This is a genomic window from Microvirga sp. GCM10011540, assembly GCF_042650665.1.
Classification (GTDB): Bacteria; Pseudomonadota; Alphaproteobacteria; order Rhizobiales; family Beijerinckiaceae; genus Microvirga; species Microvirga lenta.
In genome coordinates this window covers 1-57,671 of record NZ_JBHSBQ010000036.1, presented here as the reverse complement: position 1 = coordinate 57,671, position 57,671 = coordinate 1, and the positions used below count along the sequence as shown (strand labels likewise).

Below are 57,671 nucleotides of genomic sequence, written 5' to 3'. Positions count from 1 at the left end.
GGCACGTGGCGGCGGCCCTCGCGAAGGTCGCCGCACGACACGGAATGGATCTTCAATTTGAGACCCGGACAAACGTGGAGCAGGGACTGCCCTATCCTGAGGATCGGCTGCCGCGATCCGTCTTCCGCAAGCCGGATACGGTCGCCGCTCAGGCCCTGCTCGCCAATCTCGAAATGCAGCGGTCCGGTCGGCGCGCATTGGAGCGTGCCGAGGCCGAGTGCCAACATCTTGATGCGCGAAAGAGCGAACTGCACACGCGTCGGGGCGAACTCTACCGAAGCCTTCCACGTCTGGAGCCGGACCCTGCCGCGCTGGCCGATCCCGCTCCTCTCACGCAAGGGGAGATAGGCCGGATTATCGCCACGCTCACCTGGATACGCGTACGCAACGTGCGAATGCTGGATGGGGAAACCGCAATCCTGGTCGGAGACGGTTCGCTTTTCATCGACCGAGGAGACCACGTCCTCGTCGACGGCCCTGCCGACGACGAAGCCCTCTTGGTTCTCCACGAAATCGCGCGGGCAAAGGGGTGGCACACCACGGCAATCCGTACACCAAATGACGGGGCGGCCAATCCGGAGGGTGTGTCCGTCACGTCCGATGGGCTGGTGGTACAGTCCAGGCAAGACAAGGCGCGGGAACAGAGGTCCGGGGTCGGGACCGTTCCGGAGGGTTCGCCGCAAGGGGCCAAGGAGCGACCGCGTAACGCGGCAGGCTGGGATTTTCGTCCGACCTCGCTCGCACGGATCGGCTATCGCAATCTCGTCGAGGTCCTCACATCCAACGCGGACCGGCGTTTCGCCGGGAAGCGGAACGTGGTCGATGCTCATGTCCGGCGCGGCGGATCAATCTCCAACCTGATCCGGCATCTCCGGCTTACCGAGCCTTCCTCTGCTCCACAACCGGGCGATGACGACCTGATCGATGTGATACGCGATAGCGTGGCAGGCGAACCAGCCGCAGCCCGCGGGTGGGCTGCGTGGAAGGTCAACTTGGAGCTGTCGTTCTTGGCGCAGGCGCTTCCCGGAGGATTGGGCAGCAGACCGGGTCGGACACAGGGTGAGTACACGGTTCTTGCCGAGGATCCCGTGTACGATGAGGCCTCTCCTGCGGATGAGGCGGCGACGGTATTTGGCCCCGGACCATAGCGCCCGAAGAGGGGCCAAAAATTTTATCGGGATTCTTTCTTGATCCTGGTGACAATGAGTGGGGACCAAAACCGGAGGTCCCAACATGTCGCGAATTCTCAAGATCGAAGCCGAACTCTTGGAGCTGTCCGAGCAGAAGGCAGCGCTCCAGCGGAAGATGAAGGAACTGCACCAGGCGCGCAGGAAGGAGAGCTTCCGCCTCCAGGCCCAGGTCGAGCGCCTTCTCGGTGCGGCGTATCTCGCAGCCCGTGAAGCCGGAGCAGCCGCCTTCGGCCCGGAGGAGGTCCTTTCCCACGCGGAAAGGATCGCGGGCGCGAGAGAGGCCACCGCGCTCGGCCAGCTCCGGGATTGCCTGGCGGCGCCGGGCGAAGCCGTCGACGGTCAGGCGATGACGAGCCCGGCGCCCTTGGGGGAGCGGGCCTGAACCGGGTTCAGGCAGAAGGGTCCGGGACGAGCGGTCACAGCCGATGCGAATGTCCCGATCCGGAAGAGGCCCTTGGTCCGCGCCTCGAGGGGCACCCGAAGGGCTGGTGCTGATTGCAGCCGCCCATCGGTCCCGGTCGCTGACCGGGACAACCGCTTCCAGCCGACAGGCATAGGGTGGGGAAGAGGGGTGCTCGCCAGTCCACCGGACGCGAGGGACGGCAAGCCTCACGGCCCAGATTCGCAATCCTCCTTCGTGTTCTGGTAACGATACGCTTGTATAGGAAAAAAGATTCGCTCGATGCCTGCCCTTTGAACCTCGGTTAAATCTCCGGTTTTCAGGCCGGTGCAGCGAACAACAGGTCAATCGGGGGCGCATTGTGTGCATCATCTGTCAGAAGCAGGCCTTGTCGTGGGCGGCAGCCAGCGATCCGGGCAAAAGCCTTTCAACTCTCCTTCCCATCCAGCAATCCGACGATGGGACATATTACTTCAGCGGCGTCCGCGATATCGACGCGGTTCTGATCGGGTCGAAATGGGCGGAAAAGGCCCTGACGTTCAGTTTTCCCACCGATGGCGCATTTTACGGAACAGATTATTTGGATGGTCGGAACAACGACCTTGATCCGTTCAATGCCATGCAGGTCGAGGCGGTCCGCGCCGCGCTCGATCTCGTTGCGTCCTTTACGGAGCTCACCTTCACCGAGATAGAAGAAAGCGCGACGGACCACGCGACCCTGCGCTTTGCCCAGACCGCGAATGCGGCCGTGGACACGGCTCAGGGTGGGTTCCCCGCGATGCAGGGCATGGCGGGCGACGTCTGGTTCGGTGAAACAGGTCAGCCCTATTACACCACCCCGGCCATGGGCAACTGGGGTTGGGCGACCATCATGCATGAGATCGGCCATGCACTTGGGCTGAAGCATGGGATGGACGACTACACGGAGGCCGATCTCAGCGGATTGTTCGGCCTTTCGTCCCCGCGCTACGGAACACAGTCCCTGCCGCCCGATCATGACGGGCAGGCGTGGTCCCTGATGACCTATCGGGGCTATCCCGGCTCACCGAATTACTATCACGGTGACCTGCTGAACGAGCCGCAGACCTACATGCAGGATGACATTGCCGCCCTGCAGCATCTCTATGGCGCCAACTTCAACGCGCAGGCCGGCGACACCGTCTATACCTGGAGCCCTGAGACCGGTGAAATGTTCATCGACGGCGTCGGGCAGGGCCAGCCGACCGAGAACAAGATCTTCCGCACGATCTGGGACGGCGACGGTGTCGACACCTACGACCTGAGCAACTACACGGGCGGAGTCTCCATCGACCTGAGGCAGGGCGCGTTCTCCACCTTCAGCGTCGCACAGTTGGCCGACGTCGCTCAGGAGGAGGAAATCCTCTATTATGCCCCCGGAAATATCGCCAATGCTCTGCGCTATCAGGACGATCCGCGCTCGCTGATCGAGAACGCCGTCGGCAGCTCGGGCCGGGATCTCATCCGTGGCAACGGTGCCGACAACGTGCTGCATGGAGGCGAAGGCAGCGACATCCTCAATGGCGGCGCGGGCACCGACGCCTTGTACGGCGACGCCGGGGTGGACATTGCCTGGCTGAGCATCGATTGGCAGGATGTGTCGCTCGCCCGGGGTCAGGACGGATCTGTCGCGCTCAGCACCGCGATGGGCGTATCGACCCTCAACAGCGTCGAACTCATCCGCGTGAATGATCGGGTGGAGCTGGTGGATGCGCCCGAGGACATTCTCGGCGTGGAGAGCGGCTTCGCCTTCGATGAGAAGTTCTACCTTGCGCAGAACCGGGATGTCGCCGCAGCCGTCGAAGGCGGCTCATTGGAGTCGGGATATCAGCACTTCCTGCGCTTCGGACTCCAGGAGGGCCGCGATCCGAACGCTCTGTTCGACGAGCACTGGTATCTTCAGGCCAATCCTGACGTCGCGGCAGCCGTCGCGGAGGATGCACTCGACAGTGCCTACGAACACTATGTGCGGTTTGGCTGGTCTGAGGGGCGGGATCCGTCGGTCTGGATGAATGCGGCGGCCTATCTGGAAACCAACCCTGATGTGGCGGCAGCCGGTGTGGATCCAATGATGCACTACTTGAAATTCGGCGCTGAAGAGGGCCGAATCATTATCGGACCGGATTGGGACCTCTGGGTTTAGCGCCCAAAGCATGTTGCGAACCGGCTGCGGCTTTCCAGGCTGTTCTGATACAGGTTCGAAAGGCCCCGCCAGCCGAAGCTGGCGGGGCCTTTTTATGCCGAAATGGTCGGTTGCGGCACCGGTGGAGTTCCGACCCGCTCAGATCGTCAGGCTGTGAGAATGGAATTTGGTGCGCAGCGTTACGGATCCGTCATTGGAAGGGCGGCAAGCACGTTCAGTGGGCGGAGCAGGAAGTCGAGCGGAGGCTCGGATGCTCCCACCTGGCCGCGCTATGCCCGACCTTTCATCCCGCCACTTCTACTGAAGGCGTGAGGACCGGATCGGCAACAGCACTTCGCCCTGATCACTGACATAGGGAACGGGTTCAGGTGGAAAGCCGGCAGCGGTTTCCTGAATGATTGGCCAGGGGCGATCGTCTGTAACAAAGCCCCCCTTGAACGGATTGACAGACAATCCGACCCAGACGGAGGAGCCTTCCCGTTGGCCGAGGATCCGCAGAAAAGCTCTTGGCATGAAAATGAAAGTACACACCATAGGCGATGACTTGATGGCGCCTAGGACGGTGATGCCGAGGTCATCGTCTAAAACCCGCAGGGGCACGGAGATTTTCCAGCGGTGCGAACCCTCGCCTGTTTGGGAGCCAACGACAAAGGCCTTGAACGGCCTGTTGCCCGCGATGCCGCAAAGGTTGGAAGGGCAGGATGGATCCTCGGCAAGGGAGGCCGTACCTCCTTCGGCTTCGACAAAGCCGGCGAGGATCTGTGCCGCTGCGCGTGAAATCATGAGCCCGCCCTTCTCAGGAAGATCCTAGCGCTTGAGATTTACCAGCACGTCGATCAGTTCAGACCCGGCTTGGAAGATCTTCGAGTTGGCCGTGTAGGCGCTTTGGGCCTCGATCATGGAGGCAAGCTCGGCGCCGAGATCAACGTTTGACCCCTCGAGGGCACCGGACTGAAGCGATCCGTACCCGATGCTCTCGGGCATGCCAAACTGAATACGGCCGGACTCCTGGGTCTCGGAGAAGACGTTGCCGGACTCCACGCTCAGCCGATCCGGACTGGCGACGCTTGCAAGCGGGATCCGGTAGGTCGGAACACGGGTTCCATCGGCATAGATACAATAGAGAGTGCCATCGCTGGCGAACTCGACGCTGTCCATCGCGGTCGCGCCACTTCCGTCGGCCGTGGTCTCGTACGGGGTGAAGTCGGCGCTGAGCTGGGTCATGCCCTCGAGGTTGAGGCTGAACGGGGAGGCAGGGCCGTCTGTCGCGTGTGGAACGTTAAAGGTGAGGGGATCAGCCGGACCTGTCAGCTCTCCGATGCTCGGGTCGAAGGTTAGGGTCGAGGTCGTCAAGTCGCTAGGCGCCCGCGGAGGCGTCAGCGTGGCATCGCCTCGGTCGCGAACGGTGAGCTCCCAGGTCGATGCCCCTGTCTTCTCAAGCGACATCTCGAGGGTAATCGGAGTGCCCAGAGGATCGTAGACGACCATTGAGGACGTGAGGACATCGCCATCGGCGGCCAATTTCGGCAGGTTAGCCTTGAACGTACCCTGCGTCGATACGGAGGCCTGCATGCCCGCCATGCTGTACTCGACCGGAACCATCTCTGCCATGGAGCCGGGCAGGCCGGTCGCGGGAAGCTTCTGGCCCAGGAGTTGATACCCTGCCGTGTTCATCAGCCGTGTGACAACGGAGCCGTCGTCTGCTTGAGTGGTCACCGGTACAAAGGCACCGGCCCGTGTCATCGCATTTGAACCGGCTGCATCGCGAACAGCGAAGAAGCCGTTACCCTGGATAGCAAGATCGTAAACCGAAGAAGTGTATTGAACGGGTCCCTGTTGGCCGATGGCGTACCTGATGGATGTCGTGACGCCTCCTGCGTTATAGGAGTTCTTGTTGCTGCCGATCACCATGGAGGCGAACTCGGTGGATGCCCGCTTATAGCCAGCCGTATTCTGGTTCTGGATATTGTCTGCGACGGTGCTAAGCTTGGTCGATTGGGCGTTCATGCCTGAAACGCCAGCTTTCATAATTCCGTAAAGGCTCATCGTGGCTCCACTCGTCGCAGTTTGGGCAACGGTCGCAATATGAACTGAAAGGCTTGTGCGTAGCTTGCTCGTCAGATGAGTTGAGCTTGCCAGTTTCATGGATGCCATCTTGATCAAGGCTCCTGCCGTATTGCGGGCGCCGCGAAGCGAGCATCTCAGGCGCCACGCCCAGCGCCCAGCGCCCGGAGCCGGGGCGTGATGGGAAACGAGCCAGTCTCGCAGGCAATGGGCGGATCGATCATCTCTGTGAAGGAGCCGAAATTCGCATGAGTGGGCCACCGGACCCGCCGGAGTTCGGAGGCGAGCGGAAGGGCCGGGAAAGCCGCTGTTGGGCCTGTCTCCCACGGGAACCTGGGCGGAGGTACAGAGCCTGCCCATGATCGCTGTTCAAAAGATTTGGTGAGGACGGATCGAGGTCAGAAACTGCCGACCTGAGCCGCGATAGGCTCTGGCCGATCAAGGGATCTGAATGTCAAAGCAGATCTTTCGCGACCGACGCTCGAGGTCATCATCTCTTCAGGGGCAGCGTGCCAGAACTGCGCTGCGATACTCGATCGTCTTTGGAAAGCCACAGGACAAATGTCAGTTCGGGAAACCCTTAGGCCGTACCGCGTTTAGAGGCACATGGTGACGTCTGATCCCGCGGTTGGCTGAATCTGTGACGTACTCAAACGGTGAGCGACCGCTCGAAGGACTAGCATGCTTGGTTGCACAGGAAAGCTATGGAAAATCATCTCTGTGTCGGCAGTTTGTGCTTGCTCAAACTGTGTGGGCTTTGGCTCTGCTTAACGTTTTGGTAATGCTGGTTCCCCCAGGTGCAGGTGGTTCTGCCTTTCCAGAGGCCGAGTGAGGTTGACTGCCATCGGCGTGGTGGCCAACGTAAGATCTGCTTGCGCGTAGATGAATTTTTAGAACTCGGCGAGGCTTTTCGACGGGAGTTTGCTATTGTCTGAAGCACAGGAAAGCAGTTCGGCCGAACGGCGTCGGTCGAACAAGCGCACACGAACTCTCCTTGAGGGTCGAATTATATTCAACAACCGCTTCTCACTCATTGAATGCACCGTACGGAACATCTCCGACTCCGGAGCCCAGATCTCCTTTGCCCATCCGGTCGAAGTCCCGAACGAATTCGACCTGGAAATTCCGAGGCGGGAGCTATCGCTTAAGGCGCGCGTAGTCTGGTCCAACGGCAAGAACTATGGCGTCATGTTTACAAGTCCGCCGCAGCCGACGCTGCCAACTGACAATCCAGAGAAGCCGAGGGAGACCGCAATGGATTGCAGCCCTGAACAAATAGCTGTTGAAGCCCCAGCGACGCATAGCGTCCGGGAAATTTTGGACTATGCCCGGCATGCGCTTGCACGAGCCATCGGTGTCCCCGCGAGCCAAGTTCGGCTGAGGCTGGAGGTTGACTACTCAGGACCCAGCGATTGATCTTTCCACGGTCTAGCCTGGGCCGGAAGGGATGCCGCGCTGCCATCGCGCCCTCGGACATAGCTGCGCTCGGGCCACCTTAGGCGCCGCTCAGAAACCTCAAGGCTAAGATTTCGACGCTAAACCCTATAGGTGGCACTCCATGGCAATGCCTATCCAATAATTGTGCAGGAACGCTTAATTTCCTTATATGCAATAACGTTAATATCTGCGGCACCTTGATACGTCGTCGCTGACCAGACCTGAACCTTATGCTCGCGTGTGTTCTATTAGATCCTAGCAAATCGCACTGTCTCCTCGCCATCATGGTGACAGCGAAGCCAGCAATGTTCGGCGAGTAGCGGCAACATGGAGGGTTCCGTATCAGCAGGCGTGTACAATTACGTATGTTGTATCGTTAAAAAGCGGCCGCAAATCGAACTGGTGCTAGCGCAATGGGTTAACTCTTTTGAATTACTATAATGAGATCGTAACCGGCAGAGGAGGTTTCCAATGGAAGCGAGAAAGCGCATTGGCCTTGTTGCTGATGACGACGCGTACTTCCGCATTGCCGTAAGCGCGATACTCACTCGTCAGTTCGGATTCTCGGAAATCAAGGAAGCATCATCCTTCGATGAGGCTGTTGAGTTCTTGGCCGAGAACGATAATGCGTCGGCTGCTCTGTTTGATCTCTCAATGCCAGGGATGAGAACGCCGGCAAACTTGAGGGCCGTACGGGAATGCTTTCCAAGTGCCCGGGTCGGCGTGATTTCCGCCTCGAACTCTCGGCGGGACATTCTCCTGGCGCTCGAGGCGGGGGTTCACGGCTACATGCTGAAGAGCTTGAGCATTTCCGAGCTGACGGCCGCGCTGACAATGGTGTTTGGAGGTGGAATTTACGTGCCGCCTTCGTTAGCGGACATCTCCAGTATTGGGGCCGAGCCCTGCCTTCCCGAGCCAGTTGAAGCATTGGCTCCCGAGCCGGCCGGAAATGGTCATGTTCTGACGTCGCGCCAGAAGGACGTTCTTGATCTTTTGATCCAAGGCAAGACTAACAAGGAAATTGCCTTGGCTCTGCGGCTGAGCGAAGGCACGGTGAAAATTCACATGGCCGCCATCTTCCGGTATTTCGGGGTGAACAACCGCGCTGCCGCAGCCGTTGCCGGCGCTCGCCCATACCCCAACCGCCAGCGGGTGCTTCTCAGCGGCCAGTAGTCGAGTGGAAAACGGTGGAGATGCCGAGCAGTGGCCGCAAGCTTGATCTCAAGAACCTACTGACGCATTCACCGGCGATCCCGGAGTGGCTGCATCACAGCAGCCTCCTCTGGCGTTTCGTTCTGATTGGGATAGCAACGCTCGCTCCTCTGATCAGCGCCCTAGTCCAGTTTGCAGGTAACGAGCGCACTACCGCCCTCAAGAATATCCGGCAGCGGGCAGAATATCTCGCCTTCGACATTGCCGAGGATCAGCAGCACAGGATCAATGAGGCTCGATCCATTCTGGGCTATCTGGCACTGGCGCCGGAGATTCGGCTGCGCGGTTCCACCTGTGATCGCTTCCTGTTGCGCTCCATGATGCTGCACAGCTGGATGACGGAGCTGCGCCTGCTGGGTCCGGATGGCCAGGTGATATGTACAGCTATGCCCGCAATGACAGCGCCGGATGCGAGTGAGCATGACGAACTCGAGCGGATCCTGCGCACCAAAAATTTCACTATAGTCGGTCCGAGCCTCGATCCCAAGACGAAGGCTGTGAGGATGACCGCGGCTCTGCCGGTTCATGTGAACGGGAGCGTCCTAGGAATTCTGCTTGCTGGTGTCGATCCGCAAATTCTTCGCAATCTTCCGTCCAGCACCGGCAGGTTACCGTCCGACCTGAACATCCTGCTCGTTGATCCGTCAGGGGTTCTGGTCGCACATTACCCGTCAATTCCGGGTCTCATCGGAAAGAGATTGTGGGACCACACCGCAGCCGAGAATGCGCTCCTTCCTCCCACGGGCGTCTCAGACGCATTCGACCTTCTCGGCGTCGAGCGCGTCTTCGCGACCCGAGGAATCCCAGAAACCGGTGCTGTGATCGCCGTCGGGATTGACAAGGCTTCTGCAATCGGTGCGATCGACGAGGCTCTCCGCTACCGCCTAATCTTGATCAGCCTGATTATTGCTGGATCGGTACTGCTCGGGGCACTCGGTGCGGAAATTCTGATCTTTCGCCCCCTTCGCAACTTGGCTCGCATTGCTGGAGCCCTGGAGCAGGGGAACTTCAGCATTAGACCGGTTCATGAGGGCGCTGGCGAAGTCCGGGTCCTCGCACGCACGCTCGACCGAATGGCGGAAGCAGTGGCCGACCGCGAGCGGGAGCTCAAGCGGGCACGTGATCTTGCGGAGGAAGCGCTCAGTGGTGCGAGACAGGCCAACAGCGCCAAGACAGACTTCATGGCAACGATGAGCCATGAAATCCGCACTCCTTTGAACGGGATCATTGGATACACGGAGCAGTTGCTCAACCAGGACCTCAGGCCACAGGAGCGTCGCTATGCCGAACTCATCCAGGTGGCGGGCTCAGCATTGCTGACCGTGGCCAATGACATTCTGGATTTCTCAAGCATCGAGGCAGAGCAGGTCAGATTGCAGGCGGAGACCTTTTCACTCAGGCAACTCGTCAATGACACGGTCTCAATCGTCCGCAGCGGTGCTGGCAAGAAAAATGTCCCAATTCAAATTTCTCTGAACCCGAACGTTCCTGACTTCCTTGTGGGCGATGAGACACGTCTCCGTCAAATCCTGCTCAATCTTCTCAACAATGCAGTCAAGTTTACAAGAGAAGGGCATATCGAGACGCGGGTGGAGTATAAGGGGAAGGCGCCTGCTGGCGAACTCATCTGGATCGCTGTCACCGACACAGGTATCGGGATCGCTCCAGAGAAACTCGACCGCCTGTTTAAGCGCTTCTCGCAGGTTGATCCCTCCATCCGGCGCGAGTTCGGCGGAACTGGCCTTGGTCTTGCCATCTCAAAGCGCCTCATCGAACTGATGGGAGGCGAGATCGGCGTCATCAGTGAGCACGGGCAGGGCTCAACATTCTGGGTCCAGGTTGCATTGCCTCTAGCAGAAGCACCTCCGAAGAGATGGACTGAGCCGGAACAGTTCGGACCGGTCAAGCCGGCACGCATCCTGCTCGCGGAAGATATCGACATCAATCAAGAGCTTGCCAGAACGGTTCTAGAGGCCGCTGGTCATGCGGTGGAGGTCGTGTGCAACGGCGAGGAGGCCCTCGCGGCGGTTCAGGCGAAGCCGTACGACCTCGTCTTGATGGATATACAGATGCCTGGAATGGATGGCATCACTGCAACCCGGGCTATCCGCGCGTTGGGCCCTCCAGCCGGCGAAATCCCGATCATTGCCATGACAGCGAATGCTCTCCCCGATCAGGTCAGGACGTTCAAGGAGGCAGGATTTAGCGATTATCTGTGCAAGCCGGCCAGACGGAGAGATCTTCTCAAAGTGCTCGGCGAGAGGCTTGGGACCGAACCTGAAGACAAGCCAGCGATTGAGCCGTCCGTTCGGAGCATGGCTTCATTGAACACAAAAGACTTTGAAGACTTCCTAGCAGCGGTTGGACCTGATCTGGTTGAGCAATGGCTCACCCGGCTTGATGAACAGCTGGAACACGCATTGCCGGGCAGTCCTGTCAGTCCAATCGACCACACGACACTCGCTTCGACAGCTCACGCGATCATCCCTCAGGCCGCGCTTTTAGGCTTCTCGGAACTTGCCGATGCCTGTATCGCTCTGGAGCAGTCCTGCGCCACCGGGACTGGCCTCTCCGGATCACTGGACCAGGCGCAGAAGGCAGCGTCCGTTGCGCGTGTCGTCATCGCTGATCTTCGAAGGCATGCCGGCCAATCCGGTGGCGGGGTTCCAGTCTGAAGCAGAAGCTGCCAAGATCTGGATCGTGATGTCAAGCCTGACAGCAGCGTCGATTCGAGCGGCAATCAGGGAAAACACGAGGACGCCGACAGAGTAATCGACTTGTGGTAGATGACGGCGTTCAACCGAAACGGCACTGTCGCAGTGATGGCATAGCCGCAAGCGGCACCGGGATCCTGCGTGAATGTAGGACCCGGCCCAGGCGCATAGTAGTAGCTCTTCAATTCACTTTCAGGGCATGCTCCATTCAGGGCACCGCACCGGGCGCCCTTCTCAGCTGCATAATGCAAGCTGGCGGTTGTCAGAATGAACAGCGAAAGATTGATAGTGCCAAGAACGAACGCGAGAAGTATCGGGAGCACGAACGCAAACTCGACGGCCGTGGCACCGCGCACATCACCTGGGAATCCCTTGATGCGGCCTCTCATCATTCCTAGAGCAGTCGCATGTAGGCGGTTCCCGTAATGCCGTCGCCAAAAAGTTGCGCCACGGTCAGATCAAGGAACCATGGTTTGTAGGAGTAAGTCACGTCGATTTTGATATAGTTTCCGGGTTGGGCTCCCGCCTCTCCGACAGCGGAGCAATCGGCTGGCCTGTTCGTGACATCGGCCACACGTTGCAGGACATCCGCGTTCGTGACGCAGTAATACCCCTCCGACGGAGGATTCTGCAGCTTAATGCTGTCTCCCAGGGAGGTGCTCCCGATAGACGCCAACACTGCGGCATTTAGGTTGGGGCAGTTGATGGTGGCCGGAAGTCTTGTCTGGTCGCATGCTCTCCATGCCGCCTGTGCTCCGACTTGAGCGGCATTCTCGACTTGCATCCTGATATAGGCGTAGCGGCCGATTTCAACGACATTCAACATCAGGACGCTCAATGTCCCGGCAACGAGGGCGAACTCGATGCCGGCGACGCCACGACAATCACGCCATAAGCCGTACCTTTCGCGGCGGGTGCTGCAAGGGTGGCGGCATCCAGCGGCGGCCCGCTCCCCCGACCCTTTGCATCTCGGCTCACATCTGAACATCGACAAGCCCATCAGCCAATGAGTTGGCCCCGGCCAGGGCCAGCCGGTAAATCGAGGCCGGCTGCCGGACATTCTGATCCCCTCGACAGAATGGCACCGGTGCCATTCACCCTGATATTCGCCACCACAAGAGCAAAGCACGAGTTTCCGGTACTTGACTTGTTAACGGCACCGCTGAAGGTCACATTTGCATGGGGCAGATAGACAAGTCCGGTGATGTTCCAGGTCGGGCTGTTGCCCGCATCAGAAATATCGACACCTGTCGTCAAGTTGGGCGCCTGATAGAGTGCCACGCCTTTCCACGGCCCGCTCGTGGGTGCCGTGATGTCAAGAGTGCCTCCCCCAACAGGACCATGAATGTAGGGCCCCGTGCTGCTGCCGGCGAAGATAATAGTCAGTGCTGAGCCAGTGAGCTTGAAGCCATTGGTGTTCAGTCGACCATTCCAGATGACGAGAGCCGTACCTTCCGCTGGAGAGGTGATTGCAAGGTCCCCCGTGAGTTGCAAATCACCACATACGACCTGGGTCGCACCGAAGCTCTTCTCGCCCTGCCAAAGATTGGTCGCTGGCAGGGCGGGATCACCCTTGTTGTCAGGCATCTGGGGGTAGGTTCCGCCGCAAGGATCCAAGCCTATCTGCGAGGACAGGCTTGCATAAGGATCGGTGACGGGGGGTACGGATGATCTCTGCTCCTCTCCGCACCCATCATTGCTTCCCGCAGCGTCACCGTAGTCTGCATCGAGACCCTGGCCCGTACAGCGCGCGGCCGTATTCGACATCACACCACAGCCGGACAGGCTCGATTTGGGTGCACCATTCGTGCGGATGCCATGCTCCACGCCACTACTGCCCAAGGCCAGCACGCAGTATTTGCGTGGTGATGTCGTTCGAATTGCTATGGCACTTGCACTCAAGGCCGTCTGACGGCTCGTAATCGTCTCTCCACCTATCGTCGTTTTGACCGATACAGTCCCGCTATAGCCAACAAGCTGGGACAGAAATAGGGGAACGGACTGAGTGATCGTGACGTTGTAGCACTCGCTCTTGCCGGAGGGGCAAAGAGCATTATCTACTGCGGTCACGACGACATTGTTGCTGCCGTTGATAAAGCCGTAAGTGGAAGCCACCGCATTGGCTTCACTGATATAAGTCGACCCGGCATTTGTCGCAGCCGCAACGGCTGCGGAATCAGCAGCATTCTGCATCAAACGCTGGGTGGCGTACCAATAAGAGATCTCAAGTCCCAGTCCTGACCCGCCGAGAAGGATCGGCAGGGCCAAAGCAGCAGTCACCGCGACATTCCCGCTCCTGTCTTGCACGAAACCCAGGATCGAGGCTCGAAGGGCGCGTAATGCTGATGCAACTGCTGGAAAATGCGTGAAGTACCGACGGCCGAGCATGTGTCTCGAACTCCTACTGCACACTCATGAACTGGATCACTGCTGGCGTGATGATGATGGCAAAGAGGACCGGAAGGAAAAAGAGGATCATTGGGACTGTCAGCTTCGGCGGAAGAGCTGCGGCTTTCTTTTCCGCTGCGCTCATGCGTATATCCCGATTCTCCTGGGCCAGCACGCGCAGGGACTGGCCAAGGGGCGTGCCGTACTTCTCCGATTGAATCAGGCTAGTGACGACACCTTTGACACCATCGAGGCCCGTTCTCTCGCCCAAATTCTCGTACGCTCTTCGACGGTCCTGCAGATAGGACAACTCCGCTGTGGTCAGAGAGAGCTCCTCAGCGAGCTCGGAGGATTGAGAACCGATTTCCTCTGCAACTTTGCGGAATGCACTTTCAATGCCCATGCCGCACTCAACACATATGAGCAGGAGATCCAACGCGTCAGGCCATGCACGGCGAATGGCATTCTGCCGTTTGATGATTCGGTTTTTTACGTAGAGCTGCGGCGCGTAATAGCCCAACCAAGCCGCTGCCACAGCAATCCCTAGCTTTACAAGGAAAGTATGCTCAAGGCGCAGAACCACAAAAACATAGAACAGTGCCAGTAGAAACATTACCACAGGTGCAATCAGCCGGACTGCGAGGAAGGTCACGACCGGACCCTGCCCACGATAGCCTGCCATCCGGAGGGTGTGAGTAAGTTCTCCACCTTCAGCCTCCTTGGCGAGATTGAAGCGATCAACAATTTCCTTGAACAGCCTCTTTGGCTCCTGTCGAAGCGAAACTGCCTGACTCTGGCTGTTCAGTCGGCTGCGCTCCCTCAGGCGAATGCGCTCCCGTTCGCTGGCGATCTGCGCCATACGGGCGCTGAGCTGGTCACGAGCGAGATAAGGCCAGGCCACGAGGAGCGCCGCCGAGAAGACAGAGATGGCCGCGGATGCGGCTATGAGCAGTTCGGGATCATTGGCTAAGGCGCTCAAAACCATCGCGATGCTCAGAAATCAAAGTTGATCATTTTGCGCATGACGAGAGCGCCTATCGTCATCCAGAAGGCACACAGCGCAAGCACGAACTTCCCGATAAAGGTAGTGAACAGGAGTGAAATATAATCCGGCGACGTGATATAGACGAGACCGCCGACGATGATCGGCAGTGAGCCAATGATCCCCGCAGAATATTTGGCTTCCGAGCTGACGGCCTTGATCTTCGCCTGCATCTTCTTGCGTTCGCGGAGGACCTTCGAGAGATTGCCAAGCGCCTCGGATAGGCTACCGCCCGTGCGGCTTTGAAGCGCAATGACGATTGCAAAGAAGTTGGCTTCGGGTAGTGGAATCCGTTCAGGAAGGCGATAAGCTGCCTGATCCATCGGCATTCCCATCGTTTGATCCTCAAGCACGGTCCTGAACTCGCTTCGAACGGGCTCCTGAGCCTCGGTCGAAATGATCCTGAGACAATCGACAAGTGGCAATCCCGCTTTGACGCCCCGGACGATCACATCGACGGCGTTCGGGAACTCAGAAGCAAATGCCCTCAGGCGAGCATTGCGCTTGGCACTGACATAAAGGTGGGGCAGGAGAAGTCCGCCCGCGATGCCAAATCCGATCCCCGGCAATAAGCCCACTCCAAAAGCAGTGTGTGGGATCAGGAGCGAGGCCACTCCGGCGGCCGCGGAAATCATGTAGTAAGTTGACTTGGTCCAGCTCAGGCCAGCTTGGCGGATCCGGCTCATGAGTGACGGCTTTGAGCCCTGTCTGATCTTCTTCCGATCTTCGATTTCCCGCAGCGCGTTCTCGATCATACGCTTGCGTTGGCTCTCTTCGGCTCTCGTTTGACCATCGATTGTTGGATCGCGTGCCGCGATCGCAGCATACCGCCTTGCACTTTCGGAGTCCCGTGTCATGTGCGGGTAGAAGACCGCCACAACAAGCCCGCTGATGCACGACGCTGTAAGCAAAGCGATTGCAATTGGAACAAGATCAGGTGCCAGCATGAGCGCTCTCGTCAACCTCACATCACAAGATTGATTGGTCTGCCGCATCAAGCGCGGCTGCTAGGCGCTTTTCCTCTCCATAGTATCGGGCCCGATCCCAAAACCGGGGTCGGCCAACGCCTGTGGAGCGATGAGTGCCGAGGATGTTGCCTTTGGCATCCTCACCGGCGATGTCATAGACGAACAGGTCTTGTGTGATGATGACGTCACCCTCAAGGCCAAGGACCTCCGTGATGTGGGTGATCCTGCGTGAACCATCTCTGAGGCGCGCAGCCTGGATAATTACGTCGACGGATGCGGTGATCATCTCCCGGATCGTTTTCGACGGTAGAGAATAGCCGCCCATCGTGATCATCGATTCCATTCGGGACAGAGCTTCTCGCGGTGAATTGGCATGCAAGGTGCCCATGGACCCGTCATGGCCCGTGTTCATTGCCTGCAGGAGGTCGAAAGCCTCCGCGCCGCGGACTTCGCCGACGATAATGCGCTCAGGCCGCATTCGCAGACAGTTCTTAATCAGATCCCGCATTGTCACTTGGCCTTCGCCTTCGATGTTCGGCGGCCGGGTCTCCAGCCGTACAACATGAGGCTGCTGCAACTGAAGCTCAGCCGCGTCCTCACACGTGATGATGCGTTCGCCGGGCTCAATATATCGGGTGAGGCAATTCAGGAGTGTCGTCTTACCGGAGCCTGTTCCGCCGGACACGATGACGTTGCAGCGCACGCGCCCGATGATCTGAAGAACCTGTGCACCCTCCGGAGTGATCGAACCAAACTTGACGAGCTGGTCGAGGGTTAGCTTATCCTTCTTGAACTTCCGGATCGTGAGAGTCGGCCCGTCAATCGCAAGCGGCGATGCGATCACGTTGACACGTGAGCCGTCCGGCAAACGAGCATCGCAGATTGGACTGGATTCATCGACCCGACGGCCAACCTGGCTCACGATCCGTTGGCAAATGTGAAGCAATTGGGCGTTGTCCCGGAACCGAATATCGGTGCGCTGGACCTTGCCGCCCACTTCGATGTAAACGGTATCGGCGCCGTTGACCATGATATCTGCGATGTCGTCCCGGGCCAGCAACGGTTCAAGAGGACCATAACCAAGAACATCATTGCAGATATCCTGAAGCAATTCATCTTGCTCGGCCACGGACATGACGATTTTCTTCATCGTGACGATGTCATTGACAATGTCGCCGATCGCATCGCGAGCCTGGGGCGCTTCCATCCGAGACAGTTGAGAGACGTCGATCGCATCAATCAGAGCGGCAAAGACCTGCGTCTTAAGATCATAGTACTCCTTGCTCTTGCGGGACGTCGCCTGACAAGCCGGCAAAGCCTCGACTGAAGCGGACGCTGCGGTCCTCGTCGCCATAATGGAGCTATCCCGATGGAACTGGATGGCCACGGGAGAAGTGTCGGCCGGGGAGTGAGGCGGACTTATTTGGTGAGACCACGATGCAGGCTGATCTACCTGTCGCTCACCCAATCCCTCGTCCTGCGTCCGTCTCTTCCCAAACATCGCTATTCTTCGCTCTCGGTTTGTGCTTATGCGATCCTGGTAACCGAGGGGCAGGATGCGACTTGGTGAACCGCTCATCTCGCGCATGGCGGCGTATCTTACGAAGACCTGAATTGGGGTGCGCGCCAAATCCGCTGCATCCTCATAGACCGTATTATGCTGATCGAACTCAGCTTCACGATGGGCTTTCGACTAGATGCATCCTGCTTCGGAAAAGCTCAACATTAGCCTTTCTTTTATACGAGTCCGGTAGTACTCGGGTCCACTCAGCCTTGTGGTCTAGGACACTGACGCTCCTGCCTCGGCCATATGGCCTAATTGCACAGAATGCAGAACAGGGCGGAATGTGAGTCTTTCCGCCTATCAGAGTGACCACCCATGAATCGTTATGCAATGCTCGCGGCGCTCGCAGTTCCTGCATTTGCCGTCGTGTCTACACCGTGCTGGGCTGATGGAAAGCCGCGGGAAACGCTCACAAGATCGGAGGGTGTCGATGTTGCAGCAGTGGACAATGGTGCATCAGTGGTGGTCAGATTGGACTTTGCAAAGGTTCTGATGTTGTCTGCGCCCGCGCGGACGATCATCATAGGCAATCCAGACATTGTCGATGGCACACTGAGCGACGAGCGCAGCATTGTTCTGACCGGCAAAGCCACGGGTGCGACCAATCTAATCGTTCTAGGGGAGGGGGGGCGCGAGATCGCAAACCTCTTGGTCCGTGTTTCATCCGGGGGCCGTCAGCTGACGACGGTTTATCACGGGGCAGAGCCGAAGACATTTTCTTGTATTGGGTCGTGCGCACCAGTGCGTGCGGTCGGAGCTGGGACGCAGGGCCAGGTCGAAGGACCATAGCCCCAGCGGCGCCGGTGAACCTGCACGATAGTGACGGCGGCTACGGCACACCTTTTGTGGAGGGGAAAGGCAGGCGCGAAATCCTTCCGAGCAGAGAGTTCATATCCGGCATCCCAAGCCGGCGGCGCTTTTGGCCGCTGCGTCCCGTTAGAGCGTCAGCAAGGCCCGCAATGATCTTTGGAGCGGCCGCACGCGCTGAGACGTCGGCAATGACCTGCCCGTTGTTGGCTGCTGTGCCAAACAAATTCGCATCGAAAGGAACGCACGCAGAAATGTCCAATTGCACAGCCTTGGCGAAATCCAGAGGCTTGATCTCTGGGCGCTTCGGCACTCCAACTTGGTTTAGGACGAGCCTCGGCAACGGATCGTTCGGTCGAGCCTGGCGCAGGAATCCGACAAGGCTTTTCGTATTGCGAAGATTTGCAAGGTCAGGTGTGGCCGTGATCACGATCTCGTCGGCCGACAAAAGTGTTTTCCTCGCCCACGCCGTCCACAAATGTGGCATGTCTAGTATGAGGTAGGGAACAGTTGCCTGAGCAAGGTCAAGCAGTGGTTCCATTGCCGCTTCGGCCAGATCGTAGGATCCCTCGAGGTTGGCTGGAGCAGAGAGCAGGTTGAGGTGATCACTGCATTTCGTCAGGAGTCGATCAAGCAAAACTTCGTCAAGGCGTCCGACGTCCTGGATAGCCTCCGCAATTCCTGAACTCGGATCGACGTTGAAGTCGAGGCTTGCTGTTCCGAACGGAAGGTCCATATCTGCAACGATCACATCGAGACTGAGCCGACTCGCAATCGACCAAGCAACATTGTGAGCGATGACGGACGAGCCAACACCTCCCTTAGCTCCGACAAAGGCATAGATTTGTCCGAGCTTCGTTGAGGTAGTCTCGCCATACAGGTCTGAAATCGAACGGATCAAAGAGAACGGATCAGTCGGAGCAACAAGGTATTCGCTGACACCTCGTCTCATAAGCTCACGATAGAAGGATATGTCATTGGTGTGCCCAATCGCCATCACCTTGGTTCCCGCGTCGCAAACCTCGGCCAAGCTATCGAGTTCGCTCAGAAATGTGCTGTCTGCCGAGCGGCTTTCAACCAGGATTAGGTTAGGTGTTGGGGACTGACGGTAGAACTCAACTGCAGCGGCAAGTCCACCACCGCGCACCGTCGTCTTAACCCGCGACATCAGTCGGTCGGCAGCGGCACTATGGATAGAGACCCCAATCTCAGGAGTATCGAAGAAGGCATGAATAGTGATCCGCGGCATCCGCACCGTGTCGCGCAGTCGCCGGTCGCTAAATGTTATCTCGGCTTTTGCGCTTGATGTCGACACAACGGGTGCCGCAAGTTGTTCCAGCCCCGGCGAATCCGGATGGCGTTCGAAATCATCTTGTCCGCTCGACCGTGCGGGGGTCAGATCTCTCATTGTCGGCGTAATACCTTTTGGGTGGAGCGGAGGCCTACTGAATGCGGACGATCTCACTGCGTCCCGCACGCAGGATTCTCACGGTCTTGGTGGTTTCCAGATTTGTAATTGGTTCCTCGTCCGCGTCAGCCACCGAACGAAGTGCGAGCGAAAGAGAGCCGGTGGCCTGGCCAGCCGCAATGACTTCGGTCTGGGACGGACTGAGTTCGAGCGTAACCGTTTTGCCAATCACGACCGCGTCGTTCTTGGTCTCATCCGCCTTCTGATCGACCGCCAGAACCCGGATGTTGCGTAGCAACGTTCGGCTCAGGTTGTCATTTTGGCCATTGGCTTGCCTGTTGATGGTCTGGATGATGTCCACGCGGTCGTTCGGAAGAACAAAGCCACCTGCTGTGCTCTCCGCCGAGACTCGAATGGCAACGGCTCGCTTCCCGGGCGGGAGCAGCGTAGCCAGCAACCCGGAGGATCCTCGTGCAAGCTTTTCTTCCCGGATCGGTTCACCGGACACGAAGTGATTGCGTACAACCGCGCCTTTGAAAAAGGCTAGCGCATCGGGCCTAGCACGACGGCTAACATAGCCAGGGTTGAGTGCTCCCTGTGGCCAAGGTTGCCAGCGAAGCTTGGTCTCATCGAGTGCTTGGCCCTGAGCAAGATCACCTGAGGCAACAAGGATTTCATCCTGCTGGACCTCCGGGGCCTGAGTTGCTGCCGTGGGAGCTGCTCCACCTGGTTGGATTGACAGCGCAAGCCATGCTGCGAGACTGCCGGCACTGATAGCAATGAAAAGAATGATGATGCGGAGCATATTTCAAAGCCTCATCGTCACATTAGGTCGCGGCACAAGTGTTCGGTCAGATATCAATGATCATCCAAGATGTGTCAGGAAAGACAAAGACTGCGGCTGAAGCGATAGCGAGCCCGTAAGGTATCCCGCTTTCTTTTGCATGCAGGCGCCTGATCCAGAATACATCGAGGCAGAAGCCTGGCAGCGCAAACAGGCGGAACTGAAGTATAATGAGAGTCAGTGCGCCGCCGAACAAGGCTGTGTAGAGGAGATAGGTTGGTACGTGCTCCGGACCAAGCCAGAGAGCCACGACCGACGCGAGCTTCGCATCACCGCCACCGATCCAGCCCAAGCCAAAGAAGATGAACATGCAGAGCAGAACAGCTGATGCCGCTGCAGCGCTCCATCCGATCGCGATAGGATCTAAGCCGGCCAATGGCGCCAGTGCTGCATAGGTTCCAAGAAGGAACAAGACGATTTCGTTGCGGATCTTCATCGTCACGAGATCCATCGCACCAGCCCAGATTGTCGCCGAGAAGAAGCCCAGGCTCGCAAGATACGCAGCTGTCGCAGAAATCGTCATAGTGGGTTCTTTGAGCCTGCTGGAGCTGCGGATTGCGTGACAAAAAAGCGGAGGGATATGTTCATCCCTCCGTCCTGAGCCTTCGGTAGGCCACAGAAAGAGGGGCTATGGCGTGGCGTCCATGCTCGTGGCGATATCGGTAAACGTCTGCTTGAAAGCGGTCCCAAGATTGGTTTGGAGCCCAGCAATAACAAGAACGGCCATGAGACCGGCGATAAGGCCATACTCGATGGCTGTCGCGCCGGATTCATCCTTGATGAAACGGGTGATGAGCGACTTCATGTATCTTATTCCTCAATCTGGTGAACTGGTCTGCTGCCAGCTGAGGCAGCCCCACAAGCGCTGGCCTCGGACCGGATTGGAACCGAAGCTCGTCGTATGTGTTGTCTAATTAAGGACTGGTCTGCCTAGCGCCGTCCATTCAGCTTGATGGTCTAGAGCGCCACCGTGCCCGGCTCAGCCAAACGGTCTAGTTGGCTCGTCCAGCTTGTCCCTGTTTGCATCTAGACGTGATCTCTTAGCAGGATGGGCGATCTGCCCCCCGTGTCGTCTCAAAAACGGTTCGCGAATAGGTTCTAGAACTGAGCTGCCACCGGAGTTGTCGAGAGTTGAAACATCAGCTTGGTGCTGAACTTCTCGTATTATCTCGCAGCAATTCCAAGTTGTTGTTCACCGTTATGTTAGAAGGATCAAGTTCATAGGCTCTCAAAAAATTGCTGCGGGCCTTGATGACGTCTCCCCGCAGGAGATACGAATAACCAATGTTGTTATAGTATTCGGGTCGATCACTCACGAAGCGTGAAGCCTCACGGTAGGCGCGGTCCGCCAGATCGAAGCGTCGGACACGGTCATAAGAGGCCGCAAGGCCAAGCCAGGCTTCCGGATGGTTGGGCGTTACCTCCACTGCCCGTTCATAGTACCGGGCTGCGTGGCCAAAATTTCCCTCGGCAAATTGCCTCTTTGCAACAGACAAGACCTCAGCGTCCGGATAGTCCTTGACGGTCGCGGGCAACGCGGCACCTGAATCGCTGTTACCGAAACTCGAAAGCCCACCATTCGCGATGCTGTTGCAGCCGGCGAGCGATAGAGTGACACAAGTTATAAAGCCCGCGGTCCACGCGCATTTAGATCCCCACATAATCTTGTCCCTGCGTATGGTGTCTGTCTACCTGTTGCTTGCAATCTGTAGCCCAATGATACGGGTAGTCGCGCATCACGTGCCGCGGCCTGCGTCGATAAAAACGCGTGGAGGTACGGGGCAGCATAAGACTCTCGAGTAGCCGCAGACCTGTGAGGACCGAGGTAGGCGTCTCTGTCTGCATGTTAAGTCCGTTGTCAAAAATGCGGCTTGCGTCAGATTTTCTACGTGGCTTTTGTTTAAACTTCGTTAACCACGACCAGCGACATCTAATAGAGCTAGGCAATCCGGCTGAATAGACCCGGCCCCGGGATCAACGTAAAGCAACATGTCGTCAGTATAGAACGGATCCTCACGATGAGACTAAAGCACGGTCTGTCACGCTCCCGAGCAGCCGTGACCGACTCCTGGTCGATATTTGCATTCATAGTACTGGTCGCTCTGGGCGCGGTCTGTTCGGGTTCATCAACTCAGGCGCAGGAGCGCCTCATTCGATTCAGCAATGGCCGTGCCGCCGGCGGAATTAATGTGGCCAAAGGTCAGTTTCTCACAGCCAGAACAGCTATCGATGTCAGCAGGGTCATCGTTGGAGATCCCGAGATTGCGACCGCTGTTCCTCTAACGGGCCGTACCTTCTATGTCCTTGGAAAGGCTGAAGGGCGAACGAATGTTGCTGTTTATGGGGATGACGACACACTGCTTGGTACAGTGAACGTGGAAGTCGGGGCTGACACGCCGGACCTCGAACTGTCAATCCAGCAAGCCGTTCCGAACGGGAACGTTAGGGTCGAGACGATCAATGGTCGCGTTCGTTTAAGCGGCACTGTTCCGGATGCCGTGGCACTTCGGAAGGTCCTCGAGGTCGCCGAACAATATGGAGCAGACAGTGTCATCAATGCGCTGCGCGTCAGCGGCGGTCAGCAGGTCATGCTTGAAGTCCGTTTCATTGAAGCGAACAGGAATGCCGGCCGCGAGTTGGGAGTAAGCTGGTTCGCCCGACGGGAGAACGAGTCGAGGGGACGCGGGTTCACGACCGGGGCCGTTGATTCCGACACATCATCTGGCGTCATCCGATTTAATTCCACATTGCCAAGTGGCAGCTCACCGTTTGGCACTCTCATCGCTCAGGTCCTCGGAGGCGGGATCAGCGCTGATATCCTGGTGCAGGCGCTCGAGGAGAAGGGCCTTGCCCGCCGTCTGGCCGAGCCGAACCTCATTGCTCTCTCGGGCGAAAAGGCCAGCTTTCTGGCAGGTGGCGAAGTGCCAATTCCCATCGCCTCCGAAGACAACAAAATCACCGTGCAGTACAAGGAGTATGGTGTTCGCCTGAATTTCACACCGGTTGTGCTCGACAATGGATTGATCAATCTGAAGCTGGAGCCGGAGGTCAGTCAGATTGATGAATCCGTCAGGGTCAGCACAGGGCTGATCTCGATTCCTTCTTTTATTACGCGGCGCGCCAGCACAATCATTGAGGTCCGCGATGGCCAGAGCTTCGCAATGGCAGGTTTGCTTCAGAGCACGCACACGAAGAACCAGGACCAAGTCCCCTGGCTGGGGCAGGTACCGGTTCTTGGGGCTCTGTTCCGATCCTCGTCCTTTCAGGAGCAGGAAACGGACCTGGTGATCATCGTTACCCCCCGCCTGGTAAGGCCCGCGAGACCCGGGCAGCCATTGCGGACCCCGCTCGATTCTGCGAAACCCAGCAATGACCTGGAGTTCTTTCTCCTTGGCAAGCTCGAGGTTGACGAGGATATGCAGGAGCGCTTCGCCAATGGAGCGGGTATCATTGGACCATATGGGCACATCGTCGAGCTGCCGCCGGAAAAGCGCCATGTTAGTAAGAAAACTATCAAGCGGTAGGCGCAGCCTCAAAGCCGTCGCGCTGCTCTCATGCTTCAGTGGCCTCTGCGCCTGCTCAGATTATATGAAACATCGTGACACTGTCACTTCTGCGGCAGGTGACTCCAAGGCTTGGAACAGTGTGATCCATACTGCAGATCCCTGGCCTCCCTACGCGACGAACCCGCATGTTCTTGGTGATGGTCAACGCGTTGCGAAAGTCATAGAGCGCTATTCTACCGGCGAGGACCGGTCTGTGTCTGGGACGACGCCGGCTCCTGCAACAGCGTCGGGGAACAATACTGAAGGCGCAACAGATTAGCGCTGGCCGCGGATGGCCTGCCATTTGAACTGCTGTGTCACTTATTTTTTCGGGAGAATCGGCAATCGACCCGAGGAGTGTTTTTTTTGTACCTTGGCCTTCCGTATCAGATCCGCTCATCCCATGTCTAATACCGGAGACTGGAGGGCCGGGAATGCCTCGGCGGATCTCTGGCGCGCAATGCGCCGACACACCTTTATGGAGGCGCAGGAAGGCGGCAGCATGAAAACCACTTATCGTTTGAGCGCTATGACGCCTCGTACCCAACACGCACGCGGATACCGCTTATGCGGGAATTTTGAGTGGTGAGGATCACTGCGAAGGACGGGATAGTGAGCCTAAGCAGCCGCCATGACGGATTGCAATTCCCGTCGGATGACTTTCATGTCGCGCCATTGGGAACCGATATCGGGATTTGACAGCCAGGCCATTGACTTCTAGGAGTGCGCTCTCACGGGCGTCGCTCGCCGTCCATATCCGAGCGCTGCTGGGTGAGCGTGCGGGTGTAGCTCAGGGGTAGAGCACAACCTTGCCAAGGTTGGGGTCGAGGGTTCGAATCCCTTCGCCCGCTCCAAACAAACTGATACGCGGGCGTAGCTCAGTCGGTTAGAGTGCCGGCCTGTCACGCCGGAGGTCGCGGGTTCGAGCCCCGTCGCCCGCGCCAGTTTTCTCCTGCAAGGGGGAGCGTTGGGGCTAGCGGTCAGAGCTGCGACGCCGGCGGCGCAGGGCCGCGGCGATGCCGAGAACAATGGCTGTGAGCACGTGTCTTGCCCTATACTCGCGAGCCAGATCATGCCGTTCTGCATGGGGGTTACTCCCTTCCAAACCTGCTCGGCACCGCAAGGCATGGAATCCTGTTCCTCCGCCCAGGGGACAGAACAATCAGCCGAATTCGTGCCGGGACGGGCTGCCAGCATTCCGTCCTCCGCTCAGGTGGCCGCAAGGTATTCGTCAAGCGAGGAGGAAGCCGCCGGACGATGGGCATTGGGGCGCCCTTCGTCTGTTGCGCGGGCGGACCTCAGGCTGGTAGGGGCGGTCGGTCACCCAGGACAGGACACGTTCGGGATCTGGCGCCTGCGGCAGGTCGAAAAGCTGTGGGAGCAGCCAATGTCCAAAGGTCTGGTGCTTCAACTCCGCGCGACTGTGGTGGGGCCGTAGACTGCCTGTCACACCACAGATGCTGTAGCGATATCCGTACGATGCGATGGCCTCGGCTTTAGAACTGAACCTTCTTCTTTGGGCAGTCGGCTTGTCACAGGCGGGGCTGAGGAGCGGGGAGGGCGCTCGCCGGGCCGTGGGCCAGGCTCCACGGGAAAGGAAGCGGCGCGATGTGCCGGAGACCTGATCAGGCCGTAGCCGTTGCCAAGGAAGGAAGCGGGTCGGGTCAAGGACATGGAAAATCCTGGTTTAACCCTTAGTTCATGGGGCGTATCAAATAGCCGTTTCGGTGAAGGAGAGTGACAATGGCAGGATATTTGCGACGGTTCGGTGTGATTGCTGGTGCGGTCCTTTGCCTCTCAAGCGTCGCCGGCCATGCACAGACCAACAGTGTCTACCGCGCCGCCGATGCCGTTCCGGGAAAGACCTTGCGCCTGGGGCTGTATGGAAGCGTCAAGAGAGATTGCTCTGTAGGACCTGCGCCGGAAGTGAGGGTACTCACTCCGCCCAAGCACGGGTCCCTGGCCGTGCGCAGCGGGAAGGTAAAGGCAAGCCGGGTCAGGAACTGCCCCAATCTCGAAGCGCCGGTGCAGGGTGTCTTTTATCAGCCTGCCCGCGGCTATACCGGGCCGGACGAAGTCCGCTATGAGGTCAAATCCGCGGAAGGCACCATTCAGGCCCACACAGTGAGAATCAATGTGACGGAACGAGGTGGCGCCAAGCCGCAGACCGAAGAAGCAGACGAGTTGTAAGGCATCAAGCTCGCGCTACGGCTTGGGGCGGATCTCCTTCACGCTGCCGGGCCAAATTTCTGGTTTTGACCCCCGGCGCGGTCCTAGCCGAGGAAGCCATCCCAGTCGGTGTTTCGGCCCTCGACCGCCCCAAAGCGCAGGTAATGCATCATCGGGTTGATCTGGGCTGCTGCCACGTCTGCGTAGGATGCCAGATATTGTGTCGTATCGAAGCTCGAAGACGGGTCACGACCTTCCTTCCAACCGAAATCCATATAGTGCTGCAGGGGGTTGATCCCGGCTTCTTGAACATCCGCGTAGGCCGCCAGGTACGTCTTGGTGTCGAACACAGCATTCGGATTGCGGTGCTCGTGCCAGCCAAATCGCTCGAAATGGTCGGCCGCGAAGGCAAATGTATCGTCTCCTGAGGTCAGCGCAGCTTTGGCGACGTCCGGATTCGCGAGCAGGTAATATTGAGCGTCGAATCCTCCTGCAGTCGCGATATCGGAGGCCTTGCCGATGGCGGAGTAGGCTTGCCGCCCCTCCGCCCTTCCGAACTGGAGGTAGTGCGAAAGCGGGTTGACGCCGGTAGCCTCCACATCCGGGTTCGCAGCGAGATACCGTTCGTTGTCGAAGTTGGCGCCTGGATCGACGCCCTCTTTCCAACCCTTTTGCTTGTAGTGGTCAATCGGACCGAATCCTGCCGCTGCTTCATCCTGGGTGACGGCGAGATAGCCGACGGTGGATAAGAAGGCGTTGGGATCTCGCCCTTCCTCGGCGCCGAACTTTGCATAGTGCTGCTCCGGGTCCAGTCGCGCATGGAAGACATCCGGATTTGAGACATAGTAGTGAACGTCGTCGACGAGAGCCTCTCCGTCTCCGAGAACGCCTGAAATGATTCGCGCGAGATCCTCCCCGGTGTAACTCGACATCCATTCCGGTATGTAGGCGTCGCTCGTGGACGGTAGATCGGAATGATACTTGTTCAGGAGATGGTACTCCTCGGCCGCCTCGTAAAATGTCGCCAGTGCTGCTGCCCTCACCTCATCGCTGGTTGATGCAAACGCGAGGCCCGCACTGATGATGAGCGCCGCATCCTCATAATTTCCGAGATAGGTTGGGGTGCCGAAGTGCTCAATCTTGTCGCTATAGAGGAAATAGGTTTCGACCGGAGCAGGAAAGCCGTTCGTGTAGTTTCCAACCGGGTCTCCGCGTTCGACATAGTTCGTCAGGCCACTGACCGCGTCATCCGGCACGTAATCTGACGAGATGCCAGGCCCGCCATACGTGACACCTCCCAGGCCGGTATGCGCGGCGACGTATTGTGCAGCGGCGGCGCCAAGGGAATGCCCCGTGATGAAGATGTTTTCGAGGAGTATTCCCTGCGTGCGGGCGGTATCAATGACGGACTGAGTAAACGTTAGCGCATCATCGAGAAGTTGGGGAAGTCGGCCATAGTATAGGTCAGCATCTGCCAAAATCTGCGCAACTGCGAACTCCGGGTGGTCAGGGAGCATAGAGACATTGGTTCCTTCGAAACCTATCAAGATTACTCTGCCACTGCCTGTCCCGGCCATGTACGCGGCGCCGTAAAACCCGGACTCCTCACGAAACGCATCATAATTGTTCTGTGACTGGTAATGGTTCGCAGTTACAGGGAAGGGGGAGAGGGTTGTGCTTGCAAGAGGACCCTGCATTCCGCTCGTATAGGTCCAGGAGGCGAGATCAAAGTAGTCTTTGGGCGACAGCGTGGCCATCATTGAGCTCCGGATTGCGCTTCGTTCGAGCAAAAATGCGCGCGGACATGTGAGCCTGTAGCTTAGTAGCAAATCAACTGGCAGGTAAGGAGATTTTCTTAGGAGATCCCTGGCAGGTCCATTGCGCCCAAATGCACCTGCGGCGGCCCCATCCGAACAGTGACCTGCCGGAGGAGATAGATGGGATTGCGCTCCGGTCTGGCGGGCCCGTGGCCGCATGGCGACAAGAGGGGCAACATCAATGCTTCTGCTTAGCGCCTCGCCTGAATTCAGGGGGCTATCAGGTACTCCCGCCTTATCGTACCTGGCGAGCCACCCTCGAGATGTCGGCCCGGGACATGCCGATGTCGGAAAGCTCCCTATCAGTCAGTGCATAGAGCTGATGGGCGGTCTCACGGGCGCGGAGCCAGCGACGAATGCTTGAGAAAATGACCGACAGAAACATGGCGCAACCTCAAAATGCGAGCCAGCGCGAGCGCACCGCACCGCACATCGGCAGTGAGAAAAAAGGCCACCTGGTGGTGGCCGAGTTTAGGGAGGAAACTCGTCGCGGGAGGCCACGACGGATGAGCGGCATGTAAGGCGTAAGGGGGTCGAGATGAACCCCAAAGAAGACTGAGCCACCTATGACCAGAGCACATGGAACAGGGCAGGGGCGTTTACCTGCCATTAAGGTGCTGCCGATGCCCAACCAAGCTCCATCCGCTCAACCCATATGGCAGCCGTTGATGCGAGAGCATAAAATCGTGTGACTTACTCGGGGACCTTATCAGCGATCCAAGCGGCAGCCTTCAGGCTGAGGCCAATTTCCGTTAGCCCCTCCTCAAGGTCATCCCGAGTACCGGATTCAAACGTGATTGGTCGGCCCGTCAGTTTGGGCCTTACCAGCGCCTGCCCGCTTCCACCCTGGTCAAACCTGCCCTCGAAATCATCAACGGGCACCGCTAAAAGCCTGCATTGCAGCCTGTCATCTCCAACCTCGTCATGCTCCGTTTCATAGACTTTGACAGCCGAGAGGCTATCGCTGCGGTGCTCGCGCGGAGCACCGCCCAAGGCCTAAAGGGCGATCTGCAGCCCCTCGGCGAGGGCGACATAGCTCTCGCCACCGAGCACCACTAGGCGAGCCGAAAGTGATAGAGCCGGTGATCAAGCGGCTGGCCGGCGATGGTGACGGCCAGGTCGGCCATGTCGGTGAAGTCGGACAGGCCCATGCGTCCGGGCTCGTGCACGTGGCGGAAGATGACGTCCTGCTCGGGGCCATACAGGGCGCGCCAGGCGCGGACGCGGCGCTCCAGCGTGCGGCGGATGCCGGCGCCGAGGTCGGGATGGCGACGGATGATCTCCTCGAAGAGAGCAACGGGCGCCTTGGAGAAGGGGAACGATCTCGCTGTCCCAGACGCTGGCGAGCGGGTCGGGACGCCGGCGCCCGGGTGGGGCCTTCCTCTCGGAGGGCAGACGCGGGTCCTTGTCAATCCGCTATCCGGTGGCTGGGCTGAAGCCGGCTTTGGCGGTGATCGGGGCGGTGTCGGTGTGACTGAACTTCAACAGTCTCATCTGGCGACTGGGCAAATGGCGAATTCCCCATTGGCGTGAAGACATCCGTTCCTTACCCGCTCGGCTGCGACGGCCAGACGATGCGATCCTGACGGATCGCATCGTCACCTCTCATCCTGATTGCCGCTCAACTTCCACCCTGCTCGCGGCGCGGCACCACGCCCACATATCCCGCTGCGGTCCGGCGCGTGGCAGCAAAAACCACCAGTCACCGATGACATGTTATCGGCTATGCCTTGCAATGTTGCTCCATCACATGGAGGATGCTGCCGAACAAGAAGGGGCTCATGAGGCGCTTTGTCTGCCTGAATGAACCTCACGTGCTCTGCATCGAGCAAACGGTACTCGATGCCCGACCCGGGCCGTTCTGGTGGAGAGCACGCCCTTCTTCGCAGGAGGTGGGCAACTTGCGGATCGCGGCACCCTCTCCTGGGTCGGAGGTTCGTCATCCATCTGTGGTGTCACACCTGCGGAAGGCGGGATATGGCATCACTTCGAAGGAGCGGAGGAGTTGGACGGCATCGTTCGTCTCGAAGTGGATCAGGTGTCCCGCGATCTAATGTGTGAGTTGCACACGCTTGCGCATGTCCTGAACGCCTTAGTGTATACCCGCTTTGGCGGAGCGCTCCTGACAGGCGCCCAACTCAGCGCGGATAGTACATTTCGGGTCGACTTCGATCTGCCCGGTGTCGAAAACAACCAGCTTCGGGCACTTGACGATGATCTTAATGAAGTGATCCGCCAAGACCTGCCCGTACGAACCTCGTACATGCAATACGACGAGGCCCGAAACATTGCAGGTCTGTTCAGGAGCAAGTCTGTCGCGCCCACTCCGTCTTGGGACGACACCGTGCGAATCGTGGAAATCGTCGGACTGGACCGGCAGGCCTGCGGCGGAACCCATCTTGTTTCGACTGAGCGCGCACGGACATCGCGCATACTGAAGGTCGACAACAAGGGCCGACAGAACCGAAGAGTTAAGGTTCAGGTCGGCGAAGCGTAGACGCGCTCCGCGGCTGCTCCATGCGTTGGGCAATAAATTGCCCAACGTGGTGGATTAGATCTGATGGCCTTTGCTACCGAATGCCGCTACGGCCTATGTGGCTCCTGATGGACATTACCAGTGTAAGTGTCACACAGGCTGTCGCTCTCTCGTTCGGTCTTGTCGGGATTCAAACAGGTGAATCATGTCTCCATCCAAGATCCCTCTGAGAAAGCTTCGGAGATTTTCGTCCAGTAAGGCTTAGGCATGCGCGGCTTGCCCGAGACGTCAATCGTGACCTGACTGCCGGAGACTGGATCGAGAATGGCCATGGGCAGTCTTGTCCCGTTTCAGAACACGGAGAACGCTGCAGGCTGCGATAGGATCACGTTGGTTTGGAGGTCTGGTTACGGGACTCTTACCGCGCTACCGGCCTGCATCCTCAAAGCAGAGCAAGGCGGTACATCCGCGCCTCGTCTGCCTTGTGGGAGAGTGCTGAAGCCTCGAGTTGCACCAGCAGGAGCATCGTCGTGCCAACATGGGTAACGGTCAGTTTATAAGCGTCGCAAGCACAAGGCTGCGATGGACCGAATATCTTCGTAGCGCAGTCAGAGCTACATCGCTCGAGCCACGCTAACGCCGCTCAGAGCCTGCACTTCGTTCAGGTGCATCTCCAGGACTGGTAGGGTGGCTCTTGCAAACTCCACGAGTGGAGCATTGTCACCAGTTCGGGAATATGCCGAGAACAAGCCCACGGACTCCTGATGTGCCATGAGTTGTGCGTCTACATAGGCAGCATCGAAGCTGGGGGCGGCGGTGAGGCTCGCCAGCATCTGCTGATGCCTGGCAGTCAATGTGGGGCGCGGCAGTGGCAGGCCGGCGCGCCGTGCCACTGCCATCATCCGGCGCGTGGCGCGATTGTGGTCGCGGATCATCTGCTGGGCGAAGCGGCGGATCTCGGGACTACGCGCACGTCGCAGGGCCAAACGGCTCGATTCAATCTCGAACAGGTTCGATGAGGTCGCCATCGGAACGAACTCCGCCGTGCTGACAACCGTGAGGGCGGGCGGAGCCGAAGCCATCGGGGTCATGCATCCGGCACTAGCCAGAGCAATGACACCTGAAACGAGGACTATCTTGAAGTTCATCGCAGGAATTCCCTTCGTGCGCCCGATCCGTCGCGGCCGAGCTAGCGGCTCGGAAACGATGAAACATGCTCCTAAGTTCCTGGCAATTCAGTCTAAGTTACGCTTCCAATCTCATCTGATTGCTCTGAGAGCTTGTTAGGATCAATAGCAAGAGGACGGGATGCAGGCAGATCTGTGAGAGGGCACGGCTCGCGCACGGCAACTCGAATCACGCTAGCGAGATCCGTGGGCCGGATCTCGTTCCGGTCCTTGTCGTAAGGATCGGCGAAGATTGCGAAGCGGGTCGACTTGGCTCATGGCATCCCTTGGCGAAGAACCGGCCTCATCCCCTCTTCCTCGGCCATCCTGCCGAAATGGGCTCGGCGGACGAAGTGCCTGGATGCGCTCCTCCCGATCCTGTACCTGCGCGGGCTTTCGACCAGCGACTACCAGGAGGCGCTCTCTGCCATGCTCGGCAAGGACACCCCGAACCTGTCGCCTTCTGTGATCTCCCGGCTCACTCACGGGCGAATGGCAGAGCGAATACGAGCGCTGGCAGGCCCGGGATCGGTCAGCTCGCCGGCACGTCTACGTCTGGGCCGACAGCGTCCACCTCCAAGCCCGGATGGAGGATCAGGCTGAGTGCATGCTCGTGCTGATCGGCGCCACGCCGGAAGGCAAGAAGGAACTGGTCGGCTTCCAGGCCGGCGTCCGCGAGAGTGCCCAGAGCTGGCGCGAGCTGCTCATCGAGATCAAGAGGCGCGGCTTGTCTGTCCCACTGCGGATCGCCGTCGGGGACGGAGCACTCGGCTTCTGGAGGGTGCTCGACGAGCTCTTTCCCGGCACGCATCATCAGAGATGCTGGCTGCACAAGACCGTCAACGTAGGGCAGCGAGGTTCTCCCGACGCCAGCACACAAGGTCACCTGATCGGCGCCATCACCTAAAGCCGCTAAAACTTGGATCCAACCCCAGACTGTGCGAACCGCTTACGGTCGCCTTGTACGCCGTCTTGTTGAGGTTTGCCGTCGCTGCTATTGACGCGGATGATCCCTCACCAAGTAAGACCTCCCACGAACAATGCACGAAAGGAGGGCCTCCAGGGATTGCTACAGGAGAAGCGCAGGCCCTCTAATGGTTCACCAGCCCAGGGAGGTCGCGACCGGGAATGAAGCTATGCTTCCTCTCAGCCGCTGTCGATTGACCAGTTTGGGAGATCCGACGCGCCTCGGTGGGAAACCCACAGCGCCAACCGCATCACCGCCATAATTGCCAATCAGCTTGAGCGTGCGGCCCTCTTCCATGACGATCCCCCCGCTACCCTTTGGGACCGCGGCGCCGACGGGCCCCTGGTTTCGTTCACATCGCCAATGCGGACGTGGGCGAGAAGGCCGGTCGGCGTCTCCTTTTCCGCACCGCCAGGCCGTCGCCTCTAAAGAAGACTCCATTCAGCCGGGGGAGGTGAACGGGGTCTTTTGGAGGGCATAGGCGAGACGCGGCCCGCGCGCCCTTCTCCAACGGCCAAGGTTCACAAGCCGTGTCGGATCCAGGATTTTCTAGCGATGCCAAGCCGGGTTTGACGGCTGGCGTTCCGGCGCTTTCAAAGCGCGACAATATAAATATTCCTAGGAATAACTTGGTGTATCCATAGAAGAATTGGCAGGGGCGACAGGCTTCGAACACTGCACCTTCGGACTTGGAACCCGACGCTCTTCCGATTGAGCTACACCCCTCCGCGTAATTGCTCAAGGTATAGCCTGATTTCACGAGTTCGTGATCGTCGCAAAGGTGTGAATAGCCTGCCCGAAAAGCTTATTCCTTCTGAGCAATCTAAGCTTGACTATAAAGCGCTTTTCAATCGCACGCGGCGCCCTACAGGTTTGCTCGGGTAGCGCACAAAAAAGCCCCCTCGCTGGCCGTGGCCGGGGAGGGGGCAATCGAGGGGGAGTCAGCAATTACTTCCGACTCTCCAACCATCCGGCCTCGGGGTTGTTCCGCGCCGGGATAGCGATTTCTACGCTGATCCGGCTGCAAGTTGTTTTTAGTATTGGCGTGGGCGTCCGAGGGCAGCATAAGGCGGGTTGTTCTGGGCCGATCGTGTCCCGCGGCGTGGTGTAAGAGCGCCAGTCCTCGGCCGAGCCGGGATCCTCAGGCGGTCACGGCCGACAGCCTGCGAACGGGATCATCGCTCAACGCGCTCAGACTTTCCAGCGACATGTAACGCCGGCTCACCGCCCACTCGTCATTCTGCTCCAGCATCAGGGCTCCCACCAGCCGGATCACTGCCCGGTCATTGGGGAAGATGCCCACCACGTCCGCCCGTCGTTTGATCTCGCCGTTGAGCCGCTCGAGCGGGTTGGTCGAGGCAATCTGGCTCCAGTGCTCGCGCGGAAAGCTCATGTAGACCAGCACCTCGTCGCGCGAGCGGTCCATCAGTTCGACCAGCCTGGGACAGCGCTCACGCAGGGCATCGGCTACCGAAGTCCATTGCTCTCTGGCCGCCTCGGCGTTCTCCTGGGCAAAGATGGTCTTGAGCATCGCCACCACGGCCGGGCGCTGCTTGGGGGCCAGATGCACCATGGCGTTGCGCATCCAATGAACCCGGCAGCGCTGGAGCGAGGCGTGGAAGACCCGGGCAGCCGCTGCCCGCAGGCCCTTGTGATCATCAGCAATCACCAGCTTCACGCCGCGCAAGCCCCGGTCGGCGAGAGCAGCAGACAGCAAATGCATTCTCGTCGGCGGTTATTGCGGCATGACAACCGTCAGATAGGGAGCTGAAGGCTTCTCGTTCGCGCCCACAGGACCAGGCACCTGGTTCTTGATCGGCTTTATGCTCTTCAGATATCCGGCAAGAGCCCGGGCATCGGCGTCCGTCAGCTTGCCGTACGAGTGGTAAGGCATCACGGGGATGAGCTGCCGGCCATCAGGGCGAACACCAGTCCGGACCGCCTCGATGATTTCAGCCTCGCTCCACCTGCCCAGCCCTGTCTCAGGATCGGGCGTGAGATTTGGAGGGTAGAAGATGCCAAGTCCCGGGATTTGGAACCCGACCTCCGACCCGGCGAGGTAACGCTGCATGTCAGGCTTGCCGAGGAACGTGCCTGGGGTATGGCATCCTGTGCAATCCATAATGGTCACGAGGTACTCGCCTCTCTTGATCTGCTCCTGGGCAGAAGTTGGTGAGCCGGACATCAGCACGCACGCAGCCGCACAGGTCGCCCACATCATCCACCTCATAAGTCCCTCCTGTGTCAATCAGACCCAGTTAGTATGAAGGGAGGGCTGGATTTCACTCCGTGCGCGAAAGCACATGATGCGAGGGCCTCATTCACCATCTGCGCAAAAAGAAACCCCGCCCGGGACAGACCGAACGGGGTGCTCTTCTCGGAACTGATGGATCCTACAACTCCTGGCGTATCAGCGGGCGTCCCTCAGGTTTCGCCTCCGGATCGATCTGCCGTGCAGCCCGAAGGCCGGACTCAATGGCTCCCTCCACCCAGCCCGTTTTAAGGGTCGTGAAGTCACCGGCAAAATGGATCCGGTTCTCAGGTGTGGACCATTCCTTCACCATCCACCCACCTCCGAGCGGAGTTGATCCGAAGGACCCCTTGATCCAAGGCTGCTCAGTCCAAGCGAAGTCACGTACCAACAGGACCTCATCGAAGAGATCTGGCATATCGGATCGGAACTGATCCACAACCTCTATAGCTCGTGTCTCGCGCGGCCGCGCCAGCAAGGCCTCGGCATTCCGCCCGTTGAGATAGAAGAAGACGTTACCATGCCCACCAGGCTCATTGCCAGTGATGTCGATGACGCGCTCCCAGGGCCGGTCACCTCCGGCCAGCGGCCAGCCATGTAAGCCCTTCCTAAGCCAGGAGGGGGTCCGGGTCTGAACAACCACTTTGACAGTCTTGTCCCACTCCATCTCCTGAAACATCCGCTTCTTCTCGGATGACCAGGTGGGACGCACTTCGATCGTATCGAGCACGCTAAAGGGAATGGTTGATATCACCACATCCCCTGTGAGCTCGCGCCCGTCCTGAACTGCGACACGCACACGGGATCCCGACTGATCGATAGCTATCACGGGGGCATTCAAGATGATCCGCTCGTGTCCAATGGCACGGGCCATTGCAGCCGGAAGGCGTTGATTTCCACCTTGGATACGGAAGAGGTTCTGGTCGCCAAAATGGTAGGCCAAGTCAGGAATTGCCCCGAGGGCTTGGGAGGCACTGGTGAATGTTCCGCCATGAGCATCCAGAAGCTTACAGAACGCTTCTGAGGCACCGACGTTGCGGATCAAATCACCAACTGTGATAGTATCGAGGCGGGCGAGCGTTTCGGGATCCGGCCAGCGCGAGTCTAGTACAGTGTCTGTATCGAGACCAGCCCGGTACAGATAACGGTTGAGGCTGGAAGAGACAGTGACTCCTCGTTCCTCAGGAGCCACATCCCAGGGCCATGCCCCAAGATTGGAGCCGTCACCCGTTTTGCCATCTACCAAGTAGCGCGGGAGCCCGTCGTTCAGACTGTGCGTTGGCAGACCGAAATGGCGAATATAACTGATGACGTAAGGCATATTGGAGCGAAAATGCCCTCCGCCTGCCTCGGTGAACTGTCCATCCTGGAGGGGGAGTGATAGGAGACGCCCTCCCACTCTTTCCTGGTACTCGATGACCGTAACATTGTGGCCCTGACGGAGGAGAGAAAGTGCAGCTGTCAGGCCCGCCATGCCTGCACCGAGGACAAGCACATCCTTGCGACTCGACGAGACCTGTGCAAGAGCCGGCGTCGAAATGGCGGATAAAGCAAGCGCAGCAGCGCCTCGTAGAGCACCTCGACGCGAGATGCTCGCTCCTGGTGATTGCGCTTGTTCAGACTCATCTGCACTCATTTCGTGTCCCCGGTGAAGCCGACCTTTTCTCGCCTTAGGATTATCTCAGTTCGGTACAGATTTATCCTGATCCCAAAGCAGAATGGAGCTTGTGCTAAGAGCTCTCTCCGCCATGCGCAAGATTGGAGAGCTCCGACAGCATGTGAGCCTTCTCCATGTCGGCGCTCACCTGCCTATGAGCATCGAGAGTGGCAATAGCCCTTCGGAAAGCCTGCTTGCTTGGCCGCCCGGATACTGTGTCTTCTTCTGCCAAGTCGTCCCAGGAGAACCCGAGCGTTTCACAGACTATCTTCGCCTCAGTATCGCCCATCATCAGCCCTCTTCCTTGTGGCATTTTCTCAGGCCAACCTACGCCACTGAGCGTACCAAAAGAAACCCCGCCCGGGGCAGACCGAACGGGGCTCTCTTCTCGAAACGAGCATACGCAACACTCCCGTTCCATCGTCAGGCTACACGGGAGCAGTAAATGCACTCTTGCTGACAGTGGCTCATGCCCGTATCAGCCGTCATCCACCTGGTCTCGTGGAGCGGCAGGAGCCATAAACGTCCAGGTGGCGATTTCCTCCTGGGTGCCTGCCTGATCCTCCAGAGCCGCCTTTCGAGCTTCTGCTTCAAGCTCATCTTCGAGCAACAATCCGCCATGGAACTCGTAGCCAACGCTTCCATCTGGCCCAATTAGGAAAACTGTCCGATCTTGCATCTCATGCTTCCTTCCCCGCAGACAAAATATCATAGGAAAAGAGCCTTGAATCATCCGCACCAATGACGCCTTTAGCTTCAAACGCTGAGATTAATTGGCAAGCGGTCGCCGCATACGAGGTACCTGTAACGAAGGGAGATAGCTCAACTTGTAGAGCGCAGCCAACAAAGCTGGGGATACAGATTCGAGCCCTGAAGTATGGCAGACGGCGGCCGAGATGGTGATTTCGGCAGCCATGTAAGCAAACGACTCGATCTCCTTGGGCCTGTGCACGTAAGCTTCTCTAATCGTGTGCGGCTCCTCCAATCTCCCCGAGAACAGCGCCGAGAAATGCCAAACTCGTGGCATCCAACTTGCTCCCTAGGGACGGACCTCTTTTCATAGATCCGGCGCAGATCGGTCCTCCCTAATTTGTCATCCCGTGGCGCTCTCACCGCGCGCCGACTGAAGGTGGGTCGTGGCCCACATCGCAGCCTGCGTTCGGTTCTGAACTCTGATCTTTCTTAGGATTGCCTTCAGATGTACTTTGACCGTTGCTTCTGCCACGCCGAGCTTGCGAGCTATCATCTTGTTCGGAGCGCCTTGGGTGAGCAAGCACAAAATCTCCCGCTCCCGACCGGACAGGCCTTTCATTTCGGGGGCCGAGGCGTTCACCTCCAAGCCTGTTGCCACACCTCCGATCTCGTCCTCAGATGGTGAGGGCGCATCGCGGATAGTTGCCAGTATCGCCGCAACGGGAAACGTATTCTCTCCCAGCGCAACAAGTTCCAGAGATTTGATCAGGACATCCCGGCCAGCCTTTGTCTGAATAAACCCGGCGGCTCCAGCCCTGTATGCCCGCAAGGCCAAATCCGGGTCGATGCTATCCGCTAGAATGACAATACGGGCGGTCGGGTCTTGCGTCATAAGCTTCAGGATCAAGTCAGTCATTTCACTTGGGTTGCCCGGGGCTTCAACGATAAAAACCGTGCATTTGGCGCTACTGTCACAGCAAATGCTTGTGCTGCCGCCGAATGGAGCGTCCCGAACATCGAAACACGTATCAGCGAGGATGTGCTTTACCCCAGCCGCGAGAATCGAGTTCCTGCACACCAGAAAGGTGGGTATCGATGGTGCGCAGCGAGCTATGCTAGGCTCCTCTGTTTTAAGCGCTCCGTGAAAAGACATGGATCAACCTTCAAACCACCCGACGGTTATGACAGCAGCAGCCCTGGCTTCGGGACGAGCAGCAGAGCCGTGCCACCCACAGGAGCGGGCACTGCATCGATCCTACCTCAGGGCACAGCCCTGCAATCTGCCATAGGTCTGGGGCTGACACGGGCTTTGGTCTGACGATGGCTCCACCAAAGGAATCCTGATGGGACTGATCGAGCAGGTCTGCCGTCCATTTGCTCTTTGCCTCATGCGGCGAGATGCAGGTTCAGAAAGGCAGTGCACCTGTCCAGTCTAGAAGTGTCGCGCATATGATCCCTCGACGTCGTGTTGGATGGGATCAACTGGGTGATCTGCGAACGAGGGCGGCGGGGCGGCCTGTGGGCTTTAATCCTGATCTGGAATGCCGGCGCCATGTGGTCGGCCACTAGGCCTGAGGGATGAAAGACTGCCGATCCAGTGCGCCATGGCACAGGAAACAGGGAGCTATGGCGGAAAATGGGTGATGCTGGATTGAGAAAGGCGGCGTATCGAGGCGGGTGACGAGCCTGCCAGAACCTCTTCGAGAGAGCGATACGCCATGAGCGAACCTACCAATGTTTTGCGCCTGCGTCAGCCCAATGAGATTGACGATCCCCTGACCGATATTCTCCGAACCGGCGCCCGCAGGCTGCTGGCCCAGGCCATCGAGATCGAAGCGGAAGCCTTTCTGGCCAGCATGCGCGATCTCAAGCTGCCGGACGGACGCGAACGCCTGGTCCGGCACGGCCATGGGCCGGAGCGCACGATCCAGACTGGCATCGGCCCGGTGGAAGTCAGCAGGGTCAAGATCCGGGACCGCGGGGCTTCGAGTGAGGACAGGATCCGCTTCACCTCGGCGATCCTGCCGAAATGGGCGCGGCGCACCCGGAGCCTGGATGCGCTCTTGCCGATCCTGTACCTGCGTGGGCTCTCCACGGGCGACTTCCAGGAAGCGCTTTCAGCCCTGCTCGGCAAGGACGCGCCCAACCTCTCGCCTTCCGTGGTCTCCCGGCTCACGGGCGAATGGCAGAGCGAATACGAGCGTTGGCAGGCCCGGGATCTGTCAGCCCGCTGCTATGTTTATGTTTGGGCCGACGGGATCTACCTTCAGGCTCGCATGGAAGATCAGGCCGAGTGCATCCTGGTGCTGATCGGCGCCACCCCGGAAGGCAAGAAGGAACTGGTCGGGTTCCAGGCCGGCGTGCGCGAGAGCGCCCAGAGCTGGCGTGAGCTTCTCGTCGAGATCAAGCGAAGGGGCCTGTCCATCCCACCCCGGATTGCTGTTGGGGATGGAGCGCTCGGCTTCTGGAAGGCACTCGACGAGCTCTTTCCCGGCACGCATCATCAGAGATGCTGGCTGCACAAGACCGCCAATTGTCCTCAACAAGGTGCCCAAGTCCGTGCAGCCGGGGATGAAGGCGGCCCTGCGGGAGATCTACCTCGCCCCGACCCGCGCTCAGGCCGAGGTGGCCGTTGATCTGTTCGAGGAAGCCTATGGTGCACGCTATCCGAAAGCCGTGGAGTGCGTGCGTAAGGACCAGCTGGCGCTGCTGGCCTTCTTCGACTGGCCCGCCGAGCATTGGCTCCATCTGCGAACCACAAACCCGATTGAGAGCGTGTTCGCGACGGTGCGACACCGGACCGTGCGCACCAAGGGCTCGTTGTCGCCAGTCACTGCCCGGCTGATGGTGTTCAAGCTGGTGATGGCCGCATCCAAAACCTGGCGCCGGCTGATGGGCGAAAACCAGTTGCCGAAGGTGATCGCCGGTGTCAGGTTCCAGGACGGCACCGAGATCACTTCGATGCCGACAAACAGCGCCGCCTGATCGGTCCCGTCACCTAAATTCCGTCATAGCTCGGAAACAGGCGGTCCATTCCACGGCGATGCTGAAATCCACTTTCCTTTGACAGCACTCGGGTTCAATCAGCAGCCAGCAGGGGTCCTGTCGCAGGGTTACATCCAGGAATTGCCCCGACACTCGGGTCCTGCCGGTTTGGCGGATTTGTTCCAAGGTGCAGCGGTCAGAGTTTTTCGATCAAGTTGCAAGGTCAGCATGAAAGATGGGAGGGATGCCCGATCAGCCAGTGGACCTGTGATACAATGTCGGGATTCCGGGTCATCGGCCTCGATCCGGATGTTCTGCCCCGGCGGCCGAAGCATACGGAGCGGAAGCTTCGAGGACGCGCGAACTGCCGGGACAGTGTTGCTGCGGCAAGAGGCAGGTAAGCCTGCGCGACACGATCAATCAGACGATGACGTGTTGTGGACGGATCTGCGAATTTGGTGCCGGTCTGGAAAAGGAGAACTCAAGCCACTTTGAGGTGAGGGGCGGCTGGTTCGGGCCGGCGGTCGCGAGCCACACTTGCTCCGGCACTAGCCGTCAGTCTGTCGCTGAAACGCAAATGCGCCTCTCGAAGCAGGCGCAGCTTTCGCGCAACCGGTTGAGAACGGGCCGCGTAATCGGCGACGTGAATTGCCGCTGCTGCGTACAAATCATTTGCGGCGGCTTCAATGCCGGGGTTGCGCTGAAACAGGCTTACGGTGTCAACGAGATGTTGCTCAAGATCATGCAGATCGGCGCTGCCTCCCCCTTGTTCCACGCGTGTCAGGACATAAGAAATTAGCGCGAGCTTATCGCCAACGAGTTCAGCACGGTTCTTGACCTTCATTCCCAGTCTCCTCTCACAGATGACCTGCTTCGATTCAAGGCGGTCAGAGAACGGTGCGCCCATATGGTTAAGGGAGCGTTGCTCCTGCGGTGGCAGAGGGAGCGCCTCGGCTGGCAAAGGCTCCAGGCCCACCTCTCGCAAGGAGGCGGCACGAGAAGTTGGCAGCTCCGCTGGATCCGGCTCGGCGGGACCTGCAAGGGACGCTGCATCCCTGCAAGGACTTGTTGAGCGTGCTCGTTTCGTTATCGGCGGGTTCGAGAGACGGTGCAGATAGACACCTCTCGGTTTGAGGGCCGAGTTTGCCGAAGGCTCCTCGAATTGCCCGATAACGCCAGGCATGGAGGCGCCATCAGGATGGATCGGGCTCGGAACACCATCGGAATCGCCGATGATTTCCGTAGGAGCCTCGGTGTGATGATTGGTGACAATTCACCGCTCCTGCCGTCCGGCCTCTCGGGAAATCTCCGACCTCCCGACTGCGAGGAGGCCAGAGCAAAAAAGGCCCGGGTTTCCCCGGGCCTTCCTTTTCGCCGAAGCGAAAGATCTTAGTAGGTGCCGAACTTGAAGTTCAGGCCGGCGCGAACCACGCCGAACTCGGCGTTGTTGCGGTCGGCATAGTAGCCGAAGTAGTTGTTGTTCGAGGTGTCGAGGTTCACGTACAGACCTTCGACCTTGGCGGTCAGGTTGTTCGTGAAGGCGTACTCGACACCGCCGCCGAGGGTCCAGCCGGTGCTGACATCGTCGTTCGAGCCATACACGACGCCGAACACCGGATCGACGTAGGTGCTGGAGCCACGACCGATGTCGCCATAGGCGAGACCGCCGGTCACGTAGATGAGGGCGCGGTCGAAGGCCACACCAGCGCGAGCGCGCACGGTGCCGAACCAGGCGTCGCCCGAGCGGTCACCGACGTAGACGCCGTCGACGAAGGCATCGTTGCTGCCGCCGATGTCGGCGTACTGGATGTCGGTCTCAACACCGAAGACGAACGAGCCAACCTGGTAGTTGTAGCCGATCTGGCCACCGCCGACGAAGCCGCCGTCGCTCTCGCTGTCGACGATGATGCCGAGCACCGGATCGAAGTAGCGGCCGTTGTCGTTGGTGTTCCAGCCGTAGCCAGCGTTCACGCCGACGTAGAAGCCGGTCCAGGTGAACACCGGAACCGGAGCGATGACCGGCAGCGGAGCGGCAGCGCGATAGGGAAGATCAGCCGCGGAAGCAGCGGTCGCGGCCAGAGCAACGGCAGCCGTGCCGGCCAGGAGGCCAAGAAGACGAGTTTTCATGACGGGAATTCCTAATGTGAGGAGTCACCGGCGCAAGCTACGTCCAGACCGTTAAGAAAATCTATGGCAAAGCTGCAACACCCGGCAATATTATCTTCTGCCTTGGAGGATTGCTGGCGTTGGCGGTCTGACAGGCTCGATTCGGTTTCCTGTTACAATTGACACGGTAAAGGCTGTGTGTCCTATTCATCGCGTTTTCGGCCGATATGTCATCCGAAGGCGAGGAGAAACTAACCCTGCCCGTCAAACGGCAGGGTTTTTTCGTTAACATGGCGGTCGCACAAGGGATCAGTTGGACCATCTCCCCGCGGGAGTTGATCGCCACAAGATCGCGAAGCCGCGATCAGGCGAGGTTTTCAATCAGTGCCGAGCATTGCCGCTCGTCTCGTCAGACCATGCGCGCATTCTGATGTGGCTTGTCCACACTAAGGGTCCGTCGGTACCCGTGTGTGGGTCCCTAACGGGATGGCCAACCTCCTCTGATTGCAGGTCTAGGACAATCGCCAGCCGGCTTCCAGCACGAGAAGACCGCCCGGGGGATCACCTTAGTCGCCGGTGGCGCAGAAATGAAGCGGACGAACGGCGGTGGCCGGTCTGCGGCGCTCAGGCAAACCCCAGTGCGTGCTCTGCTTGAGGTTTCCGAGCGATATCGGATCGATAGGGGCGCGCCATCCAACCTTTCGTGCTGCCGTTGCGAACCTCGCGAATGAATGTCCGAACGAAAGCGATCTTCTTTGGCCGGAAGCGGCCCGTGAGGCTTTGCTGACCTCGCGCGAGATGACGCTGCTAGAGATAGAAGTCTCCGGCCGTGAGCGCTGAGAGCCCTTGGACAAATATTTGGAAGTCGGCAACTCTGTCGCCATTGATGTCGCCGCATAGGACGCCATTCGAGAAGTGCAGCTCCCCTGCCATCCCGGTGAAGCCCGATTGACCGATGAACAGGAAGGCCTGGTCCCCAGCGAGCACACTATTGGCATCTATCTGCTGCAGATTAATCCGATCAAGCCCCATCTGGAAATCAGCCACTGTGTCAATGGCCAGACCGGCAGAATCGGCCGGGGAGACGAAAACAAAGACGTCCTGACCGACACCACCAACGAGAAGATCCTGGCCGACTCCCCCCTGAAGGATATCGTTGCCTTGTCCGCCGTAGAGGCTGTCGTTCCCGGCCCCGCCAAACAAGCTGTCATTGTCCTGATTGCCGAAGATCAGGTCGTCCTCCTTGTTGCCTTCGATCCAGTCGTGACCATGTCCGCCATAGACCGTATCGCTGCCCTGTCCGCCGAAGAGGGCATCAGCGTCATCACCGCCATCAATGAAGTCGGCATCCTGGTTGCCGTAAATGCGGTCTCCACCCAGACCGCCATAGATGGTGTCATTGCCGCCACCACCGCACAGGGTATTGCCACCGATGTTGCCCGTGATGACATCGCCCGCCCAGCCGCCTGATGCGTTCTCAATCAGAGATCGAGGATCATCGTTATAGAGATGGGCATTGGCGATGTTGCCGGCCGCTGTCCTCGAGCCATCCCATTGCAACTTTGCCAATTGTCCAGCCGTGGTTTTCGTCCAGGCGCCGGGCTGGAGATCAATCGTCAGACCGGTCGTGTAGTTTGAGAAATCGTATGTGTCCGTGCCGCCGCCGTCCCACACCGTCTGGAAGATACGGTTGCCGCCCGGCGCTCCCTGGCCGGTCCCGTTGACGAACATCTCGCCCGTGGTCGGGCTCCAGGAATAGGTGGTGTTGCCGCTGTTGGTGGAGTAGTTCGCGCCGTACATGTGCTGCAGGGCCGCGATGTCGTACATCATCAGCGACTGTGCATAGCCCCAGCCTTCGTTGACGTATCCGGACGTCGTCGAGGCGCCGACATAGGAACGATAGCTCATGACCGTGTACTCCATCGAGTCACGGTCCTGCGGCATGACGAAGTGCTCATGGGCGTGTTCGAGACCCAGCGCATGTCCGATCTCGTGCACCACCGTCAGGTATGCGTAGTTGCCCTTGGTGGGGCTGTGATAGGCGCCGCTCGAATTGTTGAACCAGGCATCGCCGGCCTCAGCTGTCGTCGACGGAAAGTAGGCCCAGGCTGTGCCGGGCTTGTCCGACATGGCGAAGCGAAGATCCGCGTGCTGGGTTGCCGTCTCGCTGATCTGAGTAAAGCGGAGGAGAGCAACGGACGCGTACATATCGAGAATCGAATGCGTCGCGGCCTGCTGCATCATAGTAAATGAACTGAAATTGGTGGTGTTTTCACCTTCACCGTAAGATGTTCCGTAAGCGGATCCAGTGACGGGAAAGCTAAAGGTAAAGCTGCTGGCGGCCCATTTGTAATCACCAAGAACGCCATTGATGTAAGCATTGCCGGTCAGGGCATATTTGGTAACAGCAGGCATAGTTCCCCCAGGCGATCCAAATCGCACGTCCGATTTCTCTGATCTAAAAGCGGTACCTCTTAAAAAACCCGGAACCGAATCGGGCTTCGGACGTTATAAATCCTTTTGGTTATCTCCGACTGCTGGTCAATCTTGGTTGGTCGGACGGGTTGGGGAACAATGACGCCGGCTGCCTGGGGTGCTGCTGAAAAACCTTTTCGTTTGAAGATTTTGTGCTCTCGATGGAACGAGCGCGGCAAACCGCCCCACACGCAATTGAGGTTGCTCAAACGGGTGTGTGCCCGACTGATCTTGCTGCTCGCGCGGGTGTAAGATCAGTGCAAGAGACTGACGTGGAGCGAAGGCACCGCTCCTCTCTCGGACAAGGCCAGGTTCAGGCCAAAGTCTTTCAGGCGCGCACCTGAACGGAACGAAATTGATCCGATCCAAAAATTTCGTCTAACGTCCAAACGCCGAAGGCGCGTCGTGCCTCAAACCAGTTGAGGTGCCTGAATCCTGGCTTTGCGGAACTTGTAAACTGCCACGCCGGCAAGCGACGTTGTGAATACTCCCGCAAAGAAAAGCATCCAGGAATACCGGCTGCTATGAACCTTGAAGAATACTAAAATATCCCACGTGCCAGCGGGCACTATCCATGTTCGGAGATATTCGGGCGTGTGCTCCGGCTTGATCGGCTCAAGGCATCTTCCGTTCTGGCAAAGACGAACCGACCAACCATTGGTCCAGATCTCGTTCTCTACAACCCTCACGTCACGTGGCGTTGAAAGTCTGTATCGCGCCCAATCCCCGCCATAGCCAATGACCGATCCAGTCACGCCTGGCACGAGAGTCTCTATCGGCTCATCGTTCGCTCCTTCCGAGATAACATCGGGATGGAAGGCTGCGTCAGCAGGGAGAACGATCAGTTTTTGAGCCTGGGTCGTCAGTTCCAGAAGCTTGGGCCCGTGCTCCGGATTTAAAATCGCGTTGCGGAACGTGGCGTGAGGGCGGGACAGTCGAAGATTGTTATAGCCGAAGGTACAGAACGTAGGTGCATAAAAGCACCGGTTATAGGTCGTATCGTTCTGAAGCTTCACCGCCGATTGGTAATCGGTGCCGACGGTAAAACGCCTGGGGCGTCTCTCAAGAACGCGAGGGGGTCGATCCGGCATGCCTTCACTGGTCAACATACCGCCGAACATCTGCCTCTCAATCGTGGAACTCCATCCGACCTGCCAAGTGCGGCTCTCTCGATGATGGAAAGCGAGACCCTCTGCTGACGTAAGGGCGATCAGGGCAGCGACTGGCGCAATCTGTACTAGCCGTGTGCGGGGCCGTTCGCGAGTGCTTGTGAGGGCAAGCGCAAAAGCAAGAGAGGCTGCAGTAAGAACCGCGGTCAGCGGAACGAGCCAGTCTTCCCATGTATAGCCCAGCGTCAGGCTGTAGTAGAGAAGAGGAGCAATGCAGCCTGCCGCGAACCCAGACCGTAGAACCATGGAAGCCAACCTGGTCTGTCGGGACAGGAGATTGTGCCAGCCCTCGCAGGCAAGAACGATCAGGCCGACATGCAAGGTCGGGCGCCAGTCGGCCAAGGGAAAACGGCTAATGCCCATGCCCGGCAACGGCAATGGACGCGACAGTAGGGCTGGCCCGATACCGCCGAACAGGAGGGCGGCGATGACCAGGGCGAACGCAATTTGTGACGAAACGGACCTGCAGTTAAGGAAGACCATGCCCGTCAGGAAGCCCGCCGGCAGCCACAGGCTCCGCATCGTGAGATCATTGGGAAGGAAAGCCCTGTCGAATGGCAGAAAGAGCGTTGGGAGAAGCGGCAGGTCGATTCCCATGCGATCTTTGAAGGCGACGGACGCTAAATCGCCTTCAACTAAGGGGGGGAGCCATTTCGGCATTGCCATGGCGACCGCGCTGATGCCGACGAGGGCCAGGATTGCCAGGGTACGAACAATGTGAGTGCTGTCGCGGCGCTTGATCACGTACCCGCCCACAAAGAGGAGCAGAGTATAGGCGGCGGCTACGATCATTCCCGGATAAGCGGCAACAAGGAACTGCGATAAAAGAACCGCGGCAATGATCGGGCGGACCCAGGATCGAAGCAGGATCTCAGGGTGCAAACACCACATGAGCCAAGGCAAGAGCGCTGTGGCTCTTACAATGTCGACATGTTGCGCATTGGAATAGAACGACGATGAGAAGTGAAAGGCGGCGGCGCCAGCAAGCGCCAAAAGAACGTCGAACTTGAGAGTGCGCAGCAGGATATACATCCCGACGCCACCTGCGAGAACATGGAGGCCCTGAATTAGAACCGCCGCATGCATGGTGTAGGGCTGATCGAGGAGATCGAGCGCTGCGAGAGGAAGATAGTAGGCGCCAGATTGCAGGGACCAATAGGCAGGAAAGCCCAAATCCCCCCACGCGAACCACTTTGGAGGATGAAAGAAACTGCCGTCGGCATACCAAGCGAACGCATGGGCATGGTAGCCGCCAACAAAGTCCCAGGGAAACGCCAGCTGGCCTTGATAGTGCGACGAGAATGCGAGGATATTCGCCACGACCAGCACGGACATGGCCACGAAGACCCATAGAAAACCTAGCTTCATGCCCCCTGATCTGTTGGGGAGGTCAGCAGTGGCGGGCTGGATCATGATCGGTCCTGACTTCGCGATGGCGGTTCCAATACATGGAAATGGCGCGATGTCGAGCAGCCAATGCCGCATCGGAAGCTTCACCTTCGCCAGGACCGCCGAGGCTGCCAGCGTTACCGCCCGCCGGTGTCCTATTCTGTGGCCGCTGGATCGCAAGGTCTCGGCTTCAGGATCCGGCGGGTGAGAACAAAAGTCAGCGGGACATTGACGGCAATAACAAGAAGCATGGCAATTCGGCTATCGAGCCCCAGCCTGGTCAGGATCGTCAACAGGATCAATCCCGTGAGATACTGCACCAGGTAAACCACCGGAAACTGCAAGGCGGACCGCAGTGAAGCACGTGCCCTGAATACGAAGAAGGAGTTGATGAAATATGATAAGCCGATGCCAAGAATATAGGCGAATGTATACGCGGCCGAAGGTGACAGTATCTGACCAGCCCCGACAAACAAAGCGTAGGTTACACCTGTGTTGACTGCCCCTCCGAGCAAGAACTTGGAGAACTGAATACGAGTGGCTTTCACTCCGCTGCGGCCCTCATATTGATGGCCGCTTTGAACTCATCATAAGAACGGATGTAGTCGTCGGCGTCATAATAGTGGGACGCAAAAACAAGCAGAACCGCGTCGGATGAGTAGCGATACTGGGTCCCCCACGTCATTGCGGGCATGTAAACGCCAAGCCCAGGTCGGTCCAATGTCACTTCCCGTCGGACGTGTCCATCATCGAGGAGAACGCCGCAGGAGCCACGAACGCAGATCAGAAACTGGTCGCACGCCTTGTGAGCATGCTCACCCCGAACTTCCCGGCTGGGTACATTGAATACGAGAAAGTACCGTTTCGGGGTGAAAGGCAGGTCCCGCTCAAACTCTCCGACCGAGAGTTCGCCACGCAGGTCCTTAGCCACGCGCAGGTTCTGGAGGAAAGCACGGCCAACACCAAGCTCGACCCGGCCTGTCACCTGATCAGTCTGAACCACCGCGGTCGGCTGCGGCCCATCGGTGACATACCCTTTGATGCGGGCAGGATTGCCGACAACGATTGCGTTTGGTGGAACGGAGCGGGTTACGACGGAACCGGCGCCCACCATTGCGCCGGTGCCGATCTCAATGCCTGCCAGGATCGTTGCGTTCGCGCCAATGGATGCGCCCTGCCGGACGATCGTCTTGGCGAAGGTCTCTGGATAGACCTTGCTTCGCGGAAACAGATCGTTGGTGAAGGTTGCATTGGGGCCGATGAAGACATCATCCTCGATTGTGATGCCATCCCAGACTTGAACACCGCATTTCACAGTGACGCGGTCGCCAATCGTAACATCATTCTCAACGAAAACGCCATCACAGATGTTGCAATCTGCGCCAATGCGAGCGCCGGGAAGAATGTGAGCGAACGCCCAGATCCGTGTTCCCGGTCCGATGCTCTCGCTCTCGCACAGTGCATGCGGATGGATGAAGGGCTGATTCATGCGCGTATGCCTTCGTTTTGGGATGAGCCCGGCTTCTTCACACCGTCAAAATCGCGAAAGGTGCGGACGAGGGCAAGGGGGCGCCTTTTGGTGTTCTCATAGCTCCTCCACGAATAGGCGCCAATCAGCCCAAGCCCAAGCGTGTTCAGTGCGCCAAAGAAGGTGATGACAACAATTGTCGTCGTATAGCCGGCAACTTCGATTTCGCCGCTGAGGCGCATGATAATGACGCTCAAGCCAAGTAGGAGTGCAATCAGAATGCCGAGGGCGCCCGCCACGGTGAGGATCCTGATTGGGAGGTCCGTGAAGGCGAAGATACTATCCAGAAGGTAGTTGATTTTCTTACTCAGTGTCCAAGCACTCTTGCCGAATGCGCGCGCTCTGCGCTCATACCGAACCTCAGCGCGCCGGAAACCAAGCCAGTATACAAGCCCAATCAATGAACTGTTCGCCTCCTGGAGAGTGAGGAGTTCATCACGTATTCTGCGGTTGCAGCCGAACACGTCGACGCCGCCTGGCGGAATGTCGCGAACAACGAACCGGCGGTAAAATCCCCAGAAGATATTTGCTGAAAGCCGCGTCATTGGCGGATCGTCCCGCCCTTCCCGGACTCCGACCACGATGTCAGCGTCGTGGTGGATCAATTTGTCCAGAAAGTCGATGAGAAGGTCGGGCGGCTCCTGAAGATCGGCCGCGATCACGGCGCAATACTCGCCTTTCGCGGCACGAAGCCCTGTCCGGATCGCGGAAAAGGATCCAAAGTTGCGTGCATGCAGAATGAGCTGCGATGAAAAAGGCGCATCTGGCAGCGCTTGCTCCAGTAACGCAAAGCTATCATCAGGACTTGCATCAACGACAAACACAAATTCCGTATCGATCCCGTAGCGCTCGTGTATCGCCGTGCTGATCCGCGTGAACTCGCTGATCAGTTGCGGTACGAATTCGGCGTTTCGATAGACTGGGATGATGACGGAGTACATGGTTCACCAGTCATTGATGCAGGTGATTACATAGGAAACCTCGTCCTCCGTGAGCTCCGGATAGCAGGGGAGAGTCAGAATCTGGTCGGAGAGCAAATCGGTCACGGGGAGGTGGTCCCAATCCCGCTGGCCCTTTATTGCAGGTTGGCGGTAATCCGGGATTGGGTAATGGATATCGGTCGAAACTTCGGCCGCTGACAAATGGGTGCGCAGGCTGTCTCGGTCAGCAGTCGCTATAACGTATAGATGCGCAACGTATTCCTCACCATAAAGGGGCGGGCACACCACGCGCGGATTGGTGATTTCCTTTGAATAGCGCGTCGCTATTTCTCTGCGCCGCTGGTTCCAGGCATCCAAGGCGGGCAGCTTCGCCCTTAGGATAGCGGCTTGGATCTCGTCGAGACGGCTGTTTCGTGCGCCATTCATCACCGCGCGATATTTCGACTCCCAACCATATTGCCGCAGGTGCCTGACCTTGTTTGCCACTTCTGCATCATTTGTTGTGATGGCGCCGCCATCGCCGAGTGCGCCGAGGTTCTTGGTCGGATAAAAACTGAAGCTCGCGGCTGCGCCAAAGCTCCCGGCTCGCCGCCCGCCGCGGCTTGCGCCATGCGCCTGTGCACAATCCTCGAAAACGGGAACCCCAGCCTCACTGGTGATCTGCAGGATAGCCTCCATGTCGTGGAGGAGACCGAACAGATGTGTGACGACGACTGCGTTTATATCGCCTCTGGCGACGACTCTTCGGAGGTGCTCAAGATCCATCAAACGGCTCTCGCGGTCGACCTCGACAAAGACCGGCTCTGCACCGAGGGCATTCAGCGCCGTTGTGGTGTAAAGGCCTGCATTCGCCACAGTGGCGACGCGGCCGCCCTGTCCGACACCAAGCGCACGAAGGCCAAGCTCAATCGCGTCCGTGCCATTCGCGACGCTAATGCAATTCTGGGCGCCGCAATAATGCGCAAACTCGTGCTCGAATGCCTCGCCTTCCCGGCCAAGAATATACCACCCGCTCTTAAGGACCCGATCGACCGCATCACGGACTGGTCCTTCGGTCGAGGCCGCGTGTCGGCCTAAATCATTCAACAATACCCGCATCGCCATGCCTACCCCCGAATTTTGGGGCTTCTTAGAAGCAAACGGGATCTCTTGCAACATTCCAGCGGCAACTAACGAGCGATTGTATATGGATTATATGCCCGCGAAGGTTGCGTTCGGCGATCTTGGTATTGTTACGTGCTCTTGCCGGACGCACTCAGGCCGTATGCTGGGTCGAAACAGGCCCGTCCTGAAGCACCAGAGAGGGCATAGGGTGTTTGCCTCTCTTGTTGCGTTTGTTTAAACGGCTTCCGCACTGAGGCAAGAGTGGCGGACGGTTCGTGCAGAGGATTCTATTAGACCTGTTCAAGGACAAGATGGGGATGGCCGGGATTGCGGCAATCGTCTTTGTCGTTGCGGTTGCTTTGACCGGTTTTTGGGGAACGCCTGGTCCCGTTTGCTGCGATGCGGTTTCCTACGGACAGCTGGCGGCTGCGTATCAAAGGGATGGCTTGCTGACGCCTCATGAAGTCGCAAAGATCCGGACTTACCTCTATCCTGCAATTCTTGCATTGATCCAGGCGCCTGAGCGGCTTTCGTCTGCCCGAGCTGGCGCATATGATCCGGTCGTCTTCTATTGGCAGGCGTTGCTTTTCCTGACGGCCGTTCTTTCTCTCTCCTTAGCAGTGCGCCGCTTTGGGATCGCCGCTCAGGCCAGTGTGATCATCGGCCTGCTTTTGAACATTTTTGTGCTGGTTTACATACCTGTACGGCTGACAGAAATACTGTCTCTGGCTTGCTTCATCCTCATCATTGCAGCAGCCGTGGAGCTTGCGGGCGCCGACTTAAATCTTAGGCGGAAGCCCGTGACACTGTTCTTGTGCGGATCGTTCCTTGTCGGCGCTTCGGTAATGGTTCGACCAGCGAATATCGCTTTGGCGCCCTGCTGGATACTGTTTGCCCTGGTGTACCTTTGGCGATTGGTGCGTTCGTGTGGAGGGGCTAAAGAGATCTGGAAGATTGTTGGGCTTGGAATGGTCGGCGTTATGATGTTCGGCATGCCTTTGGTGCCCCAATGGCTCATCAACACGGTAGTTTTCGAACGAAGTACAATATTCCCCGTCGTTGAGCTTGGGTCTCAGCAACTGGCTTGGGGTATCACCCACATAAAATATGTCACGCTGATCACACAGGAAGGGGCAAGAGGGCTCATCTATCCTAATCCCTTCCTGATAGATAGTGCGAGGTACATAAAGGAGCCCCTGCTATACTATATAGAAAATCCTTTTTCTGGATTGATGACGATTATCCTGCATCTGTTTAATTCAGTGACATTCGATTATCTGCATCCCTATGTTACCGATCTCAGGCCGTGGTACCTGCCGGCCATACTTGCAGCAAACCATTTCGTTGTGTTCTCGGGGCTTGTGGTCGGCGCCTGCTTGATACACCGCCGACTCCAGCACTGGCGGACAAGGGGGGCTCGTCTTCAACTGCATGACACCTGGTGGCTCCTCCTTTGTCTGGCACTCGCCGCCATCTGCGTCCTCAATTCCTTCGTCGCGGTTGAGAGCCGATTTGGCCTGCCAGTCATAGCGGTGCTTGGACCACTCGCGTGCTATGGCCTTTTCTCCCTGGCGCTGCATACAAGCAGGCGTCGAAGGACTGCATTCGCTCTGAGCGCCCTAGCTTACGTCTTGGCTGCGGAGGCTGTTTCATTCTGGATGCTTGACCTGGCTCTTTCACAAAGTGCTGTCTCCGGGGCTTAGTATTGGTCGAACCCGAAATACTTGGCCTCTGCGATAACATTGCTTCTTTCGTCCTGCATTCAGGTGGTGTTGTGCCAATAGCGGGTGAATCGGAGGGCTCTGAGCAATGGCGGTTCTGACGAAGCCAGCAGATCGCGGCTATTCGTCTGCTTTGGCATGACTTTTCGTGGCGAATCATAAAAGGTCGGGCGCGTTGCTGTAGGGACGGATCTTCAAGTCCGGTTCCGCTCAGGTCACCAGCGCGAAGTGAGAAGAGTTGTGCTGCCACCTGCTCAGGGCAGTGGGTTGCTTGATATCGATGCTGGCGCGGTTGTTGAAGCGCTGCGTGGGAGTCTCGAAATGCACTTGTGAATGGTTCGGCTTGAGAACGATGTGATCAGGGGGACATCGCCGAGGCGGCATGGCACAAATCCAGCCGATCGATCCATTGCATGAATGCATTGAAGCCCGGGAGGAGAGGTTGATGCAAAGCCTTGACGAGCCTGAAGTGGTAACTTTGGAGCAGAAGCAGGATTTCGTGCGTAAGGTGTGGCTGACGTTCCTCGGCCGAACTCCTGATCCCGAGATGTTGGCTCAACTGGTACAGCGACTAGACGAAGGCCGCTCACCAATCGAGTTCTTCCTCGATGTCGAAGCCTGTCAAGAGGCTGTTGAACGCCGTAACCGGGTGCATGAATTCGTCCCGCCCGGACATTACTACTCTCCAGTTGTCAACCCAGAGGCGCTCAAAGTTAGTTCCTTCGAGGAACGTCGCAGATCTGACCAACTCTCTGGTTTGACGTTAGATTTCAGCGCAATGGAGGAGATTTTACTGCAGGTAGCAAGTCGGACCAATGATCTTTCTTTCCCGGCTACTGCGACCGACGGCCACCGCTTCTACTACCAAAATGACATGTTCGGCCTTGGCGACGCGATCATTCTCGCAGGCATGATACGCTTAATGAAGCCCGCGCGTATTATTGAAGTCGGTTCGGGCTTCTCTAGTGCCGTCATGCTCGATACCCTGGATCGTACGCCACAGGTGGCAGCGCCATTAACCTTCATCGAGCCGTATCCGGAGCGGTTGAGGAAGCTCCTGCGGCAGCAGGACGAGATCCGGGTGGATATCATCGAGAAGGGCGTCCAAGAGGTTGCGGTAGAGGTATTTGAGCAACTTGGGTGCAATGACATTCTTTTCTTGGATACGACCCATATTTCAAAAACAGGAAGCGATGTCAATCATGAGATTTTCGAGATATTGCCACGATTAGCGCCTGGGGTTGTGGTTCATTTTCATGACATATTTGATTGCTTTGAGTACCCAAGTCGGTGGATTTACGATGAGAACAGGTCGTGGAACGAGCTTTACATTCTGCGTTCATTCTTAATGTACAATGACACCTTCGAGGTTATTTTTTTCAATGACGCCTTCGCGCGGCGAAAGGCAGCTTTTGCGAAGCAGAACTGCCCGAGGTTTATGCAAAATCCTGGTGGAGGTCTTTGGCTCCGAAAGAAGGGGTAGTCTGCCCAAGTGTCACCAGTGCAGATGTCATAGTTAGTGTTGCAGCCACGGTTTCCGGTTTGATTAAGGGGCGGAAAAGCGTTTCGTTATGCTGGTGGCGTGCATGCCGGTTTTTCACCCGAGTCAGATAAAGGCGGGAAGATTCATTCCGTAGGCTTGTGCAACAGGCACCGGAGATATGTTCCAGCGCCCCGCCGGCCATGCTGTCGTCTAAAAGAGAGCCTTCGTAGAGACCTGGCCTGATCCGGATATTCGCGTAGTAAGAATACCATCTCCGGCAGAACTCGATTCAGCGGAGAGTGCGAGGCGTCGAGCAAAGCGGCGGCAGCACTTGCGGGATCGGCGTTCCATGGCGATGAGCAAAGAAGACCTTTGGTTGCTCCTATGGTAGACTAAGCAGAGGCGCAGCGATTGGGCGCAATCAGTACCGTTTACGGCCAAGCTTGGGAGGCGGCGCGATGTGGTACTACGATGATGTTTTTCTCGAAGAGGAATACTATTACCCAAATGGTGATTTCTTATACTACGATACTCCTATAGATTATGTATTCTACGACATCCCATTTGAGTATATTTATGAGCCACTAGTGGTCGAAGTGGTGTTTTTCCTTCCCTCCCCAGAGTATGACATCCTGGTTGACGACGCCTTTTACCTGGAAGCCAATCCTGATGTTGCCGTCGCAGGACGGGACCCTGCTGAACATTATGCTACCGCGGGATGGTACGAGGGCCGGAATCCCAACGCCTTCTTCGATACAACAGGCTACTTGGCGGCATATCCGGATGTTGCTGCTGCCGGAATGGATCCGCTCGCTCACTACGACAATGCGGGCTGGTTTGAAGGTCGGGATCCATCTCGGTCTTGGGACACGGACCTTTATCTTGCCAATAACCCGGATGTTGCAGCGGCTGGAATCGATCCTCTCGCGCATTATCTCGCTTTCGGACGATATGAAGGCAGGCCGTACTACACCGACGGTGCATTTGGATGAGAAAGACACTGATGCGAACTCTTTGGCCGAGAGTGCAAGTTTCGGCGGATCTCTTCGGCCGGGAGAATCTACTGCACGAGATTTGGATGCCTGTTTAGCAGAGCTAGGTGTTCAAGCCGATGAACTGCCAAGTGTTGGACTTGCAAAAAGACCAGCCGCTCCGATAGCAGCCCCTGGCGCTACGTCACTGAGCTGTCACCTATAGGCATTAGAACCCGCACGTGGCCGCATGGCCAGAGGGGCAAGAGGAGGCACGGATGCACTGCCGCTCTTGTCCCCTCACCCAGCCTAGCACCGGAGGCATTCCGCTCTGCTTTATCTCATCCTAATAGCTTTGCGGATCTCTGCGAGGCGCGAGCGGTCTCAATATAGGTGCTGGCGCCGGTAAGCACATTACCGGCGACGCCCCTTGCCTTTTGCCTTCGCCATCATCTGCTGCATCGCTGCTTCAGCTTGTTCCCTGGCTTCCGCATCATGATTGAGGCTGCGCACTTCGGACGGCTCGTCCAGATCCTGCAAGCCATTCTTGCGCGCCCGCCACTGCTTGGCCTGAGCGGATATAGCTGCGGCATTGGCAAGCCTCTCGAGGTGGTCGAGTTCGGGCGTACTGACCTGTGCCTTGCTTTCGCTCTGGTCTTCGTCTTGCTTCGGTCGCGTTACCATGGGGTCAGTTCCTGAAAGTATGTGCCGCTCACCTCTCTCCAGGTAACGGACAACCGTAGGACGGGCAATGAAGATGCCGAGCGCTGTTCAGTCACGGGGTCGGTCGCGTCCCAGCGGTCGATCCGGCCTATGGCCACAGGGCTTTAGGGGACAAGAGAAAGGGTGCGGGCCTCTCTTGTCCCTCATGTGAATCCCTCGTGTCTTAGCGCACCTGGCGCGCCACCTTTGAAATGTCGGCCCGGGAAATGCCGATGTCGCAAAGCTCCCTATCAGACAGTGCAGAGAGCTGATGGGCGGTCTCACGGGCTCGGAGCCAGCGACGAATGCTCGAGAGAATGACCGACAGAAACACGACGCAACCTCGCAATAGGAGCCGACGCGAGCGCCAACGCACCGCGCACCGACAGTGAGAAAAAAGGCCACCTGGTGGTGGCCGAGTTTAGGGAGGAAACCCGTCGCGGGGAGGCCACGACGGATGAGCGACATTTAGGTCGCGTCGACGAGGATATGAACCCCAAGTTGGCCCAACCCACTCATGACCAGAGAGCATGGAACAGGGCAGGGGCGTTTACACGCTGTTTACGCTTACACTCAGAGGCTCGTCCGCCATTGTATCGACGCCCGGTCGATTAACTTTCTGAAGACGGATGCCAATCTAGCCTGATCCGGTGAACCAAAAACCGGAGGGACCTCATGAGGAGGCCAAACCACTCACCGGCGTACGTTCTACAAATCAAGAGACAGTGGCGGGTTATCGTTCCTGTCCGCGGGAAACTCACTCCGAGGATATGCACTATAGAGTTCCCCTCTCGTGCAAGTGCCGAGGCATGGCTTCGCAGCGATGAGGGCGGACGCATGATTGACGTCTACCGAGGCCGCTAACGAAGCGTGACTCCGGCCGCCTGTACATCGAGCAACCGTCAAATCAGGATACGCTCGACCTTATCAAAGCTAACATCCTCCGTAGTGGTAAATGTAACGAATGACAGAGAACCGTCAGGCTTGTCTAAGGTGCCATCGCAATAGGGAAGGGCGAGGCACTGGCGGCTCTCCAGACGCTTCGGAGCGCCAGGAGGCGGAGGGGTTATGATCCTTCTGAACAGCCGTAGTCATGGCTTTGTTAGCTTCTTGTACGGGAATTTTATTAAGCCTCGCCAATTCACTCTCAAGTCCGGTCAAAATGAAACGGGCCCATTCCACCTTGGAAGGGCCCGTGGTGACTCCTAGTCACTTGCCATTGGCATTGATCCGGAATGAGATCCGGCTGCATTCATCTGAGTTGTCGAGCTGTAGGATACCTCCGACGCTCAAGCTGACTACGGGGAGGCGTGCTTCAGCCCAGGGGGTGTCACTTTCTGAGCCTCCATCCTGTTGGGGCCGGGGCGGGCGCTCGGTCCAAGGAACACCAGAGCCAGTTGCTGTCAGGAGCCCGCTCAGCAGTTGTACTGGTCCGCTGTCAGTGACGAACTATTGTTGGCCAAGTAACAGTCCATCGGAGAACCAAAACCTTTCCGCGTCTCTGGTTTCAGCGTAGCGGAAAAGAAAAAAGGCCCGACTGTGTATCGCCGGGCCTTGGCGCCCACCGCCTGCAGCATGGGGCAAGCGGAGAAGAGCGCACCTACTATGAAGTCTTGTCAGCGAAGAAAACCCCGCTCTGGTAGACCGAACGGGGCTCCTTTCGAGGAACAGGCCTACGCAACACTCCCGTTCCGGCATCTGAATGCACACGAGCGGTAATGCATTCTTGCTTGCCGACAAAAGGAAAGCCCTGCCGGGGGGACAGGGCTCGCTGACAGAAACAGCAGTTTGGGAAAGCAATTCGGCTTCAGGATGAGCCGTCCGCTTTCCGCTCACATAGGCAGCGGAGCTTACCCCAAGCTTTGCGGTATGCGGGGGCTCCGGCGTGCTCAATGGCCGCTGTCGTTCGCTTGTGGAGCGTTAGAGGCGACGTGTTGCCATGCGTCGAATGATCCAATCCTGCGCTTCATCAAGATCCGCAAATGCTGGGTGCTCGACCCCATCAATCCGGCCAAAGCCCGCTTCGAGGTACCAGTGCCCTGGAGCCACCTCGTTCTCGTCCGAGAGATGGGTCAGCACCGCCACCAGCCGCCGCTCCCCGTCGAAGACAAGCAGACCCTCTTCATCGGAACCTGTAGCAACGCGTACTGGCTGAAG

General features: G+C 58.1%; 45 protein-coding genes, 3 tRNA genes and 4 pseudogenes (1 of these 52 running past the window's edge). 18 read left to right on the top strand and 34 right to left on the bottom strand.

The window, feature by feature from the left end; all coding sequences use genetic code 11:
- From ACFOYU_RS12780 to ACFOYU_RS12770, 3 genes are all read left to right on the top strand, one after another.
- On the top strand, window positions 1-1,148 hold the 3' portion of the coding sequence (locus ACFOYU_RS12780; RefSeq protein ID WP_377033880.1) for a MobA/MobL family protein. It extends 526 nt beyond the left edge of the window; 1,148 of the gene's 1,674 nt are visible here — the last part of the coding sequence; its start codon lies beyond the left edge, outside the window; it ends in the stop codon at window positions 1,146-1,148.
- 85 nt (window positions 1,149-1,233) lie between these two features.
- Complete coding sequence (locus ACFOYU_RS12775; RefSeq protein ID WP_377033879.1) at window positions 1,234-1,572, top strand: hypothetical protein; 339 nt, start codon at window positions 1,234-1,236, stop codon at window positions 1,570-1,572.
- A gap of 406 nt (window positions 1,573-1,978) precedes the next feature.
- The gene (locus tag ACFOYU_RS12770; protein WP_377033878.1) at window positions 1,979-3,751 is read left to right on the top strand and encodes a M10 family metallopeptidase; all 1,773 of its coding nucleotides are present in this window, start codon (window positions 1,979-1,981) and stop codon (window positions 3,749-3,751) included.
- A gap of 297 nt (window positions 3,752-4,048) precedes the next feature.
- Here the strand turns inward: ACFOYU_RS12770 and ACFOYU_RS12765 are convergent, their stop codons facing one another.
- Complete coding sequence (locus tag ACFOYU_RS12765; protein ID WP_377033877.1) at window positions 4,049-4,534, bottom strand: hypothetical protein; 486 nt, start codon at window positions 4,532-4,534, stop codon at window positions 4,049-4,051.
- A 24-nt stretch (window positions 4,535-4,558) separates the two neighbouring features.
- Window positions 4,559-5,905, bottom strand: a complete 1,347-nt coding sequence (locus ACFOYU_RS12760) for a flagellar hook protein FlgE (RefSeq protein ID WP_377033876.1) — start codon at window positions 5,903-5,905, stop codon at window positions 4,559-4,561.
- A gap of 831 nt (window positions 5,906-6,736) precedes the next feature.
- On the opposite strand from ACFOYU_RS12760, the gene ACFOYU_RS12755 reads away from it, so the two are divergent.
- From ACFOYU_RS12755 to ACFOYU_RS12745, 3 genes are all read left to right on the top strand, one after another.
- Complete coding sequence (locus tag ACFOYU_RS12755; RefSeq protein ID WP_377033875.1) at window positions 6,737-7,231, top strand: PilZ domain-containing protein; 495 nt, start codon at window positions 6,737-6,739, stop codon at window positions 7,229-7,231.
- A 492-nt stretch (window positions 7,232-7,723) separates the two neighbouring features.
- The gene (locus ACFOYU_RS12750; RefSeq protein WP_377033874.1) at window positions 7,724-8,425 is read left to right on the top strand and encodes a LuxR C-terminal-related transcriptional regulator; all 702 of its coding nucleotides are present in this window, start codon (window positions 7,724-7,726) and stop codon (window positions 8,423-8,425) included.
- A 20-nt stretch (window positions 8,426-8,445) separates the two neighbouring features.
- Window positions 8,446-11,139 carry an ATP-binding protein gene (locus tag ACFOYU_RS12745; protein ID WP_377033873.1) on the top strand — a complete coding sequence of 898 codons (2,694 nt, stop codon included), beginning with the start codon at window positions 8,446-8,448 and terminating at the stop codon, window positions 11,137-11,139.
- Window positions 11,140-11,204: 65 nt separating this feature from the next.
- Here ACFOYU_RS12745 and ACFOYU_RS12740 read toward each other — a convergent pair whose 3' ends face one another.
- Genes ACFOYU_RS12740 through ACFOYU_RS12715 form a run of 6 tightly spaced genes read right to left on the bottom strand, consistent with a single transcriptional unit; the run spans window position 11,205 to window position 16,930 of the window.
- Window positions 11,205-11,567, bottom strand: coding sequence for a TadE/TadG family type IV pilus assembly protein (locus ACFOYU_RS12740; protein ID WP_377033882.1), 363 nt, complete (start codon window positions 11,565-11,567; stop codon window positions 11,205-11,207).
- A gap of 5 nt (window positions 11,568-11,572) precedes the next feature.
- Window positions 11,573-12,166 carry a TadE/TadG family type IV pilus assembly protein gene (locus ACFOYU_RS12735; RefSeq protein WP_377033881.1) on the bottom strand — a complete coding sequence of 198 codons (594 nt, stop codon included), beginning with the start codon at window positions 12,164-12,166 and terminating at the stop codon, window positions 11,573-11,575.
- Window positions 12,167-12,177: 11 nt separating this feature from the next.
- On the bottom strand, window positions 12,178-13,566 hold the full coding sequence (locus ACFOYU_RS12730; protein ID WP_377033872.1) for a pilus assembly protein TadG-related protein: 1,389 nt from the start codon (window positions 13,564-13,566) through the stop codon (window positions 12,178-12,180).
- Window positions 13,567-13,579: 13 nt separating this feature from the next.
- Window positions 13,580-14,551: a type II secretion system F family protein gene (locus ACFOYU_RS12725; protein WP_377033871.1), complete on the bottom strand. Its 972-nt coding sequence runs from the start codon at window positions 14,549-14,551 to the stop codon at window positions 13,580-13,582.
- A gap of 8 nt (window positions 14,552-14,559) precedes the next feature.
- The gene (locus ACFOYU_RS12720) at window positions 14,560-15,555 is read right to left on the bottom strand and encodes a type II secretion system F family protein (RefSeq protein WP_377033870.1); all 996 of its coding nucleotides are present in this window, start codon (window positions 15,553-15,555) and stop codon (window positions 14,560-14,562) included.
- 22 nt (window positions 15,556-15,577) lie between these two features.
- The gene (locus tag ACFOYU_RS12715) at window positions 15,578-16,930 is read right to left on the bottom strand and encodes a CpaF family protein (RefSeq protein ID WP_377033869.1); all 1,353 of its coding nucleotides are present in this window, start codon (window positions 16,928-16,930) and stop codon (window positions 15,578-15,580) included.
- A 525-nt stretch (window positions 16,931-17,455) separates the two neighbouring features.
- On the opposite strand from ACFOYU_RS12715, the gene ACFOYU_RS12710 reads away from it, so the two are divergent.
- Window positions 17,456-17,929: a pilus assembly protein N-terminal domain-containing protein gene (locus ACFOYU_RS12710; protein WP_377033868.1), complete on the top strand. Its 474-nt coding sequence runs from the start codon at window positions 17,456-17,458 to the stop codon at window positions 17,927-17,929.
- 40 nt (window positions 17,930-17,969) lie between these two features.
- Here the strand turns inward: ACFOYU_RS12710 and ACFOYU_RS12705 are convergent, their stop codons facing one another.
- From ACFOYU_RS12705 to ACFOYU_RS12685, 5 genes are all read right to left on the bottom strand, one after another.
- The gene (locus ACFOYU_RS12705) at window positions 17,970-19,355 is read right to left on the bottom strand and encodes a CpaE family protein (protein WP_377033867.1); all 1,386 of its coding nucleotides are present in this window, start codon (window positions 19,353-19,355) and stop codon (window positions 17,970-17,972) included.
- Window positions 19,356-19,389: 34 nt separating this feature from the next.
- Window positions 19,390-20,160 (bottom strand): Flp pilus assembly protein CpaB, encoded by a 771-nt coding sequence (gene cpaB / locus ACFOYU_RS12700; RefSeq protein WP_377033866.1) that lies wholly within the window; start codon window positions 20,158-20,160, stop codon window positions 19,390-19,392.
- A gap of 46 nt (window positions 20,161-20,206) precedes the next feature.
- Window positions 20,207-20,722 carry a prepilin peptidase gene (locus tag ACFOYU_RS12695; RefSeq protein ID WP_377033865.1) on the bottom strand — a complete coding sequence of 172 codons (516 nt, stop codon included), beginning with the start codon at window positions 20,720-20,722 and terminating at the stop codon, window positions 20,207-20,209.
- 105 nt (window positions 20,723-20,827) lie between these two features.
- Window positions 20,828-21,004: a Flp family type IVb pilin gene (locus ACFOYU_RS12690; RefSeq protein ID WP_377033864.1), complete on the bottom strand. Its 177-nt coding sequence runs from the start codon at window positions 21,002-21,004 to the stop codon at window positions 20,828-20,830.
- Window positions 21,005-21,338: 334 nt separating this feature from the next.
- Window positions 21,339-21,734, bottom strand: coding sequence for a tetratricopeptide repeat protein (locus ACFOYU_RS12685; protein ID WP_377033863.1), 396 nt, complete (start codon window positions 21,732-21,734; stop codon window positions 21,339-21,341).
- 522 nt (window positions 21,735-22,256) lie between these two features.
- Here ACFOYU_RS12685 and ACFOYU_RS12680 point away from each other — a divergent pair.
- The 4 genes from ACFOYU_RS12680 to ACFOYU_RS12665 all read left to right on the top strand — a co-directional run bounded on the left by ACFOYU_RS12680 (window position 22,257) and on the right by ACFOYU_RS12665 (window position 25,934).
- Entirely contained in the window at window positions 22,257-23,723 is a 1,467-nt protein-coding gene (locus ACFOYU_RS12680) for a type II and III secretion system protein family protein (RefSeq protein WP_377033862.1), read from the top strand.
- An 800-nt stretch (window positions 23,724-24,523) separates the two neighbouring features.
- A tRNA-Gly gene (locus ACFOYU_RS12675) sits at window positions 24,524-24,598 on the top strand.
- Between the two features lie 13 nt (window positions 24,599-24,611).
- A tRNA-Asp gene (locus ACFOYU_RS12670) sits at window positions 24,612-24,688 on the top strand.
- A gap of 799 nt (window positions 24,689-25,487) precedes the next feature.
- Window positions 25,488-25,934, top strand: coding sequence for a 4-aminobutyrate aminotransferase (locus ACFOYU_RS12665; RefSeq protein ID WP_377033861.1), 447 nt, complete (start codon window positions 25,488-25,490; stop codon window positions 25,932-25,934).
- Window positions 25,935-26,017: 83 nt separating this feature from the next.
- Here ACFOYU_RS12665 and ACFOYU_RS12660 read toward each other — a convergent pair whose 3' ends face one another.
- Window positions 26,018-27,673 (bottom strand): hypothetical protein, encoded by a 1,656-nt coding sequence (locus tag ACFOYU_RS12660; protein ID WP_377033860.1) that lies wholly within the window; start codon window positions 27,671-27,673, stop codon window positions 26,018-26,020.
- Window positions 27,674-27,965: 292 nt separating this feature from the next.
- The gene (locus tag ACFOYU_RS12655) at window positions 27,966-28,115 is read right to left on the bottom strand and encodes a DUF1127 domain-containing protein (RefSeq protein WP_377033859.1); all 150 of its coding nucleotides are present in this window, start codon (window positions 28,113-28,115) and stop codon (window positions 27,966-27,968) included.
- Here ACFOYU_RS12655 and ACFOYU_RS12650 point away from each other — a divergent pair.
- Entirely contained in the window at window positions 28,087-28,251 is a 165-nt protein-coding gene (locus tag ACFOYU_RS12650) for a hypothetical protein (RefSeq protein ID WP_377033883.1), read from the top strand. The two genes, ACFOYU_RS12655 and ACFOYU_RS12650, sit on opposite strands and share 29 nt — an antisense overlap.
- 478 nt (window positions 28,252-28,729) lie before the next feature.
- Here ACFOYU_RS12650 and ACFOYU_RS12645 read toward each other — a convergent pair.
- A pseudogene (locus tag ACFOYU_RS12645) lies at window positions 28,730-29,224 on the bottom strand (IS21 family transposase); the annotation flags it as partial.
- A gap of 511 nt (window positions 29,225-29,735) precedes the next feature.
- Between ACFOYU_RS12645 and ACFOYU_RS12640 the strand changes: the two are divergent.
- Window positions 29,736-30,227, top strand: a complete 492-nt coding sequence (locus tag ACFOYU_RS12640; RefSeq protein WP_377033858.1) for a hypothetical protein — start codon at window positions 29,736-29,738, stop codon at window positions 30,225-30,227.
- 593 nt (window positions 30,228-30,820) lie between these two features.
- Here ACFOYU_RS12640 and ACFOYU_RS12635 read toward each other — a convergent pair.
- Window positions 30,821-31,354 carry a DUF4142 domain-containing protein gene (locus tag ACFOYU_RS12635; RefSeq protein ID WP_377033857.1) on the bottom strand — a complete coding sequence of 178 codons (534 nt, stop codon included), beginning with the start codon at window positions 31,352-31,354 and terminating at the stop codon, window positions 30,821-30,823.
- Window positions 31,355-31,687: 333 nt separating this feature from the next.
- On the opposite strand from ACFOYU_RS12635, the pseudogene ACFOYU_RS12630 reads away from it, so the two are divergent.
- Window positions 31,688-32,219 (top strand): annotated as a pseudogene (locus tag ACFOYU_RS12630) (transposase); the annotation flags it as partial.
- 770 nt (window positions 32,220-32,989) lie between these two features.
- On the opposite strand, the gene ACFOYU_RS12625 reads toward ACFOYU_RS12630, so the two are convergent.
- From ACFOYU_RS12625 to ACFOYU_RS12600, 6 genes and pseudogenes are all read right to left on the bottom strand, one after another.
- Window positions 32,990-33,065 (bottom strand) — tRNA-Trp (locus ACFOYU_RS12625).
- 415 nt (window positions 33,066-33,480) lie between these two features.
- Window positions 33,481-34,044, bottom strand: a pseudogene (locus ACFOYU_RS12620) (transposase); the annotation flags it as partial.
- A gap of 30 nt (window positions 34,045-34,074) precedes the next feature.
- Window positions 34,075-34,560 (bottom strand): c-type cytochrome, encoded by a 486-nt coding sequence (locus ACFOYU_RS12615; RefSeq protein ID WP_377033856.1) that lies wholly within the window; start codon window positions 34,558-34,560, stop codon window positions 34,075-34,077.
- Between the two features lie 172 nt (window positions 34,561-34,732).
- Window positions 34,733-36,226 carry a flavin monoamine oxidase family protein gene (locus tag ACFOYU_RS12610; protein WP_377033855.1) on the bottom strand — a complete coding sequence of 498 codons (1,494 nt, stop codon included), beginning with the start codon at window positions 36,224-36,226 and terminating at the stop codon, window positions 34,733-34,735.
- 499 nt (window positions 36,227-36,725) lie between these two features.
- On the bottom strand, window positions 36,726-36,926 hold the full coding sequence (locus ACFOYU_RS12605; RefSeq protein WP_377033854.1) for a hypothetical protein: 201 nt from the start codon (window positions 36,924-36,926) through the stop codon (window positions 36,726-36,728).
- A gap of 414 nt (window positions 36,927-37,340) precedes the next feature.
- Window positions 37,341-38,093 carry a LuxR C-terminal-related transcriptional regulator gene (locus tag ACFOYU_RS12600; RefSeq protein ID WP_377033853.1) on the bottom strand — a complete coding sequence of 251 codons (753 nt, stop codon included), beginning with the start codon at window positions 38,091-38,093 and terminating at the stop codon, window positions 37,341-37,343.
- Window positions 38,094-38,658: 565 nt separating this feature from the next.
- Between ACFOYU_RS12600 and ACFOYU_RS12595 the strand changes: the two are divergent.
- Window positions 38,659-39,925: pseudogene (locus ACFOYU_RS12595) on the top strand (IS256 family transposase).
- 481 nt (window positions 39,926-40,406) lie between these two features.
- Here the strand turns inward: ACFOYU_RS12595 and ACFOYU_RS12590 are convergent.
- From ACFOYU_RS12590 to ACFOYU_RS12555, 8 genes are all read right to left on the bottom strand, one after another.
- Window positions 40,407-40,769 carry a hypothetical protein gene (locus ACFOYU_RS12590; protein WP_377033852.1) on the bottom strand — a complete coding sequence of 121 codons (363 nt, stop codon included), beginning with the start codon at window positions 40,767-40,769 and terminating at the stop codon, window positions 40,407-40,409.
- A 545-nt stretch (window positions 40,770-41,314) separates the two neighbouring features.
- Window positions 41,315-42,052: an outer membrane protein gene (locus ACFOYU_RS12585; protein WP_377033851.1), complete on the bottom strand. Its 738-nt coding sequence runs from the start codon at window positions 42,050-42,052 to the stop codon at window positions 41,315-41,317.
- A gap of 786 nt (window positions 42,053-42,838) precedes the next feature.
- Window positions 42,839-44,446 (bottom strand): M10 family metallopeptidase C-terminal domain-containing protein, encoded by a 1,608-nt coding sequence (locus ACFOYU_RS12580; RefSeq protein ID WP_377033850.1) that lies wholly within the window; start codon window positions 44,444-44,446, stop codon window positions 42,839-42,841.
- A gap of 470 nt (window positions 44,447-44,916) precedes the next feature.
- Window positions 44,917-47,160, bottom strand: coding sequence for a hypothetical protein (locus ACFOYU_RS12575; RefSeq protein ID WP_377033849.1), 2,244 nt, complete (start codon window positions 47,158-47,160; stop codon window positions 44,917-44,919).
- Window positions 47,161-47,219: 59 nt separating this feature from the next.
- Window positions 47,220-47,612 (bottom strand): GtrA family protein, encoded by a 393-nt coding sequence (locus ACFOYU_RS12570; RefSeq protein ID WP_377033848.1) that lies wholly within the window; start codon window positions 47,610-47,612, stop codon window positions 47,220-47,222.
- The gene (locus ACFOYU_RS12565; protein ID WP_377033847.1) at window positions 47,609-48,553 is read right to left on the bottom strand and encodes a WxcM-like domain-containing protein; all 945 of its coding nucleotides are present in this window, start codon (window positions 48,551-48,553) and stop codon (window positions 47,609-47,611) included. The genes ACFOYU_RS12570 and ACFOYU_RS12565 overlap by 4 nt, the downstream gene beginning before the upstream one ends.
- Complete coding sequence (locus ACFOYU_RS12560; RefSeq protein ID WP_377033846.1) at window positions 48,550-49,533, bottom strand: glycosyltransferase family 2 protein; 984 nt, start codon at window positions 49,531-49,533, stop codon at window positions 48,550-48,552. The genes ACFOYU_RS12565 and ACFOYU_RS12560 overlap by 4 nt, the downstream gene beginning before the upstream one ends.
- A gap of 3 nt (window positions 49,534-49,536) precedes the next feature.
- Entirely contained in the window at window positions 49,537-50,637 is a 1,101-nt protein-coding gene (locus ACFOYU_RS12555; protein ID WP_377033845.1) for a DegT/DnrJ/EryC1/StrS family aminotransferase, read from the bottom strand.
- Between the two features lie 275 nt (window positions 50,638-50,912).
- Between ACFOYU_RS12555 and ACFOYU_RS12550 the strand changes: the two genes are divergently transcribed.
- From ACFOYU_RS12550 to ACFOYU_RS12540, 3 genes are all read left to right on the top strand, one after another.
- Complete coding sequence (locus tag ACFOYU_RS12550; RefSeq protein WP_377033844.1) at window positions 50,913-52,340, top strand: hypothetical protein; 1,428 nt, start codon at window positions 50,913-50,915, stop codon at window positions 52,338-52,340.
- A 400-nt stretch (window positions 52,341-52,740) separates the two neighbouring features.
- Window positions 52,741-53,841, top strand: a complete 1,101-nt coding sequence (locus ACFOYU_RS12545; protein WP_377033843.1) for a class I SAM-dependent methyltransferase — start codon at window positions 52,741-52,743, stop codon at window positions 53,839-53,841.
- A 458-nt stretch (window positions 53,842-54,299) separates the two neighbouring features.
- On the top strand, window positions 54,300-54,833 hold the full coding sequence (locus tag ACFOYU_RS12540; RefSeq protein ID WP_377033842.1) for a hypothetical protein: 534 nt from the start codon (window positions 54,300-54,302) through the stop codon (window positions 54,831-54,833).
- A gap of 393 nt (window positions 54,834-55,226) precedes the next feature.
- On the opposite strand, the gene ACFOYU_RS12535 is transcribed toward ACFOYU_RS12540, so the two are convergent.
- The 3 genes from ACFOYU_RS12535 to ACFOYU_RS12525 form a co-directional block, all read right to left on the bottom strand.
- On the bottom strand, window positions 55,227-55,496 hold the full coding sequence (locus tag ACFOYU_RS12535) for a hypothetical protein (RefSeq protein ID WP_377033841.1): 270 nt from the start codon (window positions 55,494-55,496) through the stop codon (window positions 55,227-55,229).
- 202 nt (window positions 55,497-55,698) lie between these two features.
- Complete coding sequence (locus ACFOYU_RS12530) at window positions 55,699-55,848, bottom strand: DUF1127 domain-containing protein (RefSeq protein ID WP_377033840.1); 150 nt, start codon at window positions 55,846-55,848, stop codon at window positions 55,699-55,701.
- A gap of 1,586 nt (window positions 55,849-57,434) precedes the next feature.
- On the bottom strand, window positions 57,435-57,671 hold a 237-nt coding region (locus ACFOYU_RS12525; protein WP_377033839.1), incomplete at its 5' end, for a hypothetical protein.

What these genes read in the sequence shown, in the direction of transcription:
- ACFOYU_RS12775 (WP_377033879.1), top strand. Translation starts at nt 1,234, where the DNA reads ATGTCGCGAATTCTCAAGATCGAAGCCGAACTCTTGGAGCTGTCCGAG.
- ACFOYU_RS12765 (WP_377033877.1), bottom strand. Translation starts at nt 4,534, where the DNA reads ATGATTTCACGCGCAGCGGCACAGATCCTCGCCGGCTTTGTCGAAGCC.
- ACFOYU_RS12760 (WP_377033876.1), bottom strand. Translation starts at nt 5,905, where the DNA reads ATGGCATCCATGAAACTGGCAAGCTCAACTCATCTGACGAGCAAGCTA.
- ACFOYU_RS12750 (WP_377033874.1), top strand. Translation starts at nt 7,724, where the DNA reads ATGGAAGCGAGAAAGCGCATTGGCCTTGTTGCTGATGACGACGCGTAC.
- ACFOYU_RS12745 (WP_377033873.1), top strand. Translation starts at nt 8,446, where the DNA reads ATGCCGAGCAGTGGCCGCAAGCTTGATCTCAAGAACCTACTGACGCAT.
- ACFOYU_RS12740 (WP_377033882.1), bottom strand. Translation starts at nt 11,567, where the DNA reads ATGAGAGGCCGCATCAAGGGATTCCCAGGTGATGTGCGCGGTGCCACG.
- ACFOYU_RS12735 (WP_377033881.1), bottom strand. Translation starts at nt 12,166, where the DNA reads ATGTTCAGATGTGAGCCGAGATGCAAAGGGTCGGGGGAGCGGGCCGCC.
- ACFOYU_RS12730 (WP_377033872.1), bottom strand. Translation starts at nt 13,566, where the DNA reads ATGCTCGGCCGTCGGTACTTCACGCATTTTCCAGCAGTTGCATCAGCA.
- ACFOYU_RS12725 (WP_377033871.1), bottom strand. Translation starts at nt 14,551, where the DNA reads ATGGTTTTGAGCGCCTTAGCCAATGATCCCGAACTGCTCATAGCCGCA.
- ACFOYU_RS12720 (WP_377033870.1), bottom strand. Translation starts at nt 15,555, where the DNA reads ATGCTGGCACCTGATCTTGTTCCAATTGCAATCGCTTTGCTTACAGCG.
- ACFOYU_RS12715 (WP_377033869.1), bottom strand. Translation starts at nt 16,930, where the DNA reads ATGGCGACGAGGACCGCAGCGTCCGCTTCAGTCGAGGCTTTGCCGGCT.
- ACFOYU_RS12710 (WP_377033868.1), top strand. Translation starts at nt 17,456, where the DNA reads ATGAATCGTTATGCAATGCTCGCGGCGCTCGCAGTTCCTGCATTTGCC.
- ACFOYU_RS12705 (WP_377033867.1), bottom strand. Translation starts at nt 19,355, where the DNA reads ATGAGAGATCTGACCCCCGCACGGTCGAGCGGACAAGATGATTTCGAA.
- cpaB (WP_377033866.1), bottom strand. Translation starts at nt 20,160, where the DNA reads ATGCTCCGCATCATCATTCTTTTCATTGCTATCAGTGCCGGCAGTCTC.
- ACFOYU_RS12695 (WP_377033865.1), bottom strand. Translation starts at nt 20,722, where the DNA reads ATGACGATTTCTGCGACAGCTGCGTATCTTGCGAGCCTGGGCTTCTTC.
- ACFOYU_RS12690 (WP_377033864.1), bottom strand. Translation starts at nt 21,004, where the DNA reads ATGAAGTCGCTCATCACCCGTTTCATCAAGGATGAATCCGGCGCGACA.
- ACFOYU_RS12665 (WP_377033861.1), top strand. Translation starts at nt 25,488, where the DNA reads ATGGCAGGATATTTGCGACGGTTCGGTGTGATTGCTGGTGCGGTCCTT.
- ACFOYU_RS12660 (WP_377033860.1), bottom strand. Translation starts at nt 27,673, where the DNA reads ATGATGGCCACGCTGTCGCCCAAAGACTACTTTGATCTCGCCTCCTGG.
- ACFOYU_RS12650 (WP_377033883.1), top strand. Translation starts at nt 28,087, where the DNA reads ATGCTTGAGAAAATGACCGACAGAAACATGGCGCAACCTCAAAATGCG.
- ACFOYU_RS12655 (WP_377033859.1), bottom strand. Translation starts at nt 28,115, where the DNA reads ATGTTTCTGTCGGTCATTTTCTCAAGCATTCGTCGCTGGCTCCGCGCC.
- ACFOYU_RS12635 (WP_377033857.1), bottom strand. Translation starts at nt 31,354, where the DNA reads ATGAACTTCAAGATAGTCCTCGTTTCAGGTGTCATTGCTCTGGCTAGT.
- ACFOYU_RS12615 (WP_377033856.1), bottom strand. Translation starts at nt 34,560, where the DNA reads ATGATGTGGGCGACCTGTGCGGCTGCGTGCGTGCTGATGTCCGGCTCA.
- ACFOYU_RS12610 (WP_377033855.1), bottom strand. Translation starts at nt 36,226, where the DNA reads ATGAGTGCAGATGAGTCTGAACAAGCGCAATCACCAGGAGCGAGCATC.
- ACFOYU_RS12605 (WP_377033854.1), bottom strand. Translation starts at nt 36,926, where the DNA reads ATGCAAGATCGGACAGTTTTCCTAATTGGGCCAGATGGAAGCGTTGGC.
- ACFOYU_RS12600 (WP_377033853.1), bottom strand. Translation starts at nt 38,093, where the DNA reads ATGTCTTTTCACGGAGCGCTTAAAACAGAGGAGCCTAGCATAGCTCGC.
- ACFOYU_RS12590 (WP_377033852.1), bottom strand. Translation starts at nt 40,769, where the DNA reads ATGAAGGTCAAGAACCGTGCTGAACTCGTTGGCGATAAGCTCGCGCTA.
- ACFOYU_RS12585 (WP_377033851.1), bottom strand. Translation starts at nt 42,052, where the DNA reads ATGAAAACTCGTCTTCTTGGCCTCCTGGCCGGCACGGCTGCCGTTGCT.
- ACFOYU_RS12580 (WP_377033850.1), bottom strand. Translation starts at nt 44,446, where the DNA reads ATGCCTGCTGTTACCAAATATGCCCTGACCGGCAATGCTTACATCAAT.
- ACFOYU_RS12575 (WP_377033849.1), bottom strand. Translation starts at nt 47,160, where the DNA reads ATGCGGCATTGGCTGCTCGACATCGCGCCATTTCCATGTATTGGAACC.
- ACFOYU_RS12565 (WP_377033847.1), bottom strand. Translation starts at nt 48,553, where the DNA reads ATGAATCAGCCCTTCATCCATCCGCATGCACTGTGCGAGAGCGAGAGC.
- ACFOYU_RS12560 (WP_377033846.1), bottom strand. Translation starts at nt 49,533, where the DNA reads ATGTACTCCGTCATCATCCCAGTCTATCGAAACGCCGAATTCGTACCG.
- ACFOYU_RS12555 (WP_377033845.1), bottom strand. Translation starts at nt 50,637, where the DNA reads ATGGCGATGCGGGTATTGTTGAATGATTTAGGCCGACACGCGGCCTCG.
- ACFOYU_RS12545 (WP_377033843.1), top strand. Translation starts at nt 52,741, where the DNA reads ATGGCACAAATCCAGCCGATCGATCCATTGCATGAATGCATTGAAGCC.
- ACFOYU_RS12540 (WP_377033842.1), top strand. Translation starts at nt 54,300, where the DNA reads ATGTGGTACTACGATGATGTTTTTCTCGAAGAGGAATACTATTACCCA.
- ACFOYU_RS12535 (WP_377033841.1), bottom strand. Translation starts at nt 55,496, where the DNA reads ATGGTAACGCGACCGAAGCAAGACGAAGACCAGAGCGAAAGCAAGGCA.